57 protein-coding genes, 1 pseudogene and 2 riboswitches (1 of these 60 running past the window's edge) are annotated in these 57,671 nt (G+C 27.4%); of the genes and pseudogenes, 48 read left to right on the plus strand and 10 right to left on the minus strand.

What is annotated here, in order from left to right; all coding sequences use genetic code 11:
* Positions 1-214: 214 nt before the first annotated feature.
* The 11 genes from cdaA (at position 215) to D3Z33_RS13100 (ending at position 10,669) form a co-directional block, all read left to right on the plus strand.
* Entirely contained in the window at positions 215-1,060 is an 846-nt protein-coding gene (gene cdaA, locus D3Z33_RS13050) for a diadenylate cyclase CdaA (RefSeq protein WP_347561275.1), read from the plus strand.
* Positions 1,041-2,336: a CdaR family protein gene (locus D3Z33_RS13055; RefSeq protein WP_160198219.1), complete on the plus strand. Its 1,296-nt coding sequence runs from the start codon at positions 1,041-1,043 to the stop codon at positions 2,334-2,336. The genes cdaA and D3Z33_RS13055 overlap by 20 nt, the downstream gene beginning before the upstream one ends.
* A gap of 12 nt (positions 2,337-2,348) precedes the next feature.
* Positions 2,349-4,067, plus strand: a complete 1,719-nt coding sequence (locus D3Z33_RS13060) for a sigma-54 interaction domain-containing protein (RefSeq protein ID WP_160198220.1) — start codon at positions 2,349-2,351, stop codon at positions 4,065-4,067.
* Between the two features lie 221 nt (positions 4,068-4,288).
* On the plus strand, positions 4,289-5,377 hold the full coding sequence (gene buk, locus D3Z33_RS13065) for a butyrate kinase (RefSeq protein WP_160198221.1): 1,089 nt from the start codon (positions 4,289-4,291) through the stop codon (positions 5,375-5,377).
* Positions 5,370-6,287 (plus strand): phosphate butyryltransferase, encoded by a 918-nt coding sequence (gene ptb / locus D3Z33_RS13070; protein ID WP_160198222.1) that lies wholly within the window; start codon positions 5,370-5,372, stop codon positions 6,285-6,287. The genes buk (D3Z33_RS13065) and ptb overlap by 8 nt, the downstream gene beginning before the upstream one ends.
* Positions 6,288-7,367, plus strand: coding sequence for a butyrate kinase (buk, locus tag D3Z33_RS13075; RefSeq protein WP_160198223.1), 1,080 nt, complete (start codon positions 6,288-6,290; stop codon positions 7,365-7,367).
* An 18-nt stretch (positions 7,368-7,385) separates the two neighbouring features.
* On the plus strand, positions 7,386-8,060 hold the full coding sequence (locus D3Z33_RS13080; RefSeq protein WP_160198224.1) for an ATP-binding protein: 675 nt from the start codon (positions 7,386-7,388) through the stop codon (positions 8,058-8,060).
* A gap of 18 nt (positions 8,061-8,078) precedes the next feature.
* Positions 8,079-8,309, plus strand: a complete 231-nt coding sequence (locus D3Z33_RS13085; protein WP_160198225.1) for a 4Fe-4S dicluster domain-containing protein — start codon at positions 8,079-8,081, stop codon at positions 8,307-8,309.
* A gap of 14 nt (positions 8,310-8,323) precedes the next feature.
* On the plus strand, positions 8,324-9,385 hold the full coding sequence (locus D3Z33_RS13090; protein WP_160198226.1) for a 3-methyl-2-oxobutanoate dehydrogenase subunit VorB: 1,062 nt from the start codon (positions 8,324-8,326) through the stop codon (positions 9,383-9,385).
* The gene (locus D3Z33_RS13095) at positions 9,385-10,131 is read left to right on the plus strand and encodes a thiamine pyrophosphate-dependent enzyme (RefSeq protein WP_160198227.1); all 747 of its coding nucleotides are present in this window, start codon (positions 9,385-9,387) and stop codon (positions 10,129-10,131) included. Before D3Z33_RS13090 ends, D3Z33_RS13095 begins: the two co-directional genes overlap by 1 nt.
* A 1-nt stretch (position 10,132) precedes the next feature.
* The gene (locus tag D3Z33_RS13100) at positions 10,133-10,669 is read left to right on the plus strand and encodes a 2-oxoacid:acceptor oxidoreductase family protein (RefSeq protein WP_160198228.1); all 537 of its coding nucleotides are present in this window, start codon (positions 10,133-10,135) and stop codon (positions 10,667-10,669) included.
* 95 nt (positions 10,670-10,764) lie between these two features.
* Here the strand turns inward: D3Z33_RS13100 and D3Z33_RS13105 are convergent, their stop codons facing one another.
* Genes D3Z33_RS13105 through D3Z33_RS13115 form a run of 3 tightly spaced genes read right to left on the minus strand, consistent with a single transcriptional unit; the run spans position 10,765 to position 15,591 of the window.
* Positions 10,765-12,915: a hypothetical protein gene (locus tag D3Z33_RS13105; RefSeq protein ID WP_160198229.1), complete on the minus strand. Its 2,151-nt coding sequence runs from the start codon at positions 12,913-12,915 to the stop codon at positions 10,765-10,767.
* Entirely contained in the window at positions 12,902-15,001 is a 2,100-nt protein-coding gene (locus D3Z33_RS13110; protein ID WP_160198230.1) for an efflux RND transporter permease subunit, read from the minus strand. Before D3Z33_RS13110 ends, D3Z33_RS13105 begins: the two co-directional genes overlap by 14 nt.
* 11 nt (positions 15,002-15,012) lie before the next feature.
* Positions 15,013-15,591: a TetR/AcrR family transcriptional regulator gene (locus D3Z33_RS13115; protein WP_160198305.1), complete on the minus strand. Its 579-nt coding sequence runs from the start codon at positions 15,589-15,591 to the stop codon at positions 15,013-15,015.
* 313 nt (positions 15,592-15,904) lie between these two features.
* On the opposite strand from D3Z33_RS13115, the gene D3Z33_RS13120 reads away from it, so the two are divergent.
* From D3Z33_RS13120 to D3Z33_RS13165, 11 genes are all read left to right on the plus strand, one after another.
* On the plus strand, positions 15,905-16,801 hold the full coding sequence (locus tag D3Z33_RS13120; protein ID WP_347561277.1) for a YitT family protein: 897 nt from the start codon (positions 15,905-15,907) through the stop codon (positions 16,799-16,801).
* 152 nt (positions 16,802-16,953) lie between these two features.
* Positions 16,954-18,300, plus strand: coding sequence for a phosphoglucosamine mutase (gene glmM / locus D3Z33_RS13125; RefSeq protein ID WP_160198231.1), 1,347 nt, complete (start codon positions 16,954-16,956; stop codon positions 18,298-18,300).
* Between the two features lie 260 nt (positions 18,301-18,560).
* Entirely contained in the window at positions 18,561-20,387 is a 1,827-nt protein-coding gene (gene glmS, locus D3Z33_RS13130; protein ID WP_160198232.1) for a glutamine--fructose-6-phosphate transaminase (isomerizing), read from the plus strand.
* 1,154 nt (positions 20,388-21,541) lie between these two features.
* Entirely contained in the window at positions 21,542-22,024 is a 483-nt protein-coding gene (locus tag D3Z33_RS13135) for a DEAD/DEAH box helicase family protein (RefSeq protein ID WP_160198233.1), read from the plus strand.
* A 26-nt stretch (positions 22,025-22,050) separates the two neighbouring features.
* Complete coding sequence (locus D3Z33_RS13140) at positions 22,051-22,560, plus strand: hypothetical protein (RefSeq protein WP_160198234.1); 510 nt, start codon at positions 22,051-22,053, stop codon at positions 22,558-22,560.
* Between the two features lie 123 nt (positions 22,561-22,683).
* Positions 22,684-23,913: a S41 family peptidase gene (locus D3Z33_RS13145; RefSeq protein WP_160198235.1), complete on the plus strand. Its 1,230-nt coding sequence runs from the start codon at positions 22,684-22,686 to the stop codon at positions 23,911-23,913.
* Between the two features lie 612 nt (positions 23,914-24,525).
* On the plus strand, positions 24,526-25,212 hold the full coding sequence (locus D3Z33_RS13150) for a transposase (protein WP_160198236.1): 687 nt from the start codon (positions 24,526-24,528) through the stop codon (positions 25,210-25,212).
* 12 nt (positions 25,213-25,224) lie between these two features.
* A complete protein-coding gene (locus D3Z33_RS13155) occupies positions 25,225-25,392 on the plus strand; it encodes a hypothetical protein (protein WP_160198237.1) in 168 nt (55 codons plus the stop codon).
* A 34-nt stretch (positions 25,393-25,426) separates the two neighbouring features.
* A complete protein-coding gene (locus tag D3Z33_RS17180; RefSeq protein ID WP_431768839.1) occupies positions 25,427-25,528 on the plus strand; it encodes a hypothetical protein in 102 nt (33 codons plus the stop codon).
* Between the two features lie 13 nt (positions 25,529-25,541).
* Positions 25,542-25,835 (plus strand): hypothetical protein, encoded by a 294-nt coding sequence (locus tag D3Z33_RS13160; RefSeq protein ID WP_160198238.1) that lies wholly within the window; start codon positions 25,542-25,544, stop codon positions 25,833-25,835.
* A 53-nt stretch (positions 25,836-25,888) separates the two neighbouring features.
* Entirely contained in the window at positions 25,889-26,356 is a 468-nt protein-coding gene (locus D3Z33_RS13165; RefSeq protein WP_160198239.1) for a GNAT family N-acetyltransferase, read from the plus strand.
* 61 nt (positions 26,357-26,417) lie between these two features.
* Here D3Z33_RS13165 and thiT read toward each other — a convergent pair whose 3' ends face one another.
* Positions 26,418-26,969: an energy-coupled thiamine transporter ThiT gene (gene thiT, locus D3Z33_RS13170; protein ID WP_160198240.1), complete on the minus strand. Its 552-nt coding sequence runs from the start codon at positions 26,967-26,969 to the stop codon at positions 26,418-26,420.
* 55 nt (positions 26,970-27,024) lie between these two features.
* A riboswitch (TPP riboswitch) is annotated at positions 27,025-27,123 on the minus strand.
* A gap of 180 nt (positions 27,124-27,303) precedes the next feature.
* Between thiT and D3Z33_RS13175 the strand changes: the two genes are divergently transcribed.
* Both D3Z33_RS13175 and D3Z33_RS13180 read left to right on the plus strand, forming a co-directional pair.
* Positions 27,304-28,011: a YhfC family glutamic-type intramembrane protease gene (locus tag D3Z33_RS13175; RefSeq protein WP_160198241.1), complete on the plus strand. Its 708-nt coding sequence runs from the start codon at positions 27,304-27,306 to the stop codon at positions 28,009-28,011.
* Between the two features lies 1 nt (position 28,012).
* Positions 28,013-28,477, plus strand: coding sequence for a hypothetical protein (locus D3Z33_RS13180; RefSeq protein ID WP_160198242.1), 465 nt, complete (start codon positions 28,013-28,015; stop codon positions 28,475-28,477).
* Between the two features lie 84 nt (positions 28,478-28,561).
* Here D3Z33_RS13180 and D3Z33_RS13185 read toward each other — a convergent pair whose 3' ends face one another.
* Together D3Z33_RS13185 and D3Z33_RS13190 are read right to left on the minus strand one after the other, a co-directional pair.
* On the minus strand, positions 28,562-30,178 hold the full coding sequence (locus tag D3Z33_RS13185; protein WP_160198243.1) for a hypothetical protein: 1,617 nt from the start codon (positions 30,176-30,178) through the stop codon (positions 28,562-28,564).
* Positions 30,171-30,878 (minus strand): ABC transporter ATP-binding protein, encoded by a 708-nt coding sequence (locus D3Z33_RS13190; RefSeq protein WP_160198244.1) that lies wholly within the window; start codon positions 30,876-30,878, stop codon positions 30,171-30,173. Before D3Z33_RS13190 ends, D3Z33_RS13185 begins: the two co-directional genes overlap by 8 nt.
* Positions 30,879-31,014: 136 nt before the next feature.
* On the opposite strand from D3Z33_RS13190, the gene eutH reads away from it, so the two are divergent.
* Together eutH and D3Z33_RS13200 are read left to right on the plus strand one after the other, a co-directional pair.
* Positions 31,015-32,142 carry an ethanolamine utilization protein EutH gene (gene eutH / locus D3Z33_RS13195; RefSeq protein ID WP_160198245.1) on the plus strand — a complete coding sequence of 376 codons (1,128 nt, stop codon included), beginning with the start codon at positions 31,015-31,017 and terminating at the stop codon, positions 32,140-32,142.
* A gap of 17 nt (positions 32,143-32,159) precedes the next feature.
* Positions 32,160-33,938 (plus strand): aminopeptidase P family protein, encoded by a 1,779-nt coding sequence (locus D3Z33_RS13200; RefSeq protein WP_160198246.1) that lies wholly within the window; start codon positions 32,160-32,162, stop codon positions 33,936-33,938.
* Between the two features lie 34 nt (positions 33,939-33,972).
* On the opposite strand, the gene D3Z33_RS13205 is transcribed toward D3Z33_RS13200, so the two are convergent.
* On the minus strand, positions 33,973-34,353 hold the full coding sequence (locus tag D3Z33_RS13205) for a helix-turn-helix domain-containing protein (protein WP_160198247.1): 381 nt from the start codon (positions 34,351-34,353) through the stop codon (positions 33,973-33,975).
* A gap of 141 nt (positions 34,354-34,494) precedes the next feature.
* On the opposite strand from D3Z33_RS13205, the gene D3Z33_RS13210 reads away from it, so the two are divergent.
* The 10 genes from D3Z33_RS13210 to D3Z33_RS13255 all read left to right on the plus strand — a co-directional run bounded on the left by D3Z33_RS13210 (position 34,495) and on the right by D3Z33_RS13255 (position 44,434).
* Positions 34,495-34,650 carry a Spo0E family sporulation regulatory protein-aspartic acid phosphatase gene (locus D3Z33_RS13210; RefSeq protein WP_160198248.1) on the plus strand — a complete coding sequence of 52 codons (156 nt, stop codon included), beginning with the start codon at positions 34,495-34,497 and terminating at the stop codon, positions 34,648-34,650.
* Between the two features lie 110 nt (positions 34,651-34,760).
* Positions 34,761-35,657 (plus strand): polysaccharide deacetylase family protein, encoded by an 897-nt coding sequence (locus tag D3Z33_RS13215; protein WP_160198249.1) that lies wholly within the window; start codon positions 34,761-34,763, stop codon positions 35,655-35,657.
* 23 nt (positions 35,658-35,680) lie between these two features.
* Positions 35,681-37,087, plus strand: coding sequence for a sensor histidine kinase (locus D3Z33_RS13220; RefSeq protein ID WP_160198250.1), 1,407 nt, complete (start codon positions 35,681-35,683; stop codon positions 37,085-37,087).
* Positions 37,080-38,525, plus strand: coding sequence for a hypothetical protein (locus D3Z33_RS13225; RefSeq protein ID WP_160198251.1), 1,446 nt, complete (start codon positions 37,080-37,082; stop codon positions 38,523-38,525). The genes D3Z33_RS13220 and D3Z33_RS13225 overlap by 8 nt, the downstream gene beginning before the upstream one ends.
* A gap of 42 nt (positions 38,526-38,567) precedes the next feature.
* Entirely contained in the window at positions 38,568-39,257 is a 690-nt protein-coding gene (locus tag D3Z33_RS13230) for a response regulator transcription factor (RefSeq protein ID WP_160198252.1), read from the plus strand.
* A 94-nt stretch (positions 39,258-39,351) separates the two neighbouring features.
* Positions 39,352-39,672, plus strand: coding sequence for a putative heavy metal-binding protein (locus D3Z33_RS13235; RefSeq protein WP_160198253.1), 321 nt, complete (start codon positions 39,352-39,354; stop codon positions 39,670-39,672).
* Between the two features lie 147 nt (positions 39,673-39,819).
* Positions 39,820-40,689 (plus strand): cation diffusion facilitator family transporter, encoded by an 870-nt coding sequence (locus D3Z33_RS13240; RefSeq protein ID WP_160198254.1) that lies wholly within the window; start codon positions 39,820-39,822, stop codon positions 40,687-40,689.
* Between the two features lie 171 nt (positions 40,690-40,860).
* Positions 40,861-42,024, plus strand: coding sequence for a pyridoxal phosphate-dependent aminotransferase (locus tag D3Z33_RS13245; protein WP_160198255.1), 1,164 nt, complete (start codon positions 40,861-40,863; stop codon positions 42,022-42,024).
* 12 nt (positions 42,025-42,036) lie between these two features.
* Entirely contained in the window at positions 42,037-43,041 is a 1,005-nt protein-coding gene (locus D3Z33_RS13250; RefSeq protein ID WP_160198256.1) for a C-terminal binding protein, read from the plus strand.
* 25 nt (positions 43,042-43,066) lie between these two features.
* Positions 43,067-44,434, plus strand: a complete 1,368-nt coding sequence (locus D3Z33_RS13255; protein WP_160198257.1) for a YjiH family protein — start codon at positions 43,067-43,069, stop codon at positions 44,432-44,434.
* A gap of 35 nt (positions 44,435-44,469) precedes the next feature.
* Here D3Z33_RS13255 and D3Z33_RS13260 read toward each other — a convergent pair whose 3' ends face one another.
* The gene (locus D3Z33_RS13260) at positions 44,470-45,228 is read right to left on the minus strand and encodes an IclR family transcriptional regulator (protein WP_160198258.1); all 759 of its coding nucleotides are present in this window, start codon (positions 45,226-45,228) and stop codon (positions 44,470-44,472) included.
* 110 nt (positions 45,229-45,338) lie between these two features.
* Between D3Z33_RS13260 and D3Z33_RS13265 the strand changes: the two genes are divergently transcribed.
* From D3Z33_RS13265 to D3Z33_RS13285, 5 genes are all read left to right on the plus strand, one after another.
* A complete protein-coding gene (locus D3Z33_RS13265; RefSeq protein ID WP_160198259.1) occupies positions 45,339-46,151 on the plus strand; it encodes a metallophosphoesterase in 813 nt (270 codons plus the stop codon).
* Between the two features lie 76 nt (positions 46,152-46,227).
* Positions 46,228-46,329, plus strand: a riboswitch (purine riboswitch).
* Positions 46,330-46,420: 91 nt separating this feature from the next.
* Complete coding sequence (locus tag D3Z33_RS13270) at positions 46,421-47,206, plus strand: FAD binding domain-containing protein (RefSeq protein WP_160198260.1); 786 nt, start codon at positions 46,421-46,423, stop codon at positions 47,204-47,206.
* Positions 47,206-47,655: a (2Fe-2S)-binding protein gene (locus D3Z33_RS13275; protein ID WP_160198261.1), complete on the plus strand. Its 450-nt coding sequence runs from the start codon at positions 47,206-47,208 to the stop codon at positions 47,653-47,655. Before D3Z33_RS13270 ends, D3Z33_RS13275 begins: the two co-directional genes overlap by 1 nt.
* Before the next feature lies 1 nt (position 47,656).
* Positions 47,657-49,933 carry a xanthine dehydrogenase family protein molybdopterin-binding subunit gene (locus D3Z33_RS13280; RefSeq protein WP_160198262.1) on the plus strand — a complete coding sequence of 759 codons (2,277 nt, stop codon included), beginning with the start codon at positions 47,657-47,659 and terminating at the stop codon, positions 49,931-49,933.
* 48 nt (positions 49,934-49,981) lie between these two features.
* Entirely contained in the window at positions 49,982-50,761 is a 780-nt protein-coding gene (locus D3Z33_RS13285) for a serine hydrolase (RefSeq protein ID WP_160198263.1), read from the plus strand.
* Positions 50,762-50,976: 215 nt separating this feature from the next.
* Here D3Z33_RS13285 and D3Z33_RS17185 read toward each other — a convergent pair whose 3' ends face one another.
* Positions 50,977-51,099: a transposase gene (locus D3Z33_RS17185; protein WP_160198264.1), complete on the minus strand. Its 123-nt coding sequence runs from the start codon at positions 51,097-51,099 to the stop codon at positions 50,977-50,979.
* 256 nt (positions 51,100-51,355) lie between these two features.
* On the opposite strand from D3Z33_RS17185, the gene D3Z33_RS13295 reads away from it, so the two are divergent.
* The 7 genes and pseudogenes from D3Z33_RS13295 (at position 51,356) to feoB (ending at position 57,383) form a co-directional block, all read left to right on the plus strand.
* On the plus strand, positions 51,356-51,925 hold the full coding sequence (locus tag D3Z33_RS13295) for a TetR/AcrR family transcriptional regulator (RefSeq protein ID WP_160198265.1): 570 nt from the start codon (positions 51,356-51,358) through the stop codon (positions 51,923-51,925).
* A gap of 294 nt (positions 51,926-52,219) precedes the next feature.
* A complete protein-coding gene (locus D3Z33_RS13300; protein WP_160198266.1) occupies positions 52,220-54,013 on the plus strand; it encodes an oleate hydratase in 1,794 nt (597 codons plus the stop codon).
* Positions 54,014-54,105: 92 nt separating this feature from the next.
* A pseudogene (locus D3Z33_RS17120) lies at positions 54,106-54,792 on the plus strand (hypothetical protein); the annotation flags it as partial.
* Between the two features lie 134 nt (positions 54,793-54,926).
* Complete coding sequence (locus D3Z33_RS17190) at positions 54,927-55,016, plus strand: potassium-transporting ATPase subunit F (protein ID WP_160198307.1); 90 nt, start codon at positions 54,927-54,929, stop codon at positions 55,014-55,016.
* On the plus strand, positions 55,013-55,201 hold the full coding sequence (locus D3Z33_RS13315) for a potassium-transporting ATPase subunit KdpA (protein ID WP_160198267.1): 189 nt from the start codon (positions 55,013-55,015) through the stop codon (positions 55,199-55,201). The genes D3Z33_RS17190 and D3Z33_RS13315 overlap by 4 nt, the downstream gene beginning before the upstream one ends.
* A gap of 59 nt (positions 55,202-55,260) precedes the next feature.
* A complete protein-coding gene (locus D3Z33_RS13320) occupies positions 55,261-55,518 on the plus strand; it encodes a FeoA family protein (RefSeq protein WP_160198268.1) in 258 nt (85 codons plus the stop codon).
* Between the two features lie 11 nt (positions 55,519-55,529).
* On the plus strand, positions 55,530-57,383 hold the full coding sequence (gene feoB / locus D3Z33_RS13325) for a ferrous iron transport protein B (RefSeq protein ID WP_160198269.1): 1,854 nt from the start codon (positions 55,530-55,532) through the stop codon (positions 57,381-57,383).
* A 182-nt stretch (positions 57,384-57,565) separates the two neighbouring features.
* Here feoB and ligD read toward each other — a convergent pair whose 3' ends face one another.
* A protein-coding gene (gene ligD, locus D3Z33_RS13330) for a non-homologous end-joining DNA ligase (RefSeq protein WP_160198270.1) crosses the window boundary here: on the minus strand, positions 57,566-57,671 show its 3' end. 761 nt of this gene lie beyond the right edge of the window; only the last 106 of its 867 coding nucleotides appear in the window; its start codon lies beyond the right edge, outside the window; its stop codon occupies positions 57,566-57,568.

A 57,671-nucleotide genomic window follows, 5' to 3' on the forward strand; every position in this document is an offset into this window, starting at 1 on the left:
ACAATAGAAAGATTAAAAAATTCGCATAAACAAACTATGGATTTAATGGAGAAGATAGAGATAGTAGAATAATTTAATTAGAGATATCTTTAGATATCTCTAATTTTTTAATCATAAATGTAAGATGAATAACATATAGTTATATTTAGTGGTTTCAAATTTTTACAATATGTAATATAATTTTATTATAGACAAAAACAAAAATAGTATAGAGGTGTTAAGTTTGGAGTATTTTAAAGGGCTTATATTAAATATAGGATTAAGAGATATTATAGATATGATAATAGTAGCAATTGCATTTTATAAGATATATACTTTAGTTAGAGAAACTAGAGCAGAACAACTTATAAAAGGTATAGTTGTATTGTTAGTAGCTACAAAAATGAGTGAATGGTTGAGACTATTTACTACAAATTGGATATTAGAAAGAACTATGACTGTGGGAGTAATTGCACTTTTAATAGTTTTTCAGCCTGAACTTAGAAGAGCACTTGAGTATATTGGTAGGAGTAGATTTTTCACCAAATCTTTTATTGAAATAAAAGAGGAAGACATTTCTCATGTAATTGAAGAAATTGTTGAAGCTTCAGCTTCACTTTCAAGACAAAAAATAGGTGCTTTAATAGTTTTTGAAAGAGAAACTAGACTTTCTGAAATTGTTGAAACAGGAAATATTATAAATGGCTCTGTCTCAAGCGGACTTCTTATAAACATATTTATTCCAAATACTCCTCTGCATGATGGCGCAGTAATAATAAAAGATAATACAATAAGAGCTGCTGGTTGCGTATTGCCTTTAAGTGAAAATATGAGTATAAGCAAAGAATTGGGTACAAGACATAGAGCAGCCCTTGGGGTTTCAGAAAGGTCAGATGCATTAGCTATAGTAGTTTCAGAAGAAACGGGGGCCATTTCTATAGCAGATAGAGGGAAATTATCCAGATATGTGGATATACAGACACTTAGACAAATACTTCAAAATATGTATAAACATCATGTTAAAAAGAAACAAGGTTTAATTGACAGATGGAGGAATATATATGAAAAAGATAGATCTTAAAAATAAAAATTTTACAATGAAAATAATTGCTGCTTTTTTTGCCTTCATAATGTGGACTTATGTAATGAGTGAAGTTAATCCTAGAATAGTAAAACAAATACCAAATGTAAAAGTAGAAATATTAAATGAAGAAAGTCTGGAAAGAAATAATTTAACCCTTATGGACATAAGTGATGATACTATTACAGTAGAAGTAAGAGGGCGAAGAAATGATGTAATCAATATAAAACCAAGTGATATTACAGCTAAGATTGATTTAAAAGGTTATAGAGCAGGAATAAATAAAGTTCCTATAAAGATATCTGATTTATATAATGCTGAAATAGTAGATTCTTCACCTGAATTACTTACAGTAAATATTGATAAGTTGATTGAGAAGCAAATGCCTATATCTGTCGAATTAATAGGAGAGCCTATAGATGGTTATGCTGCAGGTGAAATAGATGTGAATCCATCAGAAGTATTAGTAAAAGGACCTAGAAGTATAGTAAATAATGTTGATAAAGTAAGAGCAAATGTAAATATAGATGGTATACAAAATGATATAAAAACAACTGTGCCTATGAAACTTTTAAATGGTGATGGCGAGGAAATATCTAGATTAGAAAAAGATCCTAACACGGTAAATGTTGAAGTATCTATATTAAAATTAAAAGAAGTAAATGTAGAACCAGTAATAAAAGGTAATCCTCTAGTAAATCATGAAATAACTAATATAGAAATAGAACCAAAAAAAGTAACAATAAAGGGAAGAGAGGATGTTTTAGAAGGTGTTGAAACAATAAAAACTAAACCTATAGATATTAGTTATGAGTCTGATGATTTAGATAAACAAGTGGAATTAGATCTTCCAGAAGGAATACATTTAGTAGGAGATAAAGAATTAAAAATAAATGTAAAGATATCTAAAAATGAAAAAAATAAATTGGAATTTGAAAAAAGTGATATAAAAGCTAAAAATATGGATGAAGGGTTAAAGTTTAAATTAGCAGAATCTGAAGATGATAAAGGTATAAGTATTTCAATCACTGCACTTGAAGATATAATGAAAGACTTAGGCAAAAATGATTTTGAGTTATTTATAGATCTTAAAGATATATCTGAGGGAGAACATACTGTAGATATAGAAGTTAAAACACCAGAAGGAGTTATATTAGAAAGTATAGATCCTAAAAGTCTTAAAATAGTAGTTGAAGTAAAAGATGAATCTGAAGTTGAAGGTGAAGGTGAAGGTTCAGAAGATAATAATACCCAAGATGAAAATACTGAACAATAAGGATTTGATAGTTTGAGAAAAGAACTTGAAGTTATATTAAATTCAACTCATGATGCTATGATTGCAGTAAATAAATATGGGGTGATTACTCTTTTTAATAAAGCTGCAGAAAAGTTGACTGGTATAAATAAGGAGTATGCTTTAAATAGAGAAGTAAAAAAGGTAATTTTAAATACAAGACTTAATCATATATTAGAAACAGGAGATTTTGAATTAAATCGAAAACAAGATTTAGGAAATATAAAAATAATTACTAATAGAATGCCAGTTATAAATGAAAAAGGTGAAATCATTGGAGCAGTAGCTGTATTTAGAGATATAACTGATATAAAAGAACTTGCAAGTCAAGTAACTAATTTAAAAGAAGTACAATCGATGTTAGAAGCTATTTTTTATTCAACTCAAGATGCAATATCTGTAGTAGATCAAAATGGGATTAATCTAATGATTAATCCCGCTTATACTAAACTTACTGGATTAAGTGAAAAAGATATCATAGGTAAGATTGCTACTGCAGATATAGCAGAAGGAGAGAGTATACATTTAAAAGTACTAGAAACAAAGAAAAAAATTAAAAATGCTAAAATGAAAGTAGGACCAATGGGTAAAGAAGTAATTGCTACTGCAGCTCCTATAATTGTTGATAATGAATTAAGAGGAAGTGTAGGAGTATTACATGATTTATCTGATATTGTGAAAGCTACAAATGAATTAAAACTTGCAAAAAAAATAATTAGAAGCTTAGAAGCAAAATACACTTTTGAAGATATTGTAGGAGAAAATAAACTTCTAAAAAACGCAATAGAAAAAGCAAGAAAAGCTGCTAAAGTACCTGCTACAGTATTATTAAGAGGCGAAAGTGGAACTGGAAAAGAATTGTTTGCACATGCAATTCATAATGAAAGTGATAGAAAATTTAATCAATTTATAAAGGTGAATTGTGCTGCTATAAGTGAGTCACTTCTTGAATCAGAACTTTTTGGATATGAAGAAGGGGCGTTTACTGGAGCTAAAAAGGGAGGCAAGAAAGGATTATTTGAACAAGCCTCTGGAGGAACTATTTTCTTAGATGAAATAGGAGAAGTAAGTCCAAATATTCAAGTAAAATTACTTAGAGTATTACAAGAAAAAGAAATAATAAGAGTAGGAGCTACAAAACCTATAGATATAAATGTTAGAATAATAGGTGCTACTAATATGGATTTAGAAAAAGCAGTGAAAGAATCCAGATTTCGAGAAGATTTATATTATAGATTAAATGTATTACCTATTCATATTCCAGCATTGAGGTATAGAAAAGAGGATTTACAAGATTTAGTATATAATTCTATAAGAAAATTAAATCAAGAATATGGAAGAGCAATAGTAGAAATTTCTAATTTAGCATTAGATATACTTTCATTACATGATTGGCCAGGAAATGTTAGAGAGTTAGAAAATGTAATAGGTAGATCAATAATAAATATGAAAGTAAATGAAAATAAAATAGAAAGAAGACACTTACCTAAAATAACTGAGAAGTATATTGAAAAAAAACAGTTTCTTAATAATGATGAATTCACATCGCAGAAAACACCAGAATCGTTAAAAACTATATTAGAGAATAAAGAAAAAGAGTATTTAACTTATATATTAAATAAATTCAAGGGCAATAAGACTAAAGCTGCAAAAGTTTTAGATATTTCCATAAGAAGTCTATACTATAAATTGGAAAAATACAAGATTATTTAATTGCAATATTTTGCACAAAAACTAGTTTATGCAAAATATTGCATGCAATAAAATTCATAAACAGATTAATTGCTTTTTATTTAATTATGAGGTTTATTATAAAGTAAGTATTATTGAGGGATATGAGGAAAATGTTTTCAGGAGATGGTTTAATCCTAACAATGTTATTTTGGCATATAAATTGCATTATATATTAAAAGAAAACTAATGGGAGTGAAATAATGAAAGAATATATCTTGGCTATTAATCCTGGTTCAACTTCAACTAAAATTGGCATATTTAAAGGAAATGAAAAGGTTTTAGAGAAAAAAATAAATCATGACTTAAAAGATTTAGAAATTTTTAATAATGTTACAGATCAATATGAATATAGACTTAATATGATAGAATCAGTATTAGAAAAAGAAGGCTTTGCTCTCGATACATTTAAAGTAGTAGTAGGGCGTGGTGGTCTTTTAAGGCCAATACCAGCAGGGATATATAAAATTAGTGATGAAATGATTAAAGATTTAAAAAATGCTGTTAGAGGTGAGCATGCATCTAATTTAGGTGCAGTAATAGCAAAGGGATTAGCAGAAAAAATAAATGTAGATTCATTTATAGTTGATCCTGTTGCAGTTGATGAATTTAGAGATATAGCTAGAATCTCTGGAATTCCAGAAATAGAAAGAAAGTCTTTATTACATGCATTAAATATAAGGGCTATATCATATAAATTTTCAGATGAAATTAATAAAGATTTTGAAGAGTTAAATTTAATAGCAGTTCATCTTGGAGGCGGAATTTCTATAGCTGCAATAGAAAAAGGAAGAATAATAGATGTCAATAATGCTAATGAAATGGGACCTTTTTCTCCAGAAAGAGCAGGAGAATTGCCAGTAGGAGATTTAGCAAAACTTTGTTTTTCGGGGGACTATATAGAAATAGAAATGAAGAAAAAAATAAAAGGAAAAGCAGGATTAGTAGCTTATTTAAATACTAATAATGCAATAGAAGTAGAAGAAAAAATTAAATCTGGTGATGTATATGCTAAATTAATTTATGATTCTATGGCATATCAAATAGCAAAAGAAATTGGTAAGATGAGTACAGTATTAAAAGGAAATGTTGATTATATAATTATTACTGGAGGAATGGCTTATTCTGACATGCTTGTTCAATACATTAAGGATATGGTTAACTTTATAGCTCCTATAAAAATATATCCTGGTGAAGATGAATTAGAAGCTTTAAATGATGGAGCTCTTAGAGTATTGAATTCAAGAGAAAAAATAAAAATATATGAAGAAGAGGTGTATTCAAATGATTAAAGATTTTAAAGATATTTTAGATTTGGCAAGAAAAAAAGGACCAAGGACATTATCAGTAGCAGTTGCACAAGATAAAGAGGTTTTACAATCTGTAAAAAAGGCAAAATATGAGCAAATAGCAAATTCAATTTTAGTAGGTGATAAAGAAGAAATTGAAAATATAGCAAAAGATATAAATATGGATTTAAATGAGTTTGAAATTGTGGATATAAAAGATAAAAAAGAAGCTTCACTTAAAGCTGTAGAACTTGTAAGTAAGGGAAAAGCTGACTTAGTTATGAAAGGGATTGTTGATACTTCAATAATACTTAAAGCAGTGCTAGATAAAGAAGTAGGACTTAAAACTGGAAACTTGTTAAGTCATGTTGTAGCTTTTGATATACCTACTTATGAAAAGATATTATTAGTGTCAGATGCAGCAATGAATATAGATCCAGATTTAGATGCAAAGAAAAAAATATTAGAAAATGCTAATTTTGTAGCTTATTCTCTAGATATTGAAGAACCTAAAATTGCTGTAATTTGTGCTAAAGAAAAAGTAAATCCTAAAATGCCAGATACAGTAGATGCAGCTGAACTTACAAAAATGAATGAAAATGGGGAAATAACTGGATGTATAGTAAAAGGACCATTTGCATTAGACAATGCTATATCAAAACAAGCAGCAATTCATAAAGGGATAGAACATCCTGTAGCTGGAAATGCTGATATTTTACTTATGCCTGATATTGAAGCAGGAAATATCTTATATAAATCCTTAGTATTTTTGGCAAATGCAAATATTGCTGGTGTTATAGTTGGAGCAAAAGCTCCTGTAGTACTAACATCTAGAGCAGATGATGATGAGGCAAAATTTAATTCAATAGCATTAGGTGTTTTAATGGCATCAAAGAATAAGGAGGCAGAATAAATGACAAATACTTATAGATTATTAGTTATCAATCCGGGTTCTACATCTACCAAGATTGCAATTTTTGATAATGAAAAATTAGTTTTAGAAGAGACTTTAAGACATTCCACTGAAGAACTTTCACCATATGAAAGTATGTATGATCAGTTTGAATTTAGAAAAAATATTATACTAAAAACTTTAAATGATAAAGAAATAAATATTACTAAATTATCTGCAGTTGTAGGTAGAGGAGGATTATTAAAGCCAATTTCAGGTGGAACATATAATGTAGATGAAAAGATGATAGAAGACTTAAAAGTGGGAGTGTTAGGTGAACATGCTTCTAATTTAGGTGGTATAATAGCTGGAGAAATAGCTACTGGATTAAATATTCCTTCATATATAGTAGACCCTGTTGTTGTTGATGAAATGAAAGATATAGCTAGAATATCTGGAATGCATGAACTTGAAAGAAAAAGTATTTTTCATGCATTAAATCAGAAAGCAGTTGCAAGACGTGCATCAGATGAATTAAAAAAAACATATGAAGAATTAAACTTCATAGTTGCTCATTTAGGTGGCGGAATTTCAGTTGGAGCCCATGAAAAAGGAAAAGTTATAGATGTAAATAATGCATTAGATGGAGAAGGTCCATTTTCACCAGAAAGATCAGGAGGTCTTCCATCAGGTGATTTAGCTAAAATGTGTTATTCTGGAAACTATACTTTAGATGATATAAAGAAGAAAATAAAAGGAAACGGTGGACTTGTAGCTTATTTAGGAACAAATGATGCGAGAGAAGTAAGTGAAAGAATAGATAAAGGAGACAAGAAAGCAGAATTAGTTTATAAAGCTATGGCATATCAAGTATCAAAAGAAATAGGAGCTTGTGCGGCTGTATTAAAAGGACAAGTTGATGGGATTATACTTACAGGCGGTATAGCATATGATGATACTTTTATTTCTTGGATAAAAGACAGTGTAGAATTTATAAGTAAAGTATTTGTTTATCCAGGAGAAGATGAGATGATAGCACTTGCTCAAGGTGGACTTAGAGTATTAAGAGGCGAAGAAAAAGCAAAAGAATATACTGATTAATCAACGAAGGATGATTATATGTTAAATGATAATAGAATAAGAATAATTACAGGACATTATGGAAGTGGGAAAACTGAATTTGCTGTTAATTATGCTATACAATTAGCTAAAGCTAACAAAAAGACAGCTATAGCAGATTTAGATATTGTAAATCCCTATTTTAGAAGTAGAGAAAAAGAAGAATTTTTAAATAATCTAGGTATAAGGGTTATTGGAAGTTCAATTAAAGGGCTTGCATCTGATGTTCCTGCTGTTTCAGGGGAAATACTCACTCCATTACAAGATAATACATTTAATGCAGTGTTAGATGTAGGAGGTGACCCAGCAGGTGCTCGTGCTCTAGGTAGATATTACGAATATTTTACAGAAGGAAATTATGATATGTTTTTTGTAATAAATGCAAATAGACCAGAAACTAGGGAAGTTGAGAAGACTATTCAATATCTTAAAAATATAGAAATTCAATCTAGGGCTAAGGTAACAGGAATAATAAATAATACACATTTATTAAAATCAACAACAGTTGAAGATGTTATGAGAGGTCAAAAACTATGTAAAGAGGTATCAAAGAATTTAAATATTCCTATTATATATATCTCATGTATAGAAAGTGTTGCAAAAGATTTACCTAATGATTTAGAGGGTGAAATTTTTCCAATAAAGATGTATATGAGAGAAGAATGGATGAGCTAATATTAAGGAGGGTTTTAAATGGCAAAGGCAAAAGGTAAAGTTACTTTTAGAGAGGATAGATGTAAAGGTTGTGAATTATGTACAACTGTTTGTCCTGTAAACATTGTTGTTATGAATAAAGAAAAAATAAATATTAAAGGGTACCATCCAGCTACTGTATCTGATATGGATAAATGCATAGGATGTGCAAATTGTGCAACTATTTGTCCAGATACTGTAATTGAAGTTGAAAGAGTAATTGAAAAATAATAGGAGGGGAAAAAATGACTAAAGTATTAATGAAAGGTAATGAAGCAATAGGAGCAGCTGCTATAAAGGCAGGTTGTAATTATTTCTTTGGTTATCCAATAACACCACAAAATGAATTACCTGAATATATGGCTAGAGAATTACCTGGAGTAGGGGGAGTATTTTTACAAGCAGAATCTGAGGTTGCTGCAATAAATATGGTTTATGGTGCTGCTGGAGCAGGTGCACGTGTTATGACATCTTCTTCAAGTCCAGGAATAGCTTTAAAACAAGAAGGAATTTCTTATATTGCTGGAGCAGAATTACCTTGTGTAATTGTAAATATAGTTAGAGGTGGTCCAGGATTAGGTGGTATCCAACCTGCACAATCAGATTATTATCAATCTACACGTGGTGGAGGAAATGGAGATTATAGACATTTAGTATATGCTCCTGCTACAATTCAAGAAACAGTTGATTTAGTAATGGAGGCTTTTGATGTAGCTGAACAATACAGAAACCCTGTAATGGTAATAGGTGATGGTATGATAGGACAGATGATGGAACCAGTTGAATTTAAAGAACCTAAAAAAAGACCAATTGCACCTAAAACATGGGCAACTGATGGAACAAAAGGAAAAAGAAAGCCTAATATAATAAATTCTTTATTTATAGATCCTCAAGAATTAGAAGATCATGTATTAAGACTTGAAAAGAAATATGATGAAATAAAGAAAAATGAAACTAGATATGAAAATTACAATGTATCTGATGCTGATGTAGTTGTTGTAGCATATGGGACTACTTCTAGAATAGTAAAGAATGCAATTGCTAAGTGTGAAGAAGAAGGTATGAAAGTAGGTCTTATTAGACCAATTACATTATGGCCTTTCCCAGACAATGCATTTGAAGAAATAACTGATAAAACTAAAGGGGTACTTACAGTAGAGATGAGTACAGGACAAATGATAGATGATGTTAAAATAGCAGTAAATGGCAAAAAGCCAGTTCACTTCTATGGAAGAACTGGAGGAATGGTCCCAACACCAGATGCTATAGTGGAAGAAATTAAAAAAATTGCAAGGGGTGAAAAGTAATGGCAAAGGTATTTGAAAGAACTAATGGATTAGTAGATATACCAACTCATTACTGTCCAGGTTGTACGCATGGTATAATTCATAGATTAGTTGGAGAAGTATTAGAAGAGTTAGATGTATTAGGTGAAACTATAGGTGTAGCTCCTGTAGGTTGCTCTGTATTTGCATATAATTATTTCAATTGTGATATGCATGAAGCAGCTCATGGTAGAGCACCAGCTGTAGCTACAGGAATTAAAAGAGTACATCCAGATAAAGTAGTATTCACTTATCAAGGTGATGGGGACCTTGCATCAATTGGAGCTGCAGAGATTATTCATGCAGCAGCAAGAGGAGAAAAAATAACTACAATATTTGTAAATAATGCTATATATGGAATGACAGGTGGACAAATGGCTCCAACTACACTTGTAGGACAAAAAGCTACTACATCACCTTTTGGTAGAGATGTATCACATGCAGGTATGCCTATAAAAGTATCAGAGATGCTTGCAACTTTAGATGGAGCTAAGTTTGTTGAGAGAGTTTCTGTTCATAATGCTAAAGAAGTTAGAAAGGCAAAAAAAGCTATAAAGAAAGCATTTGAACTTCAATTAAGTGGAGAAGGATTTGGAATTGTTGAAGTATTATCAACTTGTCCTACAAACTGGGGTGTAACTCCTGTAGAGGCATTAAGTTGGTTAGAAGAAAATATGATACCGTATTATCCATTAGGAAATATATTTTCACCTAAGGAGGCGAAATAATATGCAAGAAAGAGTTATAATGGCAGGTTTTGGTGGTCAAGGAGTAATGAGTATAGGACAATTATTAACTTATGCAGGTATGATAGAAAATAAAAATGTTTCTTGGCTTCCATCTTACGGTCCAGAGATGCGTGGAGGTACTGCAAATTGTAATGTAATGGTTTCTGATACTAATATAGGTTCACCTATAGTTACTGAAGCTACTGCAGCAATAGTAATGAATAGACCATCTTTAGATAAATTTGAAAAAGATATAGTTAAAGATGGTAACTTATTAATAAATAGTTCTCTTATAGACAGAGAAGTTGAAAGAGACGACTTAAAAGCATATTATATTCCTGCAAATGAAATAGCAAATGAATTAGGTAACTCAAGAGTAGCAAATATGGTTATGCTTGGTGCATATTTAGAACTTACAAATGCAGTGAAAATAGAATCAATACTTGAAGCATTTAAGAAAGTATTTGGTGAATCAAAATCTCATTTAATACCAATAAACAAAGAAGCACTTGAAAAAGGTGCAGAAATAATAAAATAAATAAACATATAATTTTGATATATATATATAAGTAAAAATAATATTTATAAAATAACACCAGTCAATTAATTGACTGGTGTTATTTTAGTATCTATTTAATTTCTAAAAAGATTTTTTATCCATTCTTTAAATCCTTGTGATTTATTTTCGTTTTCTGTATTAATGGTTTTATTATCTGATGTATCTTTTTGTTTTAATTCAGGGGTTTTTAATATAAATTTAAGTTCACCTTCCATATTATTAGAGATACCTGAAAAACTAGTATTTTCTTTTGATAATTTAATAAGTTTATCTTTGTTATCTAGTGTTTTTTCAATATCTAAAGTTAAAGGTTTTATTTTAGAGCTTATTTTATCTATTCCTTCTTCATTGAATTCATTCATACTATCCTTAAATTTATTACTGTTTTTAACTAATTCTTCACTTCCAGAAATTAATTTTCCGCTGTTTTCAATTAGTAAACTTCCACCATTAGATAGCTTTTCGCTACCATTAACTAACTCTTGTGTACCACCTTTTAAACTACCTAATGCTGTAGACAATGTTTTTGTTGAAGTAGCTAAATCATTACTTCCTTTTTCAAACTTGTAGAATCCTTCTACTAATAACTGACTATTATCATGTATTGATTCAGCACCATCATTTAATTGTTTACTTGCTTCAAAAAGTTTATCAGAATATGTTCCTAATGATTTAGTTCCTTCTTCTAATTGAGATATACCTCTACTAACATTACCCTGATTTTCATTAATAGAATTTAAACCAGTAGATAACTCACTAGAAACACTTTTTGATTTGTTTAAGCCTTTATTTAACTGATTAAGTCCTGTTAAAATATCATTACCGCCGTTTTCTAATTGTTCTAGTGCTGATTGTTGGGTATTCATTATTGTTGTAAGAGCCTCAATGGTAGCCTCCTGTCCTGGAGCTCCTTCTAAAGATTTAATAATCTCATTTAATTTATTTATAGTTAATTTTAGTTGCTGAATTCCTTCATTTTCTGCTTTTTTAGCAGATATTAATTCATTGGAAGCCTTTGTACTTTGTTCTAAACCAGAAGTAAGTTGAGTTTGAATATCATGTATTTTTCCTGTGTTTTCTATTATTAAGTTCATTCCTGAATTTAGTTTGTTGGTATTTTCGGGTATATCTTTAAGTCCTTTTGATATTTCTTGAGCTGAACTAGAAAATTCCACAGCTTTTTTACCAAATTCAGATGTACCTTTCCCTAAAGCTTCAATACCTTTACCCAACTCATTAGTACTATCTGATAGTTTATTAGCTCCTTTACTAATTTTTTCACTTCCATCTTTTGATGAGCTCATTCCATTTTCTAGTTTATCCAATCCATTTTTTAATGTATTACTGCCAGAACCTAAATCCATTACACCATTCATAAAGGTATTTAATCCATCATTTAAATCATTTTGACCCTGATATAGTTTTTCACTAGCACTTGTTAATTGATTACTAGAATTTTTAATTTTATCAATACCTTCTAACAAACTATTGATATTATCTTTTTCATCTATTTTTTCAATTTCTGGCAATTGTGTAAGAATTGTTGAGTAAATAGAATTCATTTCAAAGTCTTTAACTTCAGCATTTATTATCAATTTGTTAGGAAGATCAATTATATTATTATCTAAAGCTAAACTCTCTTTTAATCCAGGTATAGTTACAAAAGATATTATATTATTATTACCCTCTGATAAAACCTTACCAGTATTAGTTTTTATATTAGTAAATTTATCAGTGGGAAGAGTAATTACAGATGTAACTATATATGGAACATATAAATTATTTACTTTGTGATTATTAGAAACTTTTATTTCTATTTTTAAATCTCCGGATTTTCCTAAGATATTTTCAGGATTAAGTTTTTTATTATCTAAAAAATAATTGATATCAAAACTTATAGGTAATGATTTATCTGTTTTGCCTTGATAAAATATTTCTTTATCGTCTATATTCCATATAAGTTTATCGTCTTTTTTTTCAGGTTTGTCATTTCCTTTAATATTTTTAATATTGTTTAGATTAGATTTATCTTCTATATCTTTTAAGACTTTATCCGAATGTAACCATATACTTGAAGTTTTTTGTGATTCTTTACCATTATGATCTAAAGTTACATAAACTGTTTCATCTTTTACAACAGGACTTGCGGCTGTTGCAAAACTTGTAAATAAAAATGATATAATTAAAATGCTAGTAAAAAATTTCAAAATTTTATTGTTTTTCATTTACATTACTCCCTTTCCTTTTAGTATTATAACTCCAATTTTTTGTTGTCTTATTAATAATTGATTCAGCAGCTAATAATAATCCTGGTAAAATAAATAATATAACTGTTGTACTTATTAATGCTCCCCTTGCAATCATAGTTGATAAGCTACTTATAAATTCCATATTTGATATAATTGCTACACCAACTGTGGAAGCAAAAAAAGTTAATCCACTGGTAATAATAGATTTTGATGATTCTCTCACTGATATTTGCATGGCTTTAAATTTATCTGCATTATTTCCTAATTCTTCTTTGAACCTAGAAGTTAATAAAATAGCATAATCAACTGTAGCACCTAACTGTATAGATCCAATAACTATACTAGCAATGAATGGTATAGAGTTATTTAAGTAGAATGGGACACTCATATTTATAAATATTGCTAGCATTATTACTAATATAAGTAAGAGTGGTATAGAAAGAGATACAAATATTAACATTATTATGATGAATACTGCCAAGTAAGAAATTAAATTAACTCTTTTAAAATCTCTATCTGCAATATCAATTAAATCTTTTGTTAAAACACCTTCTCCAGTTAACATAGCTTTTTGATCATAATTTTTAATTATTTGATCTATTTCCTTGATTTGAATATTTTCTTCATTAGTCGCTGCTTTATATTTAGAGTTTATGATTAATTGTTTATAACCATCTTTTTGAAAATTAGATTTAGCTTCTTTCGGAATAAAATTTTCCGGTATACCTGGTCCAATAAAATTTTGATATGTTAGTACATTTTCTATTCCTTGTACATTTTTTATTTCCTCAATCATTTTATATACTTTATAGTCAGGAACCTCATCGGATACTATTGCCATATGGGTTGTAGTCATATTAAAATTATTTTTAAGTTTTTCTAAAGCAACTATTGAATCTAAATCATCTGGCAGTGATTCATCTAAATTGTAGTACACATCATTATTTAATTGACCGTATAGAGCAGGCAAAAATAAAATTAAACCTATTATAATAAAAAATTTATATTTCCTAGTAACTAGACTTGATAGTTTATCAAATTCTGGCAATAAGGTTTTATGATTGAATCTATTTATAGGTTTATCAAATACAAGTATTAGAGATGGAAGTATAGTTAATACAGATAAAACCCCTAAAACTACACCTTTAGCCATTACTATACCAATATCCTTTCCAATAGTTAATTCCATAAAAGCTATTGATAAAAATCCTGCAATAGTAGTTAAGGAACTTCCTACTACAGAAGAAGCAGTTTTAGCTATTGAATTTGCCATAGCGATTTCTTTATTATCAGTCTTTTTTGATTCTTCTTGAAATCTATGAAGAAGAAAAATTGAATAATCCAATGTTACCCCCAGTTGTAATACAGCAGCTAATGATTTAGTAATGTATGATATTTCACCTAAAAATATATTACTCCCAAAATTGTATACTATGGCATAACCAATACTAAGTAAAATAATAAATGGTATAACAGTTGATTCTAAAGTTAAAATTAATATTAATATAGCTAGTATTACAGCTAAGCCAACATATATTGGTGTTTGAGAATCAGCTAAATCTATTGTATCTTTTATAACAGCAGACATACCACTTAAAAAACTTTTATCATCTATAATACCCCTTATATCTTCTATAGCATTTTGAGTTATATCAGATGATGATTTATCTTGAAAATTAATCATAAGTAATGTTGAATCTTCACTATAGAATATATTTTTAATATCACTTGGGAGCATGTCTTTAGGAACACTAATATCTAATAAATCATCTATCCAAGTTACTGAATCCACTCCTTTTACCTTTTCTATTTCGCCTTTTACATTTATTACATCTTTATTTTCCATATTTTCTATTACTAACATTCCCATGGATGCACTTTTAAAAGTATTATTTAATATATTTTGTCCCTTTACAGAATCTAGATCTTCTGGTAAATAAGTTAATATATCATAATTTATTTCTGTTTTAACAACTCCATAAAAAGAAGGTAGTAATAATAATGTAGCTAATAGTAATATTATCTTACGATGTTTAGCTACAAAATTACTAAAAACGGTCATTTAATCATCTCCTAAATTATTTTTTTAATAGTATCAAATAAAATTGGTTTCATTTTATCAATATTATCTGGTTCATTTAAAATTATTGAGCTATAGCAAACTGAACCTACAAGTTCAATAATAATAAATAATGTTTTTTCTACATCCTGTTGATTTATAGCTGAGTCTTTATATAAAGTCATAAAAAAGTCATATATTTCATGAATTCCCTCATATTCATTAGAGGCTTTTTTTAGAATACCCCAGGATAAATTTTTATAAATTAATTTCAACATAAATTTATTATTATTGAAATATTCAATAATATAGTCAATAAAAAACAAAACAGATTCTTCGTAATTAGTAAAATTTTTAGATTTAGTAGCATTCATAGATTCAATTAATAAATTACTACTTTTATTAAGTATAATTTTGTTTAAAATATCATATTTGTCTTTAAAGTAAAGATAAAAAGTTCCTTTTGCTACACCAGCTTTATGAACTATATTGCTAATAGATGTTTCGTTAATACCTTTAGTACTGAAAAGTTCAAAAGCCGATGAAATAAGAGAACTTTCTTTTTTTATTTTATTTTTTTGCACTTTAGATATTTTTAGCACCTCCTATTATTGACCATTGGTCATATTATAAAATAAAAATGACCATTAGTCAACAATACTATATAATTTTAATTTTTAAAGTACGAAAGAAAATATTTATATATTGCATATTGGTATTAATAACTCCATATAAAAATACTTTAATGAATAATAATATTTAATAAATATCCGTATTTAAAATAATCAGAACTATTAATATATCTTAATATTTTAAATGAATAATTAGGTTGAATTATAGGTATCAACTCTATATAATGAAGTTGAAAAACAGGTTAAAACCTGGAATAAAAAAGGAGATGTAAATGTGGAACTTGCTAACAAGGCAAAATTTAAATCACGTTCAAAAAGTGATTCAAATGATTTGCCTCATTCGTTGAGATTAGTGTCAGTAATTTTAGGAGGATTATTATGTGCTGTGGCAATTAATGGTTTTTTCATACCAAATAATTTGCTTAGTGGAGGAGCTAGTGGAATTGCTTTAATGATACATTATTTAACTGAGCTTCCTACAGGTCTATTAGTATTTTTGCTTAATGTACCAATTTTTATGGTAGGCTTTAAAGTAGTAGATAGAGATTTTTTACTTTATAGCTTTATATCAATGTTCTCCATGTCATTGTTACTAAACTTAACAGAAGATATTGGATTTTATATTGAAGTAAATGATTTACTACTAGAAACTATACTTGGTGGATTATTAAATGGAATAGGTATGGGTATAATGTTCAGAAACAAAGCTTCTCAAGGTGGAATGGATATTATAGCAGCTATATTGAAGAAGAAACTAAATATAGATATAGGCTCAGCACTAATGGGAGTAAATTTACTGATAATAGGATTGTCATCATTCCTATTTGGTTTAAAACTAGCAATGTACACATTAATAGGATTATATATAGGATATAAGATATTAGATAAAGTACAAGAAGGATTAGATACTAACCAAACTGTAATGCTCATATCATCTAAACCAGAAACAGTAGCAAAAAAAATATTCAATGAACTTGGAAGAGGAGCTACTTTTTTAAACGGTGAAGGAGCATATACACATGACGATAAAAAAGTAATTTATTGTACAGTAACTTCAACTCAAATAGGTAAATTAAAAGAAATAGTTACAAATATAGATAAAGATGCTTTCATCAATATATCGCAAAGCAAAGAAGTAAAAGGTAAAGGATTTAGAAATGTAGAATTTTAAAAAAGTAGACTTTTGTCTACTTTTTTTATTGCATAAAACTTATAATTTAATATAATTCGACAAATATCGTCATAGGACTGATAAATTAGAGCTTGAGTATACTTTATTACTATGATATTATAATAAAGTATCTAAATTCAGGAGGTTTTAAAATGGGAAAATTATTTGGGACTGATGGAGTAAGAGGAGTAGCAAATAAAGATTTGACTGTAGAACTTGCTTACAAACTTGGTAGAATAGGTGGATATTTACTTACAAAAGGTAAAGAAAAAGCAAAAATAGTAGTAGGAATGGATACTAGAATTTCTGGAGATATGCTAGAGGCAGCTCTTATATCAGGGATTTGTTCTGTAGGTGTAGATGTATTATCTTTAGGAGTATTACCAACACCTGCTATAGCGTATTTAACAAGAGAATATAATGCAGATGCAGGGGTTATGATATCAGCTTCACATAATCCAGTAGAATATAATGGCATTAAGTTTTTTAATTCAGAAGGATATAAATTAACTGATGAGATAGAAGATGAAATAGAAAGTTATATATTAAACAATGAAGATATATTAGCATCTCCTGTAGGAGAAAATGTAGGGAGAAAGACTATTGTTATGGATGCGCTAAATGACTATAGTAATTTCCTAAAAACAACTATAGATATAGATTTAAAAGGTCTTAAAATAGCTGTAGATTGTGGTAATGGAGCTGCTTATATGATAGCACCATTATTACTAGAAGAATTAGGAGCAGAAGTACATGTAATACATAATGATCCTAATGGAGTGAATATAAATGTATCTTGTGGTTCTACTAAACCAGAAGAAGTACAAAAGCTTGTAAAAGAAACAGGGGCAGATATTGGACTTTCTTTTGATGGTGATGCAGATAGATTAATAGCTGTTGATGAAAAGGGACAAATTGTAGATGGAGATCATATAATGGCTATATGTGGATCCTATTTAAAAGAAAAAGATTTGTTAACTGGAAATACAGTTGTAGGTACTGTTATGAGTAATTTAGGATTAGATATTTGTTTTGATAATAAAGATATTAATCTTGTAAAAACAAAAGTTGGAGATAGATATGTATTAGAAGAAATGTCTAAAAACAATTACAAATTAGGTGGAGAACAATCAGGTCATATAATATTCTTAGATCATAATACTACTGGTGATGGACTTTTAACTGGGATTAAACTATCATCAATAGTAAAAGAAAAAGGTAAGACATTATCAGAACTTGCAAGTATAATGACTTCACTTCCACAAGTACTAGTAAATGCTAAAGTAGAGAATTCTAAGAAAAATAGTTATTTAGAAGATGAAATAATAAAAGTTGAAATACAGAATCTTGAAAAAAGATTTGATGGTGAAGGAAGAGTTTTAATAAGACCTTCAGGAACAGAACCGTTAGTTAGAGTTATGATAGAAGGTAAAGATACATCAGAAATAGAAACTATAGCTAAAAAACTAGCTGATTTAATAGAAGAGAGATTAAATTAAGAGAGCTTTGCTCTCTTATCATTTCTTTGAAAGGGGTGATGCAAAAGGAAAAATAGTAGAAAATGAATAAAAATAAAGCGCCAGGGCAATAAGGGAACGGATACTTTATTGCAGACGAGGACGAGGTTTATCGAATTTATCGGCGGGTACCTCGGGGTAAGCTACTACCCTTAAAGATAAGTAAAACAAATAAGTAATTATTTGCACAACACTTATCAGGTAGAAAAATAAATATCATATTTGAAAGTGAGTGAGACAAAATGTGTGGAATAGTAGGATATATCGGAAATAGAGAAGCATCAGATATATTAGTAGAAGGATTATCTAAACTAGAATATAGAGGATATGATTCTGCAGGTGTAGCAATATTAAACAATAATAACTTAGGACTTAGAAAGTATAAAGGAAGACTTCAAATATTAAAAGATAATTTAGAAAAGCAACCAGTAAAAGGTAATACAGGTATAGGTCATACTAGATGGGCTACTCATGGAGAACCTTCAGATAAGAATAGTCATCCTCATGCAAATACTTCTGGAAATATAGCTGTAGTTCATAATGGTATAATTGAAAATTATATGGAAATAAAAGAAAAATTAAAAGTAAATGGATATAACTGTGTTTCAGAAACTGATACAGAAGTAATTGCACATTTGATTGATATGTACTATGAAAATGATTTAGTTGAAGCAGTTCAAAAAGCAGTAAAAGAATTGGAAGGTGCATATGCTTTAGGAGTAATAAATAAAGAAAATCCAGATAAATTGATTGCTGTAAGAAAAGACAGTCCACTTATAATAGGTATAGGAGAAGATGAAAATTTTATAGCATCAGATATACCAGCAGTATTAAAATATACTAGAAATATATTTATAATGGAAGATGGAGAAATGGCAATAGTAAGAAAAAATGATATAACTCTTATGACTACTTTTGGTAGGCCAGTTGAAAAAGAAGTTTATACAGTGAATTGGGATGTAGAAGCTGCAGAAAAAGGTGGATATGACCATTTTATGCTAAAAGAAATATTTGAGCAACCAAAAGCAGTAAAAGATACATTATCTCCAAGATTAAACAAACAAAATGATATTAGATTAGATGATATAACATTAACAAAAGAAGATTTAGATAATATCAATAGAGTATATATAGTAGCTTGTGGAACAGCATATCATGCTGGATTATTAGGTAAGAATTTAATTCAGAAATATGTAAATGTACCTGTAATAGCAGAAGTAGGGTCAGAATTTAGATATAATGATCCATTTATAGATAATAAGACACTTATGATAATAGTAAGTCAATCAGGAGAAACAGCTGATACTTTAGCAGCACTTAGAATGGCTAAAGAAAAAGGAGCTAGAACACTTGCTGTAACTAATGTAGTTGGAAGTACTATATCAAGAGAAGCAGATGATGTTTTTTATACTTGGGCTGGACCTGAGATTGCAGTGGCTTCAACAAAAGCATATACTACTCAACTAGTATCTATGGCTCTAATATCACTTGATATGGCTAATAAAAAAGGTACTATATCAAATAGTATGTATCATGACTTAATAGATGAATTGAGAGATACACCAGCTAAAATAGATAAAATATTAGATACATCAGATGAAATAAAAAAACTAGCAGAAGAAATATACAACAAAGATCATATATTCTATATAGGTAGAGGAATAGACCATGATGTAGCACGTGAAGGGTCACTGAAGTTAAAAGAAATATCATATATTCATTCTGAAGCAATGCCAGCAGGAGAATTAAAGCATGGAACAATAGCTTTAATAGAAGATGGTACTCCAGTAATAGCATTAGCAACACAAGATAAACTTTATGATAAAACAGTAAGTAATATAAAAGAAGTAAGTGCAAGAGGTGCAAAGGTAATAGCTCTTTCAATGTTGAAAAATAAAGAAATTGATCAATCGGCAGATAGAGTGATTTATATACCTAATATTATTGATGATTTAGCACCAATAGTAAGTGTTGTTCCATTACAAATACTTGCATATCATGTGGCAACACTTAAAGGAGCAGATGTTGACAAACCAAGAAATTTGGCAAAGTCAGTTACTGTAGAATAAAATCATTTCCAGGGAAATATGTTGTTGTAAAACGCAAATAAAGTCGGTAAGAAGAAAATAAAGTTGTACAGAGAAGAAAAAAGTTGGTAAGAAAAGTGGAAGGAAAAGTAAGAGTTCTTCTGCTTTTCTTTTTTTATGTCGAATAAAATATTAGAATAAATTATAGATAAAAACATCATTTTTAAAAGAATATAGAGAAAAAATAAATGGGTAAAAAGATTATTGAGGAAAAGATTGAGAAAAAAGATTGGATAAAAGATTGAGAAAAGATAAGAAGAAATGGCTTTATTTAGATAGTTTCAAAGGATTGATAAAAAGAATCGAAAAAGAAGATAGAGGCAAAGAGAAAAAAGATTGATCGAAAAACTTGAAAATAATATTATTTTTAAGTAATGATTTTTGGTTTTAAACTTAACCCTTATTCCTTAATCCTTATTCACAGCTTCCCAATATATGGATTATTTCTTACCAACATTATTTACTTAAAATGAATGAGAATTGTAAAATACAGGAAATAAAAAAATGATATTTCGGAACGACTTTATTTGCTTGAAAAAAATGGGAGGTTGAAAAATAGGGGTTTGTGAGGGAGGTTTCTTACCGACTTTATTTGCATATTACAGTTGTTATCGAAATGTAATAAAGTCGGTAAATAATCTTGAAAAATAAAGTTGAGGATGAAATAATTCTTGCAACTTTTGTCGCAAACCGACTGGTGAAAATAAAGTCGAAAAAATTCCTTGGGAAATAATTATAGTATAAGTTTTGAAAATATATGTAGAAGTTTAAAACCCATTGATAGAAAACTTGTTTTCTATCAATGGGTTTTATTATATTTTTTGTACTTTTTCTTTAGACAATATAGATAAAAAAATTGAACATTTATTTTTTTGGAAAAAATAGAAGGTTTATATATATATATGTAGAATTATTAAATAGTAAGCAGAATTATATATACATTACTTTATAGTGGATAATATATGGAATAGATTAAAAAATAATATTGATACTATCAGGTGAAAAATAAAATTAATAATTACTAAAATATTAAAATAAACATAGGTGAAGAATCCTTAGATATAGTGTTAAATATCTTTAATTTTGAGTTGAAGTTTTCTGCACCTTGCTAATGAAAAAAATTTAGGAGGGTAAAGATGGGCTTTATAATAAAAAAGAAAGAAAATTCAAATTTTAACAATCCAAAAGAGATGTATAAAGATTATAAAAACAGAACAATAAGTGGATTACTAGATTATCAAACTGAAATGATTAATATATATATGGATAAGGCATATAATAAAGAAGACATTGCCTTAGAATTACCTACTGGTAGTGGTAAAACTCTTGTAGGATTAGTAATAGGGGAGTATAGAAGAAGAAAAAATAAAGAGAAGGTTGTATATTTATGTCCAAATAATCAACTAGTACATCAGGTTGAGGTACAAGCTATTGAGAATTATGGAATTCAAGTAGATACTTTTACTGGTAAATTTAAAAATTATAGTCCAAAATCTAAATCTAGTTATAAAAGAGCTGATAAAATTGCTATTACAAACTATAGTAGTTTTTTAATAATAGTACGTTTTTTGATGATGCTCACTCTGCGGAAGATTACATTGCTTCTCATTGGAATATAGACATTTCTAGACATGATAATAATTTATTGTATAAAGTATTAATTGAAAATCTAAAAGAGATTATAGATCCTGTACATTATAATAGAATGTCCAATGATAAACCTATTGAAGACGAAAAGGCTTGGATTGATAAAGTTCCTAATATAAAAATGATTGAGAGTATAGGAACCATCGTTGATATTATGGATGAACATGTAAAAGGTACTGATTTACAATACTCTTGGATTAATATAAAAGACAAAATACATGCCTGTAATATATTCATAAGTTGGAACAAAATTAGTATAAGACCTTTTATATCTCCAACTTTAACTCATGAACCTTTTAACAATGCAGTGCAACGAATATATATGTCAGCAACATTAGGAGTGAGTGGGGAATTAGAAAGAGTGATGGGAGTAGAACATATTGAAAGATTGCCAATAGTAAATGAATGGGATGAAAAAGGATTAGGTAGAAGATTCTTTATTTTTCCGCAGGTTTCTTTAGATACAAGTATTTATGAAGATGTTATATATTTTTTACAATTAAATTAATGATTAAATTGTTAGATATAGATGGTATCTTAAGATAAATATTTTCCAGTAGGATCAGAATGGAGAATTTGAAATAACGTATTAGTACTATCTAAGTAGATATTATATGTGAGGAGAGGGTTTATGAAAAGGTATATATTTATCATAATAGTTATTTTATTATTAGTAAGTTGTAAAAATATAAGTGAAGAAGCTATGTCTCATCAAGAAGTTGAGGAAGATATTGAATATTTTCTAAAGACCTTAGATACACATCCTCTTGTATCTGAAAAACCCGAATTAGCTAGAGAACTTAATGAATTTGTATATTCAGAGATTAAGGATTCAATTACAGAGAAAAATTTATATTTTATAGTTTCTAAAGCACTGTCACAAATCAATGATGCTCATACTATGATTGATATTTATAGCCAAGATTTTAGAGCGGTGGATTTTAGAGTTAAGTGGTTAGAAGATGGGTTGTTTATTATTTCGGATGGCCAAATGTTTAGCAAAGGAGACAAAATATTGAAAGTTGGTAATAAATCAATAAATGAAGTATTAAACGATTTTAGTAAAGTTTTATCTGTTGAAAATGAAAATAGATTAAAGTTTTTAATTGAACAGTTGCTACCAACTAAGATGTATTTAGAATATTTAAATGTTATTAATGAAGATGGAACTGTAACATTTAAAATAATGAACATTGAAGGTGAAGAGAGTAATATAAAGTTGAGATTTAATACAAGATATAATTTACTAGATAAACATTATAAAGATATTTTTGATAATCCTTACTATTATGATATAGATAGTGAAAATAAAGTAGGAGTCTATTATTTAAACCAGTGTTTATATAATGATGAATTTAAGAAATCAGTAGGCGAGTTTTTTAATGAAGTTAACAAACTAGATATTAGAAAAATAGCAATAGATGTAAGACGTAATCCAGGCGGAGATTCTAGAGCTATATTAGAAATAGTTAAATATTTAGAATATGATCAGGTTGTTAATCTTAATCAATCCATAAAATCTATAAATAAATCCGGTATAAGTTATGATGGTGATATTTATATTTTAGTTTCTAAAGAAACATTTAGTTCAGGAAATGGTTTAGCTGGTGTATTTAAATATAATAATTTAGGAATTTTAGTGGGAGGAGCTACGGGTAATAGTACAAAAGCTTATGGAAATACAATATCTTTCACTTTACCCAATTCAAAAATTATGTACAATATAGCAACAAAAAAAATTTTAATACCTGTTAATGGTTCACATAGCAATACTATCAAACCTGATATAAACATTAAAGTAAATATTGATGATATTTTATCTAAAAGAGATCCAGTAATTAAATGGTTAAAGTATGAATGATTTTACATGTTTCCCTAGACTCTGGAAAGAAGAGTTGACTTTTCATTAGATATTACATATTTATTTAATAGATTTTGTATTTTATGGCTTTAAATATTCCTTATTATATAGATATGGTATTGATATAGATTATGAATAGATTTAGCTTGAATACCTAAAACTTATCTAGAACATCTTTTAAAGGTAAGAAGGAGAATTCTTAATTCAAAAAGGAGATAAAAATCTCTAAAATGGCATTAACTATATTAGTGCAATGAATATTTATGCAGCAATTTCGTTTATCGAAGTAAAAATTCATGATAATTAATCGATAGGCGAAGTTGTTTATGGTAATCTAAAAGTATACCACCATTCTAATTGAAAACTAGTCCACTTTTAAATATAATACCCCTATATATTCAAAATATTTTGGGGGTATGGAGGTTGATAAGGTTGGTGGAAAAGTCAGAGATATTGTTAAAATACTTTAGAGAAAATAAATCTTAACGACAAATAAGTAGAGAAACGGGAATATCCAGAGTAACAGTTAAAAAATATATAGATGAATTCCAAAAAAAGACTAAAGAATTAAATGTACTAGATAAAAATAAAAATCAAGATCTAATAGTGTCTTTGATAGAAGAGTTAGCTTTAAAATCTAAATATGATACAAGTAGTAGAACTAAAATTAAATTAACAAATGATGTTAAAAATGAGATTGAGAATCTAATCTTAAAAAATGAAAAGAATAAGTCGCTCGGTAGAGCTAAGCAATTAATGAAAAAAATAGATATTCATGAATATTTGATAGAAAAAAGTTATGATATTAGTTATTCTACTGTTTGTAATTACACCAAAGATACCTATGATAAAAAAGAAACTTTCATAAGACAAGAATATCAATTGGGAGAGACTGTAGAATTTGATTGGGGTGAAGTAAAACTTGAGATAGGTGGTAAATCTTTATCATTATATATGGGATTATTCACTACTGCTAATGGTTCTTTTCATTATTCAAAGCTTTACCATAATCAAAAAACAGAGAATTTTTTAGATATGCATGTGGAATTTTTTAATTTTATCGAGGGAAATCATAAAGAAGTTGTTTATGATAATATGAAACAAGCTGTTAAAAGATTTGTTGGTAAGACTGAAAAAGAAGCTACCGATCATTTAATATCTATTGCTTTGTATTATGGTTTTAAATATAGATTTTGCAATACAAGATGTGGAAATGAAAAAGGTCACGTTGAAAGAGGTGTTGAATTCATAAGAAGAAAAGCCTTTCCAATAAAAACTGATTTTAATTCTTTAGAATAAGCAAATGAACATTTGATAAAAGAAATCATGGAATTAAATTCTAAAAAGAGACATTGGCTTTCTAATAAGAGTTCTTCGGACATTTTAAGTGAAGAAAAACTTTATCTTTTACCTTTTAAGCCTAATTATGATGCAGCTCGTAGAAAGGAATTAAGAGTTAATAAATGTAGAACAGAATAAATATTCAGTTCCAGATTATTTTGTAGAAAAATTTATAAAAACTAACATATATACAGATAAAATTAAGATATACTACAAAGATAATTTAATAGCAGAATATCTTAGAGATTATGGTGTTCATGAATGGATAAACTGAAGATATCAAAAAAATGACAAAGAAAACTAAATTATCTATAGAAAACCCTGATAATTTTTTATCGGATAATAAGGAAATATTAAAGCAATATTTAAAATTTAAGCAATCAGTTGAATACAAAAATTCACCTGCATATAAAATTCAATCTTTGCTTAAAGAATTTAATAGTGTAAGTGGATACTATGATATATTTATCCCAGCGATGAAAAAACTAAGTAATTCTTATGCTGAATACTATAGACAATTAGAAATTGCTAATGAAAAATTACTTGAACAATACCCAGAAATTGAAAAATTAAATAATTAAATTTTGCTATAAAAAATGATTAAATCTGAAAAACTAGTAAGGAGTTGTTGTATATGGAATTACTGTTAAGACCCATGACTAATGATATTTTTGCTAAATACATAAATAAGTCTATAAAGAAATATGCTAATGAACATGTAAAAGCTGGTAATTGGATAAAAGAAGATTCTTTAGAAAGAGCAGAAAAAGAATTTAAAAAATTATTGCCTGAAGGTTTAAAAACAAAAAAACACTATTTATTTTCTGTAACTCATGAAAAAAATAATATAGGAGTACTATGGTTGAACATTTATATAAACAATAATATTAAGCAAGCTTTTATATATGATATTGAATTAGAAGAAGAATATCAGGGTAAAGGTTATGGTAAACAAACTATGAATTTGATAGATAAGTATTTGAAAGAAAATGATGTTGATAGTGTACAACTACATGTTTTTGCACATAATGAAAGAGCAGTGAGTTTATATAAAAAAATGGGATATAAATTTACTGATTTTATGATGATTAAATATTTATAGTTACAGACTGTATAAAAATATTTAGTTATTAAAAAAAGCTGATTTAATCAGCTTTTTTATTTTAGTAATTTTCACTTTTAATAGTCCTTTTCATTGGTTTCCAAATTAAACTTATTATTAATATAGATATTATAAGTTCTGGCACCATATATGTTGCATTATAACCAATAGAATAAATCCAAGGATTTTGATCGCCAGCATATGAGGCAAAGAATATTACACCAGATAATACATGGGAAATTAATCTTCCACTTAATGCTAATATTATACCAATAATCAAAGTTAAGTATCCCTTTACTCCATCTTTTTTTATCTTATATCCTAGACCTGCAAGTCCTAAAAAACCAAATGCTATTGGATAGTCTAATAAGAATTGTATAGGATGATAAAATGAGGGTTTTAATAAAAAGTCTACAAGTCCATAAGTAGCTCCCATAAATATTCCAGGACCTAGTCCCCATCTTATAGCAAATATCATTATGGGAATCATACTACCAGCTGTAACAGATCCACCACTGGGTGCCTGATATATTTTTATATAACTAAGTAATATTGATAAAGCTATTAATATTCCACCTTCTGTTAACATTTTTGCACTCCATTTTTTGTTCATATTGAACCTCCTTAAAATTTAGTATAAAAAAAGCCACTACAAAGGTAGTGGATATTTTTTAAAATATACACTTTCCTCCGCTAGTATTATCTAGTTCAGGTAGTAAGGGTCGTGATAAATCACTCTCAGCCATAAAGCTCCCCTAGTGTTAACGTTTTATTCTTTTGAATACATAGTATCATATACTGTATATAAGTGTCAATATAAACTAATGTTGAATTTATTAGTTATCAATGGAAGATAAAGATATATATATAGTATTATTTTATACTCTCTTTATATCATACTAAGTGTGTGATATAATAAATAATATTATATAGAAAAGAGGTGGAATATGGACTTAATTAAGCATATTTCAATAGTTATAACTTTGATTATAACACTAATTTTACCAGTTGCATTTATAGCTCTATTATATAAAAAAGATAAAAAGACTTTAATTTGGTCTATAATAGGAATACTTACATTTTTTATAGTTCAAATAGCTATTAGGATTCCTATATTAAATTATTTAAGTTTGAAGCCTTGGTTTATAGTAAATATTTCTTCAAAAACTTATGTATATGCCATATTTTTAGCTTTAACAGCAGCATTAGTTGAAGAAGGTGGTAGATTTTTATCTTTTAAATTCATTTTAAAAGATCATATTACATGGTTAAAAGGCATTGCATTTGGAATAGGACATGGAGGCATAGAAGCATTTTATCTTGTAGGATTACCTTTTATAAAAGCTTATTATAGTTTTTTAAATGGAAATTTGAATTTATTTAGTAATATAACAGTAGAAAATATAATTTTATCAGGTTTCGAAAGAGTTCTAGCAATAATAATACATATTGGATTATCATTAATTGTCTTATATAGTGTTAAAAAGAAAAAATATAAAAATTTATTATATGCATTTATCATACATACTTTAGTGAACTTACCTATCTTAATCATTAATAGTGAAATCTTTATATGGACTTATATTATTATATGGAGTGTTATATTACTTAATGTCACATTTAAATACAAGAAAAAAATGAAAGAGGTTTTTTAGTATGAGAAATAATAGAATAATTATGATTATAATTATAGCTTTAATGTTTAGCTCATTGATTGGATGTAATAATGAAAATGAAGAAATAAATGATAATGTAAAAACACCTGAAGAAACTATATCATCTTGGGCAGATGATATAGTAGAAAACTTTTTAATTTCTATAGATAAAAAAGACTATGAATCCTTTAGTAAGGATTTTAGTGAAAATATGAAAGAACAATTAAATGAAAGCATGTTCAAAGAGCAGGTTTTACTTATATCTGAATTAATAGGGGATTATATAAAAGGTTCTAAAGAATTATTAACTACAGAAGAAGTAGATGAAAATAATATAAAGTTGATTTATAGTTCAGATTATTCAAATGAAAAGAATGAAGTTATTGTAACTACAGTATTTAATAAAGAGAGTCAACTTATTGAAGGGTTGTTTATTAATTCTGAAAAAATACAAAATATGCAATAAAATGTAGAATAGAGTTAAAGGCAAAATGATGTATAAATTTATACATCATTTTGCCTTTAATTATGGATTCATACTAGCACACTCTTACTTTGTTTTAAATGTTTCAGGTGATTTTTTATAAACTAAAGTTATAGCAATTAATATATAAATAATAGAAATTGCTATTGTAATAGGTAAAAATATTTTTGCTGGTGCGTCAATTTGTAATGACATGTAAGAAATAAAATATACAGCAAAATTAATAATTTTAAAAAAAGGATTTTTAACTTTTAAATCAGTTGTATAAGGTTGAAAAATATAATACATGAAAATATAATGTATTGAAAAAAATAAATTTAATACTATAATGAATATTAAAATTGGTATTATATCTATAATCCTTGAGGAATCATAAATAAATGTAATGATTAATAGACCTAAACATAGTATCAATATAGGAATAATATTACTATAAATTATTTTTTTTAGTCTTAAAAAAAACATTTTGAGCAAAGCATCACCTTGTTTATAAAAGCTATATTTAAGTAATGATATATCACAATTATAAAAAAGTGATTTAATTATATTTTCCGAATTAGATAGTAAATAAATTATAAAAACAAATAATGTATATTTATTTATTATCATATCTATTAGTTCTTTTTCTGGGATATCATCTATAAATATATTTAATACCAATATAGCTATGAAACCAAGTATTATTATAGCTGATTTTATAAGCATTGGTCTATATATTGTTTTCTTATGCCTTTCGAAAAATATGGAATTTAAATAATCATATCCCTCTTTATTATTAAATTTACTTGATTTTAAATCATCAGTAGAATAATCTTTTTCATCTAATTTAATGCCCACAAAATTAGCTTCTTTGTAAACTTCATTTAATTCTTTAAAATCCTCTATAGTATTTTGAGAATTTATTACATCCCAAAAGTTTTCATATTTATATATGTATATACTTGATAAAATACCTAAGGTTAAAGTAATTAAAAAAGGTATATTATTTGTAAAGAAAAAATATACAAATGAAAAATATAATTTTGGCATAAATAAAAAAGATATTAAATAGCTTACTATAACTATAATAGCATATATAATAACTTGAATTATTGGTTTACTATTTACATTAAATTGTCTTTTATTAAATAAGAAAAGGTATAATGCTTCACTTATTATATTTATTGAAGATATCATTAAAGATAATTTAATTCCAAATAAAAAGTTGAAATTTAAAAACTTAAAGAATATATAAAAAAATATTATTTTACCTAAAAATTTAATAGTTTCTTCGAAGAATATTTTAGAAATAAAATATTCTTTAGGTGGCATTCTCATTTGTTTTATTAAAATAAACTTTTCTTTATCTGTAGAGAGTGTATTTGAAAATACAAATGCTAATATAAAATAAAATGAAAGTATAAGCGAAAATATAGCATTTATATTTATATTTATATCACCATCAAATATCAAAAATGCAGGTAAAAAAATAGGGAGCAAAAATGATACAGCAGTTTTTATAGGTGTACTAACAAAACTCCAAATTATAGATAAAACACTTAGTATACTTTTAAATTTCATAAAAGAATAATTAATATTTTTAAGTAAATTTTTTATTAAAGGAATCTTTTTTAAAAAATATAAAAATGCATTTATTGATATTGAAAATTGTATATTTGATATTTGTCTAATTGTTCTAATCATTTATTTTCTCCTCAAGCATTTCTATAACTTTATCTTCAAAATCAGGATTTTGTAATAGCTCTTTTTGCATAAGGGATAATTTACCATTATTTAAAGCTACTATTTCATCACATAAGTCTTTTGCTAATTGAAGGATATGAGTAGAAAATATAATTATATGATCCTTTCTAATTTCTCTAAGGAGTCTTTTTATTTCTAAAGCTACAACTACATCTAAAGATGTTAGAGGTTCATCTAATAATATTACAGGTGGCCTTCTTATTACAAACATGAGCATTTGAAGCTTATTTTTCATTCCATGAGAATATGACCTGATTAATTTATGTCTGTCTTCATAATTGATTTTTATTATTTCAAAATATTCATCTATTAATAGAGGATGATCTAACTTATCTTTATTTATATCTATAAAAAACTTTATGAATTCATATCCAGTTAAAAATTCAGGAAGTATAGGATCAGAATATACATATGATAAGTTAGTAGATTCTAATCTTTTTCTCGCACCATTTATTTCTATGTAAGCTTTACCTTCATCTGATTTTAACTCTTCTGATAATATATTAAAAAAAGTTGTTTTTCCTGCTCCATTTCTTCCAAGAAGAGCATAGATATTTCCTTTATTAAATTCAAAATTTAAATCTTTAAGTACCTCTTTATTTTCAAATGATTTACTAATATTTTCGATTATTAACTTCATATATACCTCCAATATTTTCTATTTAACATACATCATTATATTATAAAGATAATTTTTTATCAATACATCAAATATATAGACAATACCATATGAAGGAAGTATAATGATTGTATATTAAAATATTAGAGGTGATATAATGAGTAATTTAATAATAATGATTATAATATCATTTTCCATAATAGCAGCCATAGATAAAGTAATTGGAAACAAGATGAAACTTGGTAATCATTTTGAAGAAGGTTTTAAATCTATGGGAGGTCTCGCCCTTACTATGTTAGGTATTTATACTATATCTCCACTTATAGCTAAGGTTATATCGCCTTTTCTTTTTCCAATTTCAAAAGTAACAGGGATAGACCCATCTATATTTATAGGGATATTTTTGGCTCCAGATATGGGCGGATTTAATGCTTCATTAGCTATAGCACATGATGCTCAAATTGGGATTTTCTCTGGACTTATACTTAGTTCAATGCTAGGTGCTACCCTTGTATTTACTATTCCTATTGCCCTTGGAATGATAAAAGATGAAGATAAAAAACATTTTTCAAAGGGAATATTATATGGCATAATAACTATACCATTAGGTAGTTTGGTTTCTGGTGTTATGATGGGAATAGATTTTGACATTTTATTATTGAATCATATTCCTATATTATTATTTTCTATTATGATATCAATGGGACTTTTTTTATGTCCTGATAAATTATTTAATGCATTTGAAAAATTTAATAAATTTATACTTTTACTTAGTACATTTGGTTTAATAATAGGAATTTTAAAGTTTACTTTGGGTATTAGTATATTTAATGATATAATTCCAATTGAAGAAGGACTAGTAGTTATAGGTAAAATTGCTATTATTCTTTCAGGAGCATATCCTTTAGTGTCTTTTATATCAGAAAAATTAGAAAAAGGACTTAGTTCTATTGGAAATAAGCTAAATGTAAATAATGATTCCATACTTGGAGTAATTACATCACTTGTGAATACAATACCTATGATTTCTATATATGACAAGATGGATAATAAAGGTAAAGTTATAAATTCAGCATTTGCTGTAAGTGCATCTTTTGTATTTGGTGGACAAATGGCATTTGTTTTAGGGGTTTCACCTGATATAATAGGACCATTTATAGTAGGAAAAATAGTTGCAGGAATCTCTAGTATTATAGTTATATTTGTTTCAACTAAAGAATATGGAAGTTATTTCAAGAATAAGAAATTTAGAAGAAAACATTTAGCTTTTAAAATAAAGAAATAATAATTGGAGGGATTGATTTGAATATTAAAAGTAATATTGAAAGACTACGTAAACTAATGAAGCAAAATGGAATTGATGCTTATATAATTTCAGATGTAGATCCACATCAATCAGAATATGTTGCAGAGTATTTTAAAATGAGAAGTTTTATATCAGGTTTTACAGGGTCAGCTGGTACTGTGGTTATAACTATGGATAAAAATGGTTTATGGGCTGATGGAAGATATCATATACAAGCAGAAGAACAACTTAAGGGATCTGGAATAGATTTATTTAAGCAAGGCCTAGAAGGAGTGCCTACATATACGGAATGGTTAAAAGAGGTATTAGATAAAGGTAGTAATGTAGGATTTGATGGAAAAGTTATATCACAGGCAATTGCAAAAGATATTATAGAAAAGTTTAAGAATACTGGTATAAATGTAAATCATGAGTATGATTTTATAAAAGAAATTTGGAATGATAGAGGTAAACAAAACTTTAATGAAATATACAACCATGATATAAAATATGCTGGGAAGAGTACAAAAGAGAAGTTACAATCTGTAAGGGAAAAAATGAAAGAAAATAATGCTGATTATTATATTTTAGGTAGCCTAGATAATATTGCTTGGTTGTTTAATATACGTGGAACAGATGTACCTAACAATCCAGTTGTATATTCATATGCTTTAGTATCTCATAACAAAGCTACAATTTATTTAAATAAAGATAAATTGAATGGTAAAGCTAAGAATACTTTAGAAGAAAATAAAGTTGAAATAAAGGAATATGAAAAAATAGCTGAAGATTTAAATAATATAGCTGAAAATGCTAATGTATTTTTAGATGAATCAAAGATAAATAGATATTTATACAAATCTTTACCTAAAAATACTAATAAAATTAAGGGAACAAGTATAGCTACAAGTCTTAAATCTATAAAAAATGACATTGAAATTAAAAATTTAAAAGGTTGTCAAATTAGAGATGGTGTAGCTATGGTGAGATTTATTCATTGGCTAAAAGAAAATGTAGCTAAAGAAAAAATTACTGAAATAGATGCTATTGAGAAACTTGAAAACTTTAGAAGAATGAATGATAAATTTAAAGGTATTAGTTTTGATACAATAGCAGGGTATAAAGATCATGCTGCTATGATGCATTATAAAGCAAATAAAGATAGTCAGTATACTTTAGAAGATAAAAGTTTATTTTTAATAGATTCTGGTGGTCAATATCTAGATGGGACAACAGATATTACAAGAACTATAGCACTAGGAGATGTTACTGAGAAAGAAAAATCAGATTTTACTCTTGTACTAAAATCTCATATAGCTCTTGATAAATTAGTATTTTTATATGGAACAACAGGATCTAATATAGATATAATAGCAAGAAAACCTATGTGGGAAAATGGGCTGGATTATAAATGTGGTACTGGTCATGGTGTTGGATTTTTCTTAAATGTACATGAGGGTCCACAAAGTATTAGTAGACAGCCTAATAAAATAAAATTAGAAGAAAATATGATTTTAACTAATGAACCAGGTATTTATAGAAATGGTGAGCATGGTATTAGAATAGAAAATACTATAGTTGTTAAAGAAAAGTTTGAAAATGAATTCGGTAAATTTATGGATTTTGAAACAATTTCATATTGTCCAATTGATTTAGATGCTATAGAACCTTCATTGTTAGATAATGAAGAAAAGAAGTGGCTAAATGATTATCATAAAGAAGTATATAGTAAATTGAGTCCATATTTAGAAGAAGACTTACAAAAGTGGCTTGAAAATCAAACAAGAGAAATATAATAAACTTCAAGGTACCTATTAGGTACCTTGAAATTTATGTAATATATGGAAGGACTGTTGTTAGTAATTTTTGAAATAATTCTAATTCTTTATCAGAACATTTATTTAGTAGACTTAATAATTCATTGATTTCTAAATTTTCTTTCAAATAAAATCCATTATTTTCTAAAATTACAGCACTTTCATTTATTTTATCTCCAAAAATTAAGTAATCAAGAGAAATATGAAGGTGTTTAGATATATTCACCATAGTTGTTAAACTCATCTGTCTTTCTCCTCTTTCTAATTGTCCTATATAATAATCAGAAAGGTTTATTAACTCTGCTAATTCTTCTCTTGAAAGTTTAAATTTCTCTCTTTCGTTTCTTATTCTTAAACCTATGGATTTATTGTCTATAGGTGTATTATTTTCCATAAAAACAACTCCTAACTTACTTTATACTTTAACGGATTTTAAGAAATATTTTAATGTGCTGATTGCATATATATTACACTTGCTTATTGCTAATATATGTTATAAAATTTAATGTATATTGAGATTATAGGGGGAAATTAAATGAAAACTAATAAATTAATTATTGGAAAGAAAATTTTATGTAATGCTATTAATATGAACATAAGTAAAGAAATAATAATTAAAATAAGTCAAAAAATAGATAAATATATTTTAGAATATCATTCTGATAATAATAAAAAGGATGATGGATATTAACAATGTAATCTTATTGTAACCATTTAATACTGTTTTGTTACTCAAAATCCTCTTATATTTTATAAGATATATATTGTTAGAAAGATATATGAAATTTTAGGAGGATAAAGGTGAGTAGAAAAAAAAGGTTTATAAGATTCATATTTTTATGTATAATATCAATTGTAATTATAATTATTCTAATTGGAAACCATAAAAGTGTAAGTTATAGTGGCAAAAAAATAGATGTTCAAAATAATGATAAAAATAATTTGAATGAAAATTCAAATCAAAATAGTATAGAAGTTGAGCAAGATTATAATGAAACTGATTTATCGACTGATAATAGAGAAGATGATATAGATAATGATACAGAAAATGATACAGAAGATGATATAGATACTGTATTAACTGTACCAGTAGAGGAGGCATATAAGAAGGATGATAGAAAAATTGCATTTCTAACTTTTGATGATGGTCCAAGTAAAAATACTACTGAAATATTAAAAATACTTGATGAAGAGAATATTAAAGCGACTTTTTTTGTATTGGGAAAACTCGCTAAGTATAATGATGAAACAATTAAAGATATATATAATAAAAATCATAAAATTGGAAATCATACATATTCTCATGAATATAGAAAAATATATTCATCTACTGATATTTTATTAAATGAAGTTAACAAAACCAATGAAATATTAAAAGGAATATTAGGAGATGATTTTAAAAGTAATCTTTTTAGATTTCCAGGAGGTTCATTTGGAGAAAATAAATCAGTATATAGACAAGCAATAAAAAATCAAGGATATAAATATGTTGATTGGAATGCTTTGAATAAAGATTCAGAAGGTAGAAACAAAACTCCAAATGAATTATTGCTTAATATAAAAGAAACAACAAAAAATAAAAAAAGAGTTATTATTCTTATGCATGATTCTGCTACAAAGAAAAATACAGTAGAGTCTTTACCAATGGTAATTGATTATTTGAAAAATGAAGGATATGAATTTGGTGTTTTAGATTAAAATATTTATAGAAGGTTGAAAAAATGAAAAGCATAAAGACAAGAGTAGTAGGAGCATTTATTTTAATAATAGTAATTACTATTTTAATATTTGAAGTATTATTAATAGAATTGCTTCAGAGTTATTACTATAAGAATACTGAAGAAATAGTTACAAATCAAATTAAAATATCATCTGATTTTTACTCACGATACTTTTCCAATGTTTCACTTAAAGATAACATATTAGATAATGTTGATGTTTTTTGGAATCAAACAGAGAGTCAAGTTCAAATATTAGATTTAGAAGGTAATGTTTTAATGGATTCTATAGGAGTAATACACAAAGATAAATTATCAACAAGTGATGTAAGAAAAGCTCTATCAGGAGATCATGCTACATGGATTGGAAAAGTAAATTATGATAATCATGAAGTAATGGCAGTATCACATCCATTGATATCATCTAATAAACAAATAGGTGTAATTAGATTTGTGACTTCTTTAGAAAAAATTAATAAAGCAATTATAAATATTTCCATGGTTTTTATCTTCATAGGTTTAGGAGTTATAATTATAGCAATTTCAGTTAGTTATATTATATCGAATACTATAGTATCACCTATTAAAGATGTGACAAAGATTGCAGAACAAATGGCTGAGGGTAATTTTAAAGTAAGAGGAAGTAATGAATATGATGATGAAATAGGTAAGTTAAATGATACACTTAATTATATGGCTGAAGAAATAACAAAAAAGGAACAACTTAAAAATGAATTTATATCTTCTATATCACATGAATTACGCACACCTCTTACATCAATTAAGGGATGGGCATCTACTTTAAACACAGATAATAATGATAATGAAGAAATTTTAAAAGATGGTTTAATTATAATAGAGAATGAAACTGAAAGATTAACCAAAATGGTAGAAGAATTATTAGATTTCTCTAGGTTTAATTCAGGAAAAATGATATTAAAAATACAAGAGACAAATTTTAAAGATATACTTAATTATATAAGAATTAATATGATGCCAAGAGCTCAAAGAGCTAATTTGTTTTTTAATGTAGACTTTAAAGGGGAAAATGACAAAGTATATATTGATAGAGATAGAATAAAGCAAGTTCTAATAAATGTTTTAGATAATGCATTTAGATTCACTAAACCAAAAGGATATGTAATATTAATTTCACAAATAAAAGATGATGTATTAACCATAGAGATTAAAGATAATGGTTGTGGTATTAATAACCAGGAGCTTCCAAAGGTGAAGGAGAAATTTTATAAAGGTAAAACTAATAAATCTAATACAGGTTTGGGGCTTTCCATAAGTGATGAAATAATAAAAATGCATAATGGACAAATAAACATTGATAGTGATTTAGGGCAAGGAACTAAAGTTATAATTAAGATACCTATATCTAAAAAGGTGATAATAGATGAATAAAATTAAATTATTAATAATATTATTTTTTATATTGCTTTTACAAGGCTGTAATATTGAATTAGATGATGGAGATAATATTGTTTCACCAAACAATCCAAATATAGCTATACAAGGTAAATGGAAAATAAAAGACAAGACTTATGTAAAAGACGATAGCTTAAAAAACAACCAATCAAATATATCAAATAAGAAAGTTATTTTCAGTGATAAATATATATATATAAATAATAAATTAATTGAAAATCCAGAATATAAATCAAAAAATGTAAATACAAAAGAGTATCTATTATATAATTATAAAATTGACATGGATGTTTTAAAAATTGATTCTGAAAACATAAATGTTTTAATAGTTACATCAGGTAATAATTATTTGTTTGATATTGTATATAAAGATGATAAAAATATTTTAATGTATTACAGTGGAATGTTTTTGCATTTGGAAAAAATATCAAATGATACAGATATAAATATAGATGATAATGAAGATACAGGATATATAAATGAAGAAAGTGATTTATATAATAATTTAGCATCAGGTGTTTTATTGGGACTAAGGTCACATGATACAAAAAATTCTGATGGGAAATATACATATAGAACACTATGGATATCATCAGAAAATAAGAAACTAAATCCAATATTAGAATTAAATAATTTATTTATCCCAAGAAAAAATGGGTTTTGGAATATGAAAATTAATAGTACTTCTTCTGCAGATACTTTATCAATAAATCCAATAGAAGATAATATTAATAAATCATTAGAGATTAAAGAACGTAAGGATTTAGACAAAGAGAAAAAAGTAATTCAATTTGTAAGTGATGACTATGTTATAACAGAATATGCCAAAGTAAATGATTTAGATAATTCTGCTCCTAGATTTAGGGTTTTACCTTTAGACAATATTAACTCTTCACAAGGTGTATTTCTAAAGGATATATATATTGAAAATGGGAAAGAAGCATATAATAATTCTGCGAAGGCTTTTTTAGTATCAAAGGGACAAGAAGAATTAAAAAATAAACAAGTTAATATTAATGAACAAAGTTTTACTATGACTAGAAGAAATGGATATTGGATTTTAAAAGGACGTTTATTTTACATGATGGAAGGTAAAGAAAATTATAAGGATTTTAATATAAATATTTTACCTACAGAGGAATTAATAAAATATAATGATCTACTATTATCTTGGAATTATATTAAATCAAGAGTTCCTCAAGCAATAGATGCATATACCTCACCTAATAAGGATTTAGCTATAATAATTACAGAATATGAAATATATATTTTTTATATTGAAAATAATTTATTATCTTCTAAACCTATAAAAATTATTGAAAAGCGAAATCAAGAAGAGGTTATAATGGCAGAATGGTCTACTAATAATTATGTAGATTTATGGAATGATAAAATAAAAGAAGAACTTAAATAAATATATTTAAAACATTATAATTACTAAGGAGTTGCAAGGTAATTGGGGAAAATATTAGTATTAGAAGATGAAGAAAGTATAAGAAAGTTTATAAAAATTAATCTTAAAAGAGCAGGATATGAAGTAATAGAAGCTGTTGATGGAGAAGAAGCTTTACAAAAGTCATTATATGAAAGTGAAATTGATGTTGCTATTTTAGATGTAATGTTACCTGGAATTGATGGATTTTCAGTTTGTAAACAATTAAGAAAAAATGATAAACAAATTGGAATTATTATGTTAACTGCAAGAACTCAAGAAATAGATAAAATAACTGGTTTATCTATTGGTGCTGATGATTATGTAACTAAGCCTTTTAGTCCTAGTGAATTAGTTGCTCGTGTAGATGCACTATATAGAAGAGTAAAGTTGTTAAAGAAAAATAAATCAGATTATTTTATGCAGGGTCCATTTAAAATAGATTTAAAAGGTAGACAATTATATAAAAATGGTAAGATTATAGAGTTAACTCCTATTGAATATGATTTAATATATTTATTTCTAATGAAACCAAATAAGGCACTTAGTAGAAATGATATAATAGATAGTGTATGGGGAAAAGATTATTTTGGGTATTATAAAGCGGTAGATGTAAATATAAGAAGATTAAGAAAAAAAATAGAAGACAATCCATCTGAACCAAAATATATTGAAACAGTATGGGGATATGGATATAGATGGAAAACAAATTAATTATAATTTAAAAAACATATAAAGTAAGAAGGAAAATATATAATTATATAGAAGTAAATATATATAATAAATAAAATAAAAGGAGAGTGATTTAATGATTTCTACTACAACACCAACAATTGAAGGTAAGAAAATTATTGAATATAAAGAAATAGTATTTGGTGAAGTTATTTCTGGAATGGATTTTATAAAAGATTTTGCAGCAGGTCTTACGAACTTCTTTGGAGGACGTTCAAAATCATATGAAGGTGAAATGATCAGAGCAAGAGAAGAAGCAATATTAGAAATGGAAAAGAGGGCAAAACAATTAGGAGCAAATGCAGTAGTAGGTGTAGACATAGATTATGAAGTTTTAGGACAAAGTGGTAATATGTTAATTGTTACTGCATCTGGAACAGCAGTTATTGTAGAATAGATTAATATTAAATGATAATGAAAAGTTAGAATTACAATTTGTAATTCTAACTTTTTTGTGTAAAGTAACCTAAATAATAAACTTTCATAATATATAATAGAATTTAATATTGTATGCTGGGTATATAGAATTTAGGAGGTTGTAAAAATGGATAATAATTATAAAGAAGTTAGTAAAACACTTTGGATAATATTATTTGCTAATTTCTTAGTTGCAATAATTAAGATGATTGTAGGCAATATAGTTATGAGCACAAGTCTTATAGCAGATGGTTTTCATTCTTTTGCAGATGGATCTTCAAATATAGCAGGATTAATAGGAGTGAAACTTGCATCAAAACCTACAGATAAGGATCATCCTTATGGGCATGAAAAGTTTGAATTAATTTCTTCTTTAGTTATATCAGGTATGTTATTTTTTATATCTGGTAATATAGTTATGGATTCATTTAATAAATTATTTAATCCTACAAAATTAAATATAAGTATATATAGCATAGTAGCTATAATATTAACTCTTATAGTGAATATTATAGTTTCAACTCTTGAATATAAGAAAGGTAAAAAGTTAAATAGTTCAATATTGATTTCAGATTCATATCATACGAGAAGTGATATATTTGTTTCCCTTGGAGTACTTATTACATTAATACTAATAAATTTAGGATTACCTAATATAATAGACCCAATTGTATCATTTATTGTTGCAGGCTTTATAATTAAAGCTGCTATTGAAATCTTTATATCTAGTAGTAGAATATTAGTAGATAAAAAGGCTCTTGATACTGAAAAAGTAAAAGGAATTATAGACAAATATTCAGAGATAAAAGGAATTCATAAAATACGTAGTAGAAGTACTGGAAAAAAAGTTTTTTTAGATTTACATATGTTACTTTCTCCAGATATGACCATAAAAACTTCACATGATTTAATTCATAATATAGAAAAAGATATGAAAGAAAATATTGATGAAGGTATTCAAATAATAGCTCATTTTGAACCCTATTATGAGGATTAATTTAATATTATATTGTTAATTTTCTAAAAATTCAGTTGACAAGAAAAAATAATTGTTATAAAATGTATTTGAAACAACGTTTCTTTTTTTATCCTCTAGCTGAAACAACGTTTCAATATGAATGAAATCGTTTTCTAACCTAAAATTATTAAGAAAGGTAAAGGTGGTAAGATGAAGCATAAGTTTATTGCAAAAAGATATTGGAAAGATATAACTACTCCTATGGGGCAGTCGGATGTTTTAGCAGCAAGTTTTGATGATGTAATTAATTTAAGTTTGGGAGATCCTGATCTTATTACAGATGACTTAATTATTGATAATTCAATGAAAGATGCTAAAGCAGGTCACACTAAATATACTGATTTTAGAGGTGATCCTGAGCTGAGAAAAGAGATAATAAAAACGTATAAAAAAGATTATAATATTGATTTTAAAGATGAAGAAATAATGGTAGTAGCTAGTGGATGTCTAGCAATGTATCTTGTACTGGAAGCAATAATAGATGATGGAGACGAAGTAATTATACATTCACCTTTTTTTACACCTTATCCACAGCAAGTTGAACTTGCAAGAGGAATTCCTGTATTCTTAGATACTTTAGAAGAAGAAGATTTTCAAATAAATATTGAAAGATTAGAATCTTTAATAACAGAAAGAACTAAGGCTTTGATTATAAATACACCTAATAATCCAACAGGAACATGTTTTACTAGAAGTACACTTGAAGATATAGCATACATAGCTAAAAAATATGATTTAGTTATAATTTCCGATGAAATATATGGAGCATATTCATACCAGAATCCATTTATACCAATGGTTACTATTGATGATATGAAAGAAAGAACAATAACTATAAATAGCTTTTCTAAAGATTATACAATGACAGGTTGGAGGATAGGACATGTACTAGCTCCAGACTATATAATAAAAACTATTCAACAAATAAATGAAAATGTAGTATTTACTGCTCCATCTATATCACAAAGAGGCGCAATATATGCCCTGAGAAATAGAGAAAAAATACAACCTCCTATGATAAAGGAATATCGAGATAGAATTTTTTATGCATATGAAAGAATAAACAAAATACCAAATATGAGTGTATTATCACCAAAAGGTACATTTTATTTATTTGTAAATATTAAAGAAACTGGATTATCTTCTACTGAAGTTAGTGATAGAATTTTAAAAAAAGCTCATGTATTAGTATTGCCTGGAATAGCTTTTGGTGAAGCAGGTGAAGGTTATGTTAGAATAGCTTGTACTGTAGGAATAGAAAAGCTTAAAGAAGCATTTGATAGGATAGAAAAAATGAAACTATTTCAAAATTAAAGGAGAGATAAAATGTTCAATATAAAAAAAGTAGTATTTCTTGGTGTTCCTGGTATGAATCCTAAAGATATAACAAATATGGAGAAATACATTAAAGAAGAATACGAAAATGTTGATTATGAATTTTTGTCTGAAAATGTAATACCAAAAGATGAATTAATTGAAAAATGTAAAGATATAGATGTTTTAATTTCTTGGGATCAGAAAATGGATGATGAAATTTATGAAAAATTGAAATTACGTGCTTATTGTGCTGCAAGTACAGGATATAATGCTGCAAATGTTGATGCAGCAACTAGAAATAATGTGATTGTTACAAATGTTTCAGGATATTGTACAGAAGAAGTTGCAACACATACCATAATGTTAATTCTAAGTCTTTATAGGAAAACATATAAAATGATTCCATATGTAAAAGAAGGAAATTGGGATCTAGAGATATTAGGTAAAATTAAAAGATTTGAAAATAGTACAGTAGGATTATATGGATTTGGCAAAATACCACAAGCAGTAGCAAAAAAATTAAGTGGTTTTGGAGTTAGAATTATTTCTTCAGATCCATTTGTAACAAAAGAGGATATGAATGAATTTAACGTAGAAAAAGTTGAAACAGATACTTTATTAAAAGAATCTGATTATTTATCATTACATGCTCCATTAGTAGATTCTACAAAATATTTTATAAGAAAAGAAAATATTAAAAAGATGAAAAATACAGCATATATAATAAATACTGCAAGAGGAGCGTTAATTAATTCAGAAGATTTATATAACTCTTTAAAAAATGGAGAGATTTTAGGTGCAGGTTTAGATGTATTAGAAGTTGAACCACCAGGGGAATTGGAAAAGAAAATAATAAACTTAAAAAATACAATAGTAACTGCTCATTCTGCTTACCTTTCTGAGGAAGCAGCAGATCAACAAATTAAAACTACAGCTAAAATTGTAGGACAAATATTAAGAGGAGAAAGACCCATGAATGTGATAAATCCTAAAGTTCTTGACAATATTCAATAGATAAAAAATAAAAAAGGGTGATTTTATGAGTGATAGTGATATTGGTAAAATAGAAAAAAGTAATGTAAGAGCAACTGACGTAGTAAAATTTGCAATATTTTCACTTATTGGTGCTTTACTATTTTTATTCCCAATTAAATATGGTAATAGTTTTAACATTCCAGTAGGCATTGGAATAGATTTTGTTAAAGGCTATATTCATGAGTATACTAAATATATTATGCTGATATTTGTAGTAATAAATGCTATATTAACCACAATAAATTATTTTTTCAAACCAAACTTTATACAGGAAAATAAATGGCTAAATAAAGTATTAGTTGCTACTCCATTATATTTAGTGAGTAGAATAATAGGAGCAATAGTTATTGTAATGGTGTTTTTCCAATTAGGTCCTGAAGCAGTTATTTCAGGTAGTACTGGTGGGACTATGTTAGACCTGACTATGTCATTGGTATCTGTACTTTTAGTAATATCATATACCATGCCACTTATAACTGACTTTGGAATAATGGAATTTTCAGGTGTATTAATAAGAAGTTTGGTGAAACCATTATTTACAGTGCCAGGAAGATCTGCAGTAGATTTAATGACATCTTGGTTTGGAGCTTCAAATGCAGCAGTACTTTTAACGGAAAGACAATATAATACAGGTTATTATTCTGGAAGAGAAGCGGCAGTTATAATGACTAATTTCTCTCTTGTATCAATTCCTTTTTGTTATATAGTAGCTACGATAATAGGTATAGAAAATTTGTTTACACCTTTTTATTTAACTATAGTAGTTGTAGGATTTATACTTGCGGCAATAATACCTAGAATACCACCATTGAATAAAGTAACAGAAGATTATAATAAAGAAACTGGAAAAGTCATAAACGAAACTGTTCCTCAAGGCAAAAGTAAATTTGCATATGCAGTAGAAACAGCTTCATTAAGAGCAAAAGATACTACATTTTCAGATGTAATTAAACAAGGGAATGATATGTTTTTTAGCGTTATTTTTGGTCTCGCACCAATTATACTTTCCTGGGGAACTATATCACTTATATTAGTAGAATTCACTCCAGTATTTAATATACTTGCATATCCATTTGGATTTTATTTAGATATATTAGGTGTAGAAGGAGCATTTGAATTATCACCTGCTACATTAGTTGGATTTGCAGATATGTTTATACCAGGACTTATCTTAGCACCATCTAAAATAATTGAAACTAAATTCATATTAGGTATACTATCACTTGTACAAATAATATATCTTACTGAAGTTGGAGTAATAATAATAAATTCTAAAGTTCCAATTGGATTTAAAGAGTTATTGTTTGTATTTTTAGAAAGAACTGTAATAGCTATACCATTAATAGTATTAATGACAAAGTTATTATTATAATATAAGATTAGACTCAGTTTAAACTGAGTCTAATCTTATATTAATTTTAATTCAGTTGAGATAGCTTCTGTAGTAGATTTTAACTTATCTTCTAAGAATTCTAAATTTTTATATTGTAGTCTTGTAGTAGGACCAGATATACTAATTCCTGCATTTATATCTTCATTTTTATCTTTTATAGGACTTGCAAGACAAGTTAATCCATATTCATATTCTTCGTTATCATGAGCAATAGAGGTATCTATAATATTTCGTTTATCATAATTAAATTGTTGTACATTGGTTATAGTATTGATAGTTCTTTTAGAAATATTTGAATTAAAATACTCACTAAGTTCTTTGTCAGTAAATTCCGCTAAAAATAATTTACCAATAGAAGAACAATGAAGAGGCGTTATAGGTATTAATTTTGAAACTAATATAGAAGACTCACCTTCAATACTTTTTAAAATTAAAATATTATCTTTATATTTCATTCCTAGATTTATAGTCTCTCCTATATCTTCAGAAAGTTTTTTCATATATGGAGTTGAAATAGATACTATATCAAATTGGTTTTTTGATTTCTCCCCATATTTAATATGAGATTTTCCTAGTATATACTTACCATCATCATTTACTTTTTCTACTGCATCCCATTTTTCAAGTGTAGATAAAATTCTAAAGACAGTAGCTTTAGGTAAATCTAAGTCTTTAGAAATAGTAGATACACCAACTTCTTCAGTATTATTATAAATATACTCAATTATATTCATAGCTCTATCTACCATTGTTATTATATTTATATCATTCATAATACTCCACCTTTATATATATTTCTATTATAATAATATCAGAAAATACCAAAAAATGATATAATGAGAATCTATTATGATTTATAAAATATAATATTAGGAGAATAGATATGAACAAAGTATGGATTTCAATTATAGTTGTTTTACTATTAATAGTATTTCTATATACACAAAATAATTTTTTGAAAGTTACTAAGTTTAAAGTTGATATAAAAAAAGATTTAGGACCATTTAATGGACTTAAAATATTGCATTTATCTGATTTGCATAATAAATCATTTGGGAAAAATCAAAATAAAATAATGAAAAAAATAAAGAATTTAAATCCAGATATTATATTCTTCACAGGAGACTTGATAGATAGTAGAAGAGATGGAATAGAAAATGGTGTAGATTTATTAAAGGAATGTTCAAGTATTGCATCTGTATATTATATAACTGGAAATCATGAAGAGAGAAGTGAAAAATCTTTATCTTTATATGAAGAATTAAACAAATTGAATGTAAATATATTAAGCAATCATAAGGATATTTTAATAAAAGGTGAATATAAATTAAATATTATAGGGATAAGAGATGAGACTATATCCAAAGGAAAATCAGAATTAGTTTCTAAATTAAAAAATATAGACATGGAAGAATCTGATATAAACATACTTCTAGCTCATAGGCCAAGTTATATTGAACATTATAAAACCCAGAAATTTGACTTAGTATTTTCAGGACATGCCCATGGTGGACAAATAAGAGCACCTTTAATCGGAGGATTATTAGCTCCTGACCAAGGGATATTACCACAATATGATTCTGGAATATATAAAATAGATAAAACTAATCTAATAGTTAGTAGAGGCCTTGGAAATAGTTTATTTCCTCAAAGGTTATTTAATAGACCACAGATAATACTAATTATATTAAAATAATACGAACTAAAATTAATCTGTATGAAGAAAAGTATGTGAATAGGTTGACGTAACAACCACATCCATAGTAAAATGTATTTAATAATAAAATATAGTTCATATAATAGCAGTAATATGGTCTGCAAGTTTCTACCGAACTACCGTAAATGGTTTGACTATGAGCAATTTTAATTTACGCTATTAGATTTTTTAAGTGTTGATTTTGCTCATTTGTGCAGAATTAACACTTTTTTGTGTTATATAATCTAATTAGTGAGAGGAGAAAATAAATGTTTACGATAAAAGAATATGTAAAACCGAATACAATAAATGAAGCTTATGAAATATTAATTTCCAAAAAAAACAATACAGTTATAGGAGGTAGTGCTTTCCTAAAGATGGGCTCAAAGAAAATAGGTACTGCTATTGATTTATCTAATCTTAATTTAAATTATATAAAAGACAAAGAAGGATATATAGAAATAGGAGCATATACTACACTTCGAGACTTAGAAACTAATCAACTTCTAAAAGAAAACTTTAAAGGAGTAATACCAAACTCTGTTAAAAATATAGTAGGAGTTCAATTTAGAAATATTGCTAATATAGGGGCTTCAGTTTTTTCTAAATATGGATTTTCAGATATAATAACTGCTCTTTTAGCATTAGATACAGAAGTTGAATTAGCTAAAACTGGAAGAATAAAATTAGATGAGTTTTTAAATAGCTCTTATGAAAAAGATATATTAACTAAAATATTTATAAAGAAAAATCAAAGAGTAGCAGTTTACAAAGACTTAAGAAATTCTGTAAGTGACTATCCAATATTAAATGTTTCAGTTTCAAGACTTGAAGATAATTTTAAAATATGTGTAGGAGCAAGACCTAATCGAGCTAAAATTGCTTTTAAAGCTTCTAGAGAACTATCTAATAGTAAAGAGGTTACAGATTTAGATTATTATGCAAACATTGCAAGTGATGAATTAAATTTTGGTACAAATGATAGAGCATCTAAAGATTATAGAAAAGCAATATCTAAGATTCTTATTAAAAGAGCTATAAAGGAGTTATTATAATGAAAATAACAATAATTTTAAATGGCAAAAAAATATATATAGAAGTAAAAAATAATGAGTATTTAGTAGATACCTTAAGAAAAATTGGCTTATCAAGTGTTAAAAGAGGGTGTGACACTTCTAATTGTGGTTTATGTACAATATGGCTTGATAATAAACCTGTTTTATCATGTTCAGTTCTTTCTATTAAAGCTGATGGATTAAATATTACTACCATGGAAGGACTTGAAAAAGAGGCAGAGGAATTTGCTAAGATACTTGTTTCTGAAGGGTCAGATCAATGCGGATATTGTAGTCCAGGATTTATTCTTACAGTATTAGCTATGAAAAATGAATTAGAAAATCCTACAGAAGAAGAAATCATTCATTATTTAACGGGTAATTTATGTAGATGTACTGGATATAAGGGTCAATTAAGAGCAATAAAAAAATATTTGGGGGTAGCATAATATGGGATATGTAGGTGAAAATATACCAAAAATTGATGGAATGGCTATTACTACAGGAAAGCCAGTGTATACAGATGATTTAGCAGATAAAAATTCTCTTATAATAAAGATATTAAGGAGTCCCCATGCCTTTGCAAAAATTAAAAATTTAGATATAAAAAGAGCTGAAAAATTAGAAGGAGTAGAATGTATTTTAACATATAAAGATGTACCTAATGTTAGATTTACTTTGGCAGGACAATCCTATCCTGAACCTTCTCCTTATGATAGATTAATTTTAGACGATATAGTAAGATATGTTGGAGATGAAGTTGCAATAATTGCTGCAACAGATGAAGAAATAGCAGAAAAAGCAATTAAGTTAATAAAAGTTGAATATGAAGTTTTTGATCCAGTATTAGATTTTGAAAAAGCAATAGATAATAAATCAATTATTCATACAGAAGATAACTTATATTGCAATTTTGATATAGGAATGAAACAGAAAAAAAATATAGTAACAACTAAAAACCTTGAAATTGGTGATGTGGAAAAGGAACTGGAAAAATGTGATGTAGTTGTAGAAGAAACTGTGTGTACCCAAGCACAAGCACACAGTATGATGGAAACATATAGAGCATATAGCTATTTAGATCATACTGGTAGACTTGTAGTAGTAAGTTCTACTCAGATACCTTTTCATATTAAGAGACAAATTTCACGAGCGTTAGAGTTACCATCTAGTAAAGTAAGAGTAATAAAACCTAGAATAGGCGGAGGATTTGGTGGAAAACAAACAGGGGCAGTTGAAATATTTGCAGCTATTGTAACTATGAAAACTAAAAAACCGGCTAAAATTATTCTTTCAAGAAAAGAGACATTTACTGCGACAAATAGTCGTCATCCTATGAAAATAAAGGTAAAACTAGGTGCAGATAAAGAGGGCTTTATAAAAGCTATAGATATTTATGGATTATCTGATACTGGGGCATATGGAGAGCATGCTCCCACAACATTTAATCTTGTAGGAGATAAAACACTACCATTATATAATAAGACAAATGCAGTTAGATTTAGAGGAGAAGTAGTGTATACAAATAAAATGTCGTCAGGAGCATTTAGAGGGTATGGTGCTACACAAGGAACTTTTGCAGTGGAAACAGCTATAAATAAATTATCTAAAAAAATAAATATAGACCCTACTTTAATTAGATTAAAAAATTTAATTAGAGAAGGAGAAACTTCTTTATTACATGAAGATGAAAAATTGGGTAGTTCTACACTTCATAAATGTATAGAAAGAGGAAAAGACTTAATAGGATGGGATGAGAAGTACCCATTTAAAAACATTTCAGATACAAAGGTAAGAGGTGTAGGTATGGCAGTAACCATGCAAGGATCTGGTATAGCTAATATTGATACTGCTTCAGCTGAAATTAGATTAAATGAGGATGGTAAATATACCCTTTTAATAGGATCAACAGATATGGGAACAGGTAGTGACACTATTTTAACCCAAATGGCTGCAGAAACCTTAAATACTAATGTGGAAAATATCATAGTAAATGCATCAGATACTGATTTATCTCCCTATGATCCAGGATCTTATGCTTCAAGCACAACTTATGTAACAGGGATGGCTGTAGTAAAAGCAGGTAAAGATTTAAAAAAGAAAATTTTAGAAAGTGGAGCCAAGCATTTAGAATGTAAACTAGAAAAAGTAGAATTTGATGGCACGAGTGTATTTCATGTAGATAATGATAAAAACATAAGTTTAACTAAGTTAGCAGAACTTCAAATATTAGGATTTGGAGGCAGAAAACAATTAGTAGGTCATGCTACTCATGGAAGTGATATTTCTCCTCCACCATTTATGTCAGGATTTGCAGAAATAGAAGTTGATAAAGAAACAGGAAAAGTTGAGTTACTTAATTATGTAGCTGTAATAGATTGTGGAAAGGTTATAAACCCAAAACTTGCAACTATTCAAGCAGAAGGTGGTATAGTTCAAGGTATAGGTCTAGCACTTTTTGAAGAAGTAAAATACACTAAAAATGGAAAACTTTCTACAGATAGTTTTATGCAATATAAAATTCCTACAAGAAAGGATTTTGGAAATATTAAAGTAGAGTTTGAAGAAAGTTATGAACCAACAGGACCATTTGGAGCAAAATCAATTGGTGAAGTTGTAATAAATACTCCAGCACCTGCTATTGTAGATGCAATATATAACGCAGTAGGAGTTAGAATTACAGATTTACCAATTACACCTGAAAAAGTTTTTTTAGCTCTCTCTTGATGGGTATATTATAGTTAATAAATAAAAATTAAAGGTGGAGAGTTTATAGTGATAGATTTGGAGAGCATTATAAATGAGGATAAATTAAAATATAGTTTATATGTTGAAGATCTAAAAACAAATAAAATTATATTTGATATTAACTCAGATGCAGAAGTCACTTCTGCAAGCATGATAAAGATATTTATAATGGCAGAAGCTTATAGTCAAATATCTAAAGATGAATTTATGAGTCAAAAAATAGTTAATATTGATAGAGATAATATAGTGGGTGGAAGTCTTATAAAAAACTTATCAAATTATTGTTACTCTATAAAAGATCTAATTTTTTTAATGATGAATTTAAGTGATAATACAGCTACAAATCAACTTGTTGATATATTGAGAATTGAAAACATTAATAAGTTTATAAATGAAGAAGGACTTAAAAATACTGTGATTAATAGAAAAATGATGGATTTTGAAAGGAAAAAACAAGGCTTTGATAACATAACATCAGCAAGTGATGTTGCACATATATTAAAGAAAATATATTATAAAGATTTAATTGATACAGATGCATCAGTTAATATGATGAATATAATGAAAAAGCAAATGGATAATAGAATGATGGCTAGAAATATTGATAAGTCTAATACAAAAATTCATCATAAAACTGGAAATATACCATATACAAATCATGATGCTGGGATTGTAATATTTAAAGATGTTGAGTATTTATTTGTTATGTTAACTTGGGACGGAGTAGACAATATATATGGCAGAAAAGTTATAGGAGAAGTATCAGAAAAAATATATAATGATTTTTTAAAAAGCTATGGATATTAATATCTATTTGAAAATCTTTTTTACTTAAGGACCAAATATAATGAGCTATTTGTAAATAACTTACTATATGTTATAATTTTCAATATAGATAAGGGGCTAAGGCTACTTAGTAATAGTCAAAATAAAATTTGATTTATACGCTACTTCATGCTTTTTAGCAGTCTAGAAGACAGATGGCTTGTTAACTTTACTATTTTTAAATTTGCTTGATTCTTTTACAGAAGGATCAAACTAAGATATGCAAAAAAATGTTTATGATTTTTAAATACTAAAAAATCATAAATCTCGCATATTAGTGTAACAGTAGAAATAAAACCGACGCCTTTTGATTGTATCAATTAAATGTATCTGCTTAATAAATTCACAATCTTCATATGTTAAAGTGAAGCTTTTGGTATTAGCTAACATAGAGTTTATTATATGCAGCGCTAGCACCAACATAAGAGTATCCATTTTAACAGTGAGCACACAACCTAGCATATGACTGAGGTATACCGAAAACTGATCCCAACCAGCCAACTCATAAATTCTTCACTGAATAAAAGAAAAGATGTAAATTTGTATTACAAATATATTGTACTAGGAGGTGGTAATTTGGCACAGCAATATACCAGAAAAATGATTCGCGATGTATTCATCAAGATGCTTAATGAGCGTTCACTTAATAAAATCACAGTTAAGGATATTGTTAGAGCATGTGGGGTCAATAGAAATACTTTTTATTATTATTACACAGATGTATATGCAATTCTGTCAGAAATCTTCCAAACAGAACTTCAGGCAGCTATTGATGAATATAATGATACACTCTCTTGGGAAGAGGGCTTTCTTGTGGCTACTAAGTTTGCTTCAGAAAATAGAAAGGCAATTTATCATGTATATGATTCCATGCAGAGAGAAGAATTAGAGAACTATATATACAATGTATCAGGAACTGTCATGATCCGATATGTTGAAAAAGTAAGCGATGGTATCTCAGCCTCTTCGGGAGACAAAAAACTGATTGCTTCCTTTTATCAGTGTGCCCTCACTGAAATGGTACTACGCTGGATTGCTTCCAGAATGAAGGAAGACCCTGATACTATCATCAGACGAATCGGGCAGCTTTTTGATGGCAATATTGCCCTATCCCTTAAGAGAAGTGCTAGTTTAAATGATGTCTGATAAAAAAGGAATCTTCTATTGCTTTTTTATCAGACATTTTAATCTTAATTCCTAAAAATTGACAAAAGATTAGACAAATTAACTGTGGTGTTCGAAATTCGAACACCACAGTTAATTTGTCTAATGAAAAAGAAATAAAAAAGCGATATTATAAGTTTAAATAAATATTACAAACTTAAAGGAGGGTTTATTGCATTATTATGTTGACACACTAATAGAGTGAATATAGAAAAACTCTAAATATAATAGTTGGATTTAGAAGACTGTAAAAAATTAAGAAAGAGGGAGATAGTAATGGAATTAAAAACACATGATGATAGACTTACTCTTACAAATGGAAGTTATCATGCTTTAGTAAATGCAAGAAAGCCTAAAGGAATTAAAGATAAAAAAGCTTATTTAATCGGTACAGGAATTGGAGCTTTAGCTGCTGGTTGTTTTTTAATTCGTGATGCTCACATGGATGGCAGCAAGATTACCTTCTTAGAGCAATTAGACATTCCTGGTGGATCTTTGGACGGAGAGGTTCGTCAAAATATGGATTATGTAGCACGTGGAGGACGTGAAATGGGTCACCATTTTGAGGTTTTATGGAGCTTATTTAGTTCATTACCATCTACAGAAGATCCTAATATGACTATTTTAGATCATTTTTATTATACAAACTACGATGATCCAAACTTTAGCAATTGTCGTATTACTAAAAACAAAGGTGAGCGTTACGACAATGGAAAATTTAATTTGGGTCAAGACTTGGCAAAAGAATTAGCTGCTTTTGTAAATATAACAGATGAAGAACTTGAAGATAAATCTATTGAAGATGTTTTTTCAGAAGAACTTTTAAATACTGATTTCTGGACATATTGGAGAACAATGTTTGCTTTTGAAAATTGGCATAGTGCTTTAGAGATGAAATTATATATGAATCGTTTCATTCACCATGTTGGGGGATTACCAACTCTTTCAGCTTTACAATTTTCACGACATGATCAATTCACTTCATTTGTAAAACCTATGGTTAAATATTTAGAGGACCATGGTGCTAAATTTGAATATGGAGTTAATGTTGACAATGTTGAGTTCTCAATCTCAGATGATAAAAAGGTTGCAAAGAGAATAGTTGCAACAGATAAAGTTGGAAAGAATATCTCTATTGATTTAACAGAAAATGACTTAGTATTTATTACTAATGGTTCTATGACTGAAGGTTCGGGATATGGTGATGACAATACGTCTGCACCATTTAATAAAGAGCCAGAAGGATGCTGGAAGCTATGGAGAAACATAGCAGCTCAATCAGATGAATTTGGAAGACCAGATAAATTCTGTACAGATACAGAAAAATCTAATTGGGAGTCTTGTACAGTAACTTGTCATGATGAACGTGTTCCTGAGTACATTGAAAAGATCACAAAACGCTCACCATATGGAGGGCACACTGTAACAGGTGGAATAGTTACAGCTCTCGACTCTTCATGGCTAATGAGCTGGACAATAAACCGTCAAGAACAGTATTATGGACAACCAGAAAAAGACGTTGTTGTTTGGGTATATGGTTTGTTCTCTGATGTTCCTGGAGATTATATTAAAAAACCTATGAGAGATTGTACTGGTAAGGAAATCACAAAAGAATGGTTATATCATATAGGTGTTCCTACAGATAATATTGAAGAATTAGCAAAATCATGTAGTGCAGTTCCTGTTATGATGCCATTTATCACGTCTCAATTTATGCCTCGTGCAGCTGGAGATCGCCCATATGTTGTACCAAAGAATTCAGTGAACTTTGCTTTCCTTGGACAATTTGCTGAAACATTGGATGATCCAGGACGTGATACTGTATTTACTATTGAATATTCAGGACGTACAGCTATGGAAGCAGTATATGTTTTAACTGGAGTTGAAAAAGGAGTTCCAGAGGTATTTGCTTCTAGATATGATATCCGATATTTGTTAAATGCAGGTGTAAGCTTGTTGGATGGAGAAAAACCAGAACTTGATCTACCACCAATGGCTAAACGTAAGATTTTAAAACAAGTAGCAGGAACAGATATTGAAAAGTTATTAAAAGAATATGGAATTATTTAAAGGTATGAGCATTAGATAATTTGATTAAAATCCCGAATTTAGAAAATTGGGATTTTAATTTATATGTAGATATTATTCATACTATAGAAGAAATGCAAAGTTGGTATGAAGATGATTTGCGCAAAGAATCCTTAAAATCATCGGAATATGAGAATAATAAAAAAATTGAAGAACAAAAATTGTTTTTTAAAGCTTTTCGAAAACTTTAAAAGAGGGATGAAATTCCTGTAGATTCTAAGAAAAAGAATGTTTATTATGAAAAATATAAAGATTATGTAAAAGAAGAAACAGAAAACAAGGGCAAAAAGATACAAGAAATTGAAAAGTCAATTGAATATGAAAAGTTTTTTCTTCGTTGGGAAAGAAGTGTCAATAGGGAGAGAAATAATTATAGTCATTATGGCAGTAATTCAGCTACAAGATATCGGGTTGATTGTATAAAAAATTTAGAGAAAGATTTAGAGTCAATTTTAGAAAATTCTCCAGAAGCATGAGAATTTTATTATAAACGTCAATTAATAAGCGATATAGAAACCGAACACAAACAGCATTTGATAACTGTCCCTTATGTAGTTAAAGCAAAACAAAAGGTAATAGATTCATTGAATTTAGGTGTTCCTGTATATATTGTAGGACATTTAGGAAGTGGAAAAATACAGCTATCAACTGAAGCAGCTTTGGATTTTACTATTCAAAAATTTGGAGAATTTAATGAAGAAAGGAAACTTTACTATAAAAATATTTTAACTAATGGAAGGAAAAAGGAAATAGAGTCTTTATAGCTACTATTTATATCTGGATCTCATAATTTAACTTAACAAAATCTTTATACTATTCTTAACAGTCTTAATCCTATTTTTATATGAATCTTGATAAAATGAAATTATAAAATATATAAGAAGGGATGGTGTATATGAATTTTATTCAAGTTATTTCTTTAATAACTACAATTGCTTTGCTAATATACTTATTCTTTGTACTGATTAAGGGGGAAGAACTATGATTAATATTGTTACTCAAATTTTACTGTACTTGATTGTCTTAGTTATGCTTGGGAAATCATTAGATAAGTACATGGCAAAGGTTTATGAAGGAGATAAGGTTTTCTTAAGTCCAGTATTAAATCCCATAGAAAAGCTCATATATAAAATAATTGGAACAAATAATTACAGATTATTTTTTTTATGATATAATGAGAATACATTTCAAAAGATATTAATTATAAATATTATATAGGAGGAATTTATATGAATTTAGCTGATGTAAAAAGAGGGGATAAATTTAAAATAATTAATATTCCAGATACATTGGTAAAAGCAAAGACGTTAAGGTTTGGAATTTCAGAAGGAACTACAGTAGAATGTGCTGAAAAAATACCAGGAGGACCTATAATTATCAAGAAGAATTTACAAGAAATTGCTATAGGTAGGAAATTAGCAAAGAAAATTACAATAGATGAATTGACAACAAAATCTGCTGCATATAAAGCAGCTATAGCTAGATAGGGGGAAAATATATGGATTGCTGTAATATAAGTCATCAAATAGATATCCCAGAAGGTGCAAAAAAAATTGTACTTACAGGAAATCCAAATGTTGGTAAATCTATATTTTTTAATTCTTTTACAGGGGTATATGTAGATGTATCAAATTTTCCAGGTACTACATTAGATATTAGTTCAGGAAAATATAAAGATGATATTATAATTGACACTCCAGGTGTATATGGAGTATCTTCATTTAATGATGAAGAAATAGTTGCAAGAGATGCTATAGCATCAGCAGATGTAGTTATAAATGTGATAGATGCTGTACATTTAGAAAGAGATTTGTTTTTAACTCAACAAGTTATAGATATGGGAATACCTACTATAATTGCTATAAATATGATGGATGAGGCTAAAAAGAATGGTTTACAAATAGATTTAGATATATTAAGTAAAGAATTGGGAGTACCTGTAATACCGACCGTTGCTCCAAAGGGAGAAGGTCTTAAAGAGGTAAAAGATTCTATTCATCTTGCTAAAGTAGGAAATAGCAGTATAAAATTAGAAAAAATATTAAATGATATAACAAAGAATGCTACTAATAGAGCAGAAGCAGTACTTATAATGGAAGGCGATCCACATGTATCTACTAAAAATAATATTAAAGATATAGACTATAGAGATCAAATCTATATGGATAGACGTGAAAGAGTAAATCAAATAATTGATAAAGTTGTAACTGAAACTACAGATAGTGTAAGTTTTAAAATAACACTTGGTAGACTTATGTTGAGACCACTTACTGGGATACCAATGTTAATAGGTGTATTATTTTTATTATATGAATTTGTAGGAGTATTTATAGCTCAAACAGTTGTAGGAATAACAGAAGAAACTATATTTATAGAAACATATGAACCATTTATAAGAGGTATTGTAGATAATTTTATTTCTCCATCTTCATTTATAGGACAAGTATTAATTGGTGAATTTGGAGTACTTACTATGTCAGTAACATATACTTTTGGTTTATTATTACCTCTTATAATAGGATTTTATTTGTTTTTATCAATACTTGAAGATTCAGGTTATTTACCTAGAATAGCAGCATTGGTTGATAGAATGCTTACGGGACTTGGTTTAAATGGTAGGGCTGTAATTCCTATGATATTAGGTTTTGGATGTGTTACAATGGCTACAATAACAACAAGACTTTTAGGGTCTAAAAGAGAACGTATAATAGCAGTATTTTTATTAGGACTTGCAATACCTTGTTCAGCACAATTAGGTGTTATTATGGGACTTATTGCACCATTAGGTGCTAAATATTTTGTACTATATGGGTTAACTATATTTTTAGTATATGTACTTGCAGGAACTATTTTAAATAAAATATTACCAGGAGAATCTACAGATTTATTGATAGATTTACCACCATTAAGATTGCCACAAATAAGCAATGTATTAAGAAAAACTTATATAAAATCAGTATCTTTTATAAAAGAAGCAGGTCCTATATTTATAATAGGAGCAGTTATTATAACTATTCTTCAATATAGTGGAATACTTACAACTATTCAAGACTTAGTAGCTCCAATAACAACTGGATTCTTAGGATTACCTAAAGAAGCTGCTACAGCATTTATAATGGGAATAGTTAGACGTGATTTTGGAGTAGCAGGTTTGAATTCAATGTCTTTAACTCCAGATCAAATATTGGTGTCATTAGTAACAATTACACTTTTTGTACCTTGTATAGCTGCTATGATGATTATGCTTAAAGAAAGAAGTAAATTTGAAGCTGTAGCTATCTGGATATCAAGCTGGGTAATAGCATTTTTAACAGGAGGAGCATTATACTTTATATTAAGTACTTTTTCTTAGGAGATGATTAAATGAAATGTAACACTACAGAAGGATTAAGGATTTGTTCTGAGTGTAACAATAAAATAAAGGATCCTAATTTAATTAGGTGTCCAAGGTGTAATACTATACTTTTAAAGAAATGTTCAGAGTGTAAAGGTTGTTCTTTATTCAAAAAGTTGGGATAATATATCCCAACTTTTTTACTTTATCTTATTTTTTACTTTATAAATATTTTTCCAAGGGTCATCCTTTTGTCCTAAACGTCTAAATATATTTGATATATTGTATTTTGTAGCAGAAAGTGTA

Origin of the sequence: Senegalia massiliensis (assembly GCF_009911265.1) — a bacterium.
Taxonomy (GTDB): Bacteria; Bacillota; Clostridia; order Tissierellales; family SIT17; genus Anaeromonas; species Anaeromonas massiliensis_A.

Coding starts and splice junctions, on each gene's coding strand:
- D3Z33_RS13055 (WP_160198219.1), top strand. CDS start 1,041: ATGAAAAAGATAGATCTTAAAAATAAAAATTTTACAATGAAAATAATT.
- buk (WP_160198221.1), top strand. CDS start 4,289: ATGAAAGAATATATCTTGGCTATTAATCCTGGTTCAACTTCAACTAAA.
- ptb (WP_160198222.1), top strand. CDS start 5,370: ATGATTAAAGATTTTAAAGATATTTTAGATTTGGCAAGAAAAAAAGGA.
- buk (WP_160198223.1), top strand. CDS start 6,288: ATGACAAATACTTATAGATTATTAGTTATCAATCCGGGTTCTACATCT.
- D3Z33_RS13080 (WP_160198224.1), top strand. CDS start 7,386: ATGTTAAATGATAATAGAATAAGAATAATTACAGGACATTATGGAAGT.
- D3Z33_RS13085 (WP_160198225.1), top strand. CDS start 8,079: ATGGCAAAGGCAAAAGGTAAAGTTACTTTTAGAGAGGATAGATGTAAA.
- D3Z33_RS13090 (WP_160198226.1), top strand. CDS start 8,324: ATGACTAAAGTATTAATGAAAGGTAATGAAGCAATAGGAGCAGCTGCT.
- D3Z33_RS13095 (WP_160198227.1), top strand. CDS start 9,385: ATGGCAAAGGTATTTGAAAGAACTAATGGATTAGTAGATATACCAACT.
- D3Z33_RS13100 (WP_160198228.1), top strand. CDS start 10,133: ATGCAAGAAAGAGTTATAATGGCAGGTTTTGGTGGTCAAGGAGTAATG.
- D3Z33_RS13105 (WP_160198229.1), bottom strand. CDS start 12,915: ATGAAAAACAATAAAATTTTGAAATTTTTTACTAGCATTTTAATTATA.
- D3Z33_RS13110 (WP_160198230.1), bottom strand. CDS start 15,001: ATGACCGTTTTTAGTAATTTTGTAGCTAAACATCGTAAGATAATATTA.
- glmM (WP_160198231.1), top strand. CDS start 16,954: ATGGGAAAATTATTTGGGACTGATGGAGTAAGAGGAGTAGCAAATAAA.
- glmS (WP_160198232.1), top strand. CDS start 18,561: ATGTGTGGAATAGTAGGATATATCGGAAATAGAGAAGCATCAGATATA.
- D3Z33_RS13135 (WP_160198233.1), top strand. CDS start 21,542: ATGGGCTTTATAATAAAAAAGAAAGAAAATTCAAATTTTAACAATCCA.
- D3Z33_RS13145 (WP_160198235.1), top strand. CDS start 22,684: ATGAAAAGGTATATATTTATCATAATAGTTATTTTATTATTAGTAAGT.
- D3Z33_RS13160 (WP_160198238.1), top strand. CDS start 25,542: ATGACAAAGAAAACTAAATTATCTATAGAAAACCCTGATAATTTTTTA.
- D3Z33_RS13165 (WP_160198239.1), top strand. CDS start 25,889: ATGGAATTACTGTTAAGACCCATGACTAATGATATTTTTGCTAAATAC.
- thiT (WP_160198240.1), bottom strand. CDS start 26,969: ATGAACAAAAAATGGAGTGCAAAAATGTTAACAGAAGGTGGAATATTA.
- D3Z33_RS13175 (WP_160198241.1), top strand. CDS start 27,304: ATGGACTTAATTAAGCATATTTCAATAGTTATAACTTTGATTATAACA.
- D3Z33_RS13180 (WP_160198242.1), top strand. CDS start 28,013: ATGAGAAATAATAGAATAATTATGATTATAATTATAGCTTTAATGTTT.
- D3Z33_RS13185 (WP_160198243.1), bottom strand. CDS start 30,178: ATGATTAGAACAATTAGACAAATATCAAATATACAATTTTCAATATCA.
- D3Z33_RS13190 (WP_160198244.1), bottom strand. CDS start 30,878: ATGAAGTTAATAATCGAAAATATTAGTAAATCATTTGAAAATAAAGAG.
- eutH (WP_160198245.1), top strand. CDS start 31,015: ATGAGTAATTTAATAATAATGATTATAATATCATTTTCCATAATAGCA.
- D3Z33_RS13205 (WP_160198247.1), bottom strand. CDS start 34,353: ATGGAAAATAATACACCTATAGACAATAAATCCATAGGTTTAAGAATA.
- D3Z33_RS13210 (WP_160198248.1), top strand. CDS start 34,495: ATGAAAACTAATAAATTAATTATTGGAAAGAAAATTTTATGTAATGCT.
- D3Z33_RS13220 (WP_160198250.1), top strand. CDS start 35,681: ATGAAAAGCATAAAGACAAGAGTAGTAGGAGCATTTATTTTAATAATA.
- D3Z33_RS13225 (WP_160198251.1), top strand. CDS start 37,080: ATGAATAAAATTAAATTATTAATAATATTATTTTTTATATTGCTTTTA.
- D3Z33_RS13235 (WP_160198253.1), top strand. CDS start 39,352: ATGATTTCTACTACAACACCAACAATTGAAGGTAAGAAAATTATTGAA.
- D3Z33_RS13240 (WP_160198254.1), top strand. CDS start 39,820: ATGGATAATAATTATAAAGAAGTTAGTAAAACACTTTGGATAATATTA.
- D3Z33_RS13245 (WP_160198255.1), top strand. CDS start 40,861: ATGAAGCATAAGTTTATTGCAAAAAGATATTGGAAAGATATAACTACT.
- D3Z33_RS13250 (WP_160198256.1), top strand. CDS start 42,037: ATGTTCAATATAAAAAAAGTAGTATTTCTTGGTGTTCCTGGTATGAAT.
- D3Z33_RS13255 (WP_160198257.1), top strand. CDS start 43,067: ATGAGTGATAGTGATATTGGTAAAATAGAAAAAAGTAATGTAAGAGCA.
- D3Z33_RS13260 (WP_160198258.1), bottom strand. CDS start 45,228: ATGAATGATATAAATATAATAACAATGGTAGATAGAGCTATGAATATA.
- D3Z33_RS13265 (WP_160198259.1), top strand. CDS start 45,339: ATGAACAAAGTATGGATTTCAATTATAGTTGTTTTACTATTAATAGTA.
- D3Z33_RS13270 (WP_160198260.1), top strand. CDS start 46,421: ATGTTTACGATAAAAGAATATGTAAAACCGAATACAATAAATGAAGCT.
- D3Z33_RS13275 (WP_160198261.1), top strand. CDS start 47,206: ATGAAAATAACAATAATTTTAAATGGCAAAAAAATATATATAGAAGTA.
- D3Z33_RS13280 (WP_160198262.1), top strand. CDS start 47,657: ATGGGATATGTAGGTGAAAATATACCAAAAATTGATGGAATGGCTATT.
- D3Z33_RS13300 (WP_160198266.1), top strand. CDS start 52,220: ATGGAATTAAAAACACATGATGATAGACTTACTCTTACAAATGGAAGT.
- D3Z33_RS17190 (WP_160198307.1), top strand. CDS start 54,927: ATGAATTTTATTCAAGTTATTTCTTTAATAACTACAATTGCTTTGCTA.
- D3Z33_RS13315 (WP_160198267.1), top strand. CDS start 55,013: ATGATTAATATTGTTACTCAAATTTTACTGTACTTGATTGTCTTAGTT.
- D3Z33_RS13320 (WP_160198268.1), top strand. CDS start 55,261: ATGAATTTAGCTGATGTAAAAAGAGGGGATAAATTTAAAATAATTAAT.
- feoB (WP_160198269.1), top strand. CDS start 55,530: ATGGATTGCTGTAATATAAGTCATCAAATAGATATCCCAGAAGGTGCA.